This window comes from Roseburia sp. 1XD42-34, from assembly GCF_009917385.1.
Classification (GTDB): Bacteria; Bacillota; Bacilli; order Bacillales; family Amphibacillaceae; genus Virgibacillus.
The window spans coordinates 57,672-115,342 of sequence record NZ_QWLJ01000003.1 but is presented as its reverse complement, the minus strand read 5'-3'; the positions used below and the strand labels follow the sequence as shown (position 1 = coordinate 115,342).

53 protein-coding genes (2 of these 53 cut by a window edge) are annotated in these 57,671 nt (G+C 38.1%); all 53 read left to right on the top strand.

All coding sequences use genetic code 11. From position 1 onward, the window contains the following. A protein-coding gene (flhB, locus tag D1839_RS02715; RefSeq protein WP_120378352.1) for a flagellar biosynthesis protein FlhB crosses the window boundary here: on the top strand, positions 1 to 607 show its 3' portion. The gene continues 473 nt to the left of window position 1, outside the view; only the last 607 of its 1,080 coding nucleotides appear in the window; the start codon falls outside the window, past its left edge; it ends in the stop codon at positions 605 to 607. Between the two features lie 19 nt (positions 608 to 626). Next, positions 627 to 2,660 carry a flagellar biosynthesis protein FlhA gene (gene flhA / locus D1839_RS02710; protein WP_120378351.1) on the top strand — a complete coding sequence of 678 codons (2,034 nt, stop codon included), beginning with the start codon at positions 627 to 629 and terminating at the stop codon, positions 2,658 to 2,660. Further along, entirely contained in the window at positions 2,657 to 3,778 is a 1,122-nt protein-coding gene (flhF, locus tag D1839_RS02705) for a flagellar biosynthesis protein FlhF (protein WP_120378350.1), read from the top strand. Before flhA ends, flhF begins: the two co-directional genes overlap by 4 nt. Continuing rightward, positions 3,768 to 4,640, top strand: a complete 873-nt coding sequence (locus D1839_RS02700; RefSeq protein WP_120378349.1) for a MinD/ParA family protein — start codon at positions 3,768 to 3,770, stop codon at positions 4,638 to 4,640. Before flhF ends, D1839_RS02700 begins: the two co-directional genes overlap by 11 nt. A gap of 6 nt (positions 4,641 to 4,646) precedes the next feature. Further along, positions 4,647 to 5,693 (top strand): protein-glutamate methylesterase/protein-glutamine glutaminase, encoded by a 1,047-nt coding sequence (locus D1839_RS02695; RefSeq protein ID WP_120378348.1) that lies wholly within the window; start codon positions 4,647 to 4,649, stop codon positions 5,691 to 5,693. Positions 5,694 to 5,707: 14 nt separating this feature from the next. Next, positions 5,708 to 7,720 (top strand): chemotaxis protein CheA, encoded by a 2,013-nt coding sequence (locus tag D1839_RS02690; protein WP_120378347.1) that lies wholly within the window; start codon positions 5,708 to 5,710, stop codon positions 7,718 to 7,720. An 18-nt stretch (positions 7,721 to 7,738) separates the two neighbouring features. Continuing rightward, positions 7,739 to 8,209 (top strand): chemotaxis protein CheW, encoded by a 471-nt coding sequence (locus D1839_RS02685; protein ID WP_120378346.1) that lies wholly within the window; start codon positions 7,739 to 7,741, stop codon positions 8,207 to 8,209. A gap of 6 nt (positions 8,210 to 8,215) precedes the next feature. Next, positions 8,216 to 8,842 carry a chemotaxis protein CheC gene (locus D1839_RS02680; RefSeq protein ID WP_120378345.1) on the top strand — a complete coding sequence of 209 codons (627 nt, stop codon included), beginning with the start codon at positions 8,216 to 8,218 and terminating at the stop codon, positions 8,840 to 8,842. Continuing rightward, the gene (locus D1839_RS02675) at positions 8,835 to 9,341 is read left to right on the top strand and encodes a chemotaxis protein CheD (RefSeq protein ID WP_120378344.1); all 507 of its coding nucleotides are present in this window, start codon (positions 8,835 to 8,837) and stop codon (positions 9,339 to 9,341) included. Before D1839_RS02680 ends, D1839_RS02675 begins: the two co-directional genes overlap by 8 nt. 89 nt (positions 9,342 to 9,430) lie before the next feature. Next, complete coding sequence (locus tag D1839_RS02670) at positions 9,431 to 10,210, top strand: FliA/WhiG family RNA polymerase sigma factor (RefSeq protein ID WP_120378343.1); 780 nt, start codon at positions 9,431 to 9,433, stop codon at positions 10,208 to 10,210. A gap of 50 nt (positions 10,211 to 10,260) precedes the next feature. Further along, positions 10,261 to 11,637, top strand: coding sequence for a DUF342 domain-containing protein (locus D1839_RS02665; RefSeq protein ID WP_120378342.1), 1,377 nt, complete (start codon positions 10,261 to 10,263; stop codon positions 11,635 to 11,637). A gap of 149 nt (positions 11,638 to 11,786) precedes the next feature. Further along, positions 11,787 to 12,077, top strand: a complete 291-nt coding sequence (locus tag D1839_RS02660; protein ID WP_120378341.1) for a hypothetical protein — start codon at positions 11,787 to 11,789, stop codon at positions 12,075 to 12,077. A 15-nt stretch (positions 12,078 to 12,092) separates the two neighbouring features. After that, positions 12,093 to 12,530, top strand: coding sequence for a DUF6115 domain-containing protein (locus D1839_RS02655; RefSeq protein ID WP_120378340.1), 438 nt, complete (start codon positions 12,093 to 12,095; stop codon positions 12,528 to 12,530). Positions 12,531 to 12,648: 118 nt separating this feature from the next. Then, positions 12,649 to 13,506, top strand: coding sequence for a DUF6602 domain-containing protein (locus D1839_RS02650; RefSeq protein ID WP_120378339.1), 858 nt, complete (start codon positions 12,649 to 12,651; stop codon positions 13,504 to 13,506). A gap of 3 nt (positions 13,507 to 13,509) precedes the next feature. After that, complete coding sequence (cmr1, locus tag D1839_RS02645) at positions 13,510 to 14,424, top strand: type III-B CRISPR module RAMP protein Cmr1 (protein WP_120378338.1); 915 nt, start codon at positions 13,510 to 13,512, stop codon at positions 14,422 to 14,424. Continuing rightward, a complete protein-coding gene (gene cas10, locus D1839_RS02640; RefSeq protein WP_120378337.1) occupies positions 14,421 to 16,025 on the top strand; it encodes a type III-B CRISPR-associated protein Cas10/Cmr2 in 1,605 nt (534 codons plus the stop codon). The genes cmr1 and cas10 overlap by 4 nt, the downstream gene beginning before the upstream one ends. Continuing rightward, complete coding sequence (gene cmr3, locus D1839_RS02635; protein ID WP_120378336.1) at positions 16,022 to 17,116, top strand: type III-B CRISPR module-associated protein Cmr3; 1,095 nt, start codon at positions 16,022 to 16,024, stop codon at positions 17,114 to 17,116. Before cas10 ends, cmr3 begins: the two co-directional genes overlap by 4 nt. Then, the gene (gene cmr4 / locus D1839_RS02630; protein ID WP_120378335.1) at positions 17,106 to 17,906 is read left to right on the top strand and encodes a type III-B CRISPR module RAMP protein Cmr4; all 801 of its coding nucleotides are present in this window, start codon (positions 17,106 to 17,108) and stop codon (positions 17,904 to 17,906) included. Before cmr3 ends, cmr4 begins: the two co-directional genes overlap by 11 nt. Then, positions 17,903 to 18,265 carry a type III-B CRISPR module-associated protein Cmr5 gene (cmr5, locus tag D1839_RS02625; protein WP_120378334.1) on the top strand — a complete coding sequence of 121 codons (363 nt, stop codon included), beginning with the start codon at positions 17,903 to 17,905 and terminating at the stop codon, positions 18,263 to 18,265. The genes cmr4 and cmr5 overlap by 4 nt, the downstream gene beginning before the upstream one ends. After that, positions 18,252 to 19,373, top strand: coding sequence for a type III-B CRISPR module RAMP protein Cmr6 (gene cmr6 / locus D1839_RS02620; protein ID WP_147358269.1), 1,122 nt, complete (start codon positions 18,252 to 18,254; stop codon positions 19,371 to 19,373). The genes cmr5 and cmr6 overlap by 14 nt, the downstream gene beginning before the upstream one ends. 716 nt (positions 19,374 to 20,089) lie before the next feature. After that, a complete protein-coding gene (gene rpsB / locus D1839_RS02615) occupies positions 20,090 to 20,842 on the top strand; it encodes a 30S ribosomal protein S2 (protein WP_050352767.1) in 753 nt (250 codons plus the stop codon). 95 nt (positions 20,843 to 20,937) lie between these two features. Next, a complete protein-coding gene (gene tsf / locus D1839_RS02610; RefSeq protein WP_120378332.1) occupies positions 20,938 to 21,822 on the top strand; it encodes a translation elongation factor Ts in 885 nt (294 codons plus the stop codon). A gap of 95 nt (positions 21,823 to 21,917) precedes the next feature. Then, a complete protein-coding gene (gene pyrH, locus D1839_RS02605; RefSeq protein WP_050352769.1) occupies positions 21,918 to 22,640 on the top strand; it encodes a UMP kinase in 723 nt (240 codons plus the stop codon). 2 nt (positions 22,641 to 22,642) lie between these two features. Further along, a complete protein-coding gene (frr, locus tag D1839_RS02600) occupies positions 22,643 to 23,191 on the top strand; it encodes a ribosome recycling factor (RefSeq protein WP_120378331.1) in 549 nt (182 codons plus the stop codon). 199 nt (positions 23,192 to 23,390) lie between these two features. Continuing rightward, the gene (locus tag D1839_RS02595; protein ID WP_120378330.1) at positions 23,391 to 24,152 is read left to right on the top strand and encodes an isoprenyl transferase; all 762 of its coding nucleotides are present in this window, start codon (positions 23,391 to 23,393) and stop codon (positions 24,150 to 24,152) included. A gap of 13 nt (positions 24,153 to 24,165) precedes the next feature. Then, positions 24,166 to 24,960 carry a phosphatidate cytidylyltransferase gene (locus tag D1839_RS02590; RefSeq protein ID WP_120378329.1) on the top strand — a complete coding sequence of 265 codons (795 nt, stop codon included), beginning with the start codon at positions 24,166 to 24,168 and terminating at the stop codon, positions 24,958 to 24,960. A 390-nt stretch (positions 24,961 to 25,350) separates the two neighbouring features. Next, positions 25,351 to 26,616, top strand: a complete 1,266-nt coding sequence (gene rseP / locus D1839_RS02585; protein WP_120378328.1) for an RIP metalloprotease RseP — start codon at positions 25,351 to 25,353, stop codon at positions 26,614 to 26,616. A gap of 93 nt (positions 26,617 to 26,709) precedes the next feature. Continuing rightward, a complete protein-coding gene (locus D1839_RS02580; protein ID WP_120378327.1) occupies positions 26,710 to 30,996 on the top strand; it encodes a PolC-type DNA polymerase III in 4,287 nt (1,428 codons plus the stop codon). A gap of 730 nt (positions 30,997 to 31,726) precedes the next feature. Then, positions 31,727 to 32,197 carry a ribosome maturation factor RimP gene (gene rimP / locus D1839_RS02575; protein WP_120378326.1) on the top strand — a complete coding sequence of 157 codons (471 nt, stop codon included), beginning with the start codon at positions 31,727 to 31,729 and terminating at the stop codon, positions 32,195 to 32,197. 15 nt (positions 32,198 to 32,212) lie between these two features. Further along, positions 32,213 to 33,310: a transcription termination factor NusA gene (gene nusA / locus D1839_RS02570; RefSeq protein WP_120378325.1), complete on the top strand. Its 1,098-nt coding sequence runs from the start codon at positions 32,213 to 32,215 to the stop codon at positions 33,308 to 33,310. A 14-nt stretch (positions 33,311 to 33,324) separates the two neighbouring features. Then, positions 33,325 to 33,606 (top strand): RNase P modulator RnpM, encoded by a 282-nt coding sequence (gene rnpM / locus D1839_RS02565; protein WP_120378324.1) that lies wholly within the window; start codon positions 33,325 to 33,327, stop codon positions 33,604 to 33,606. Next, on the top strand, positions 33,596 to 33,898 hold the full coding sequence (locus tag D1839_RS02560) for a L7Ae/L30e/S12e/Gadd45 family ribosomal protein (RefSeq protein WP_050352778.1): 303 nt from the start codon (positions 33,596 to 33,598) through the stop codon (positions 33,896 to 33,898). The genes rnpM and D1839_RS02560 overlap by 11 nt, the downstream gene beginning before the upstream one ends. A gap of 16 nt (positions 33,899 to 33,914) precedes the next feature. Beyond that, positions 33,915 to 36,083: a translation initiation factor IF-2 gene (gene infB, locus D1839_RS02555; protein WP_120378323.1), complete on the top strand. Its 2,169-nt coding sequence runs from the start codon at positions 33,915 to 33,917 to the stop codon at positions 36,081 to 36,083. Continuing rightward, positions 36,080 to 36,358 carry a DUF503 domain-containing protein gene (locus D1839_RS02550; protein WP_120378322.1) on the top strand — a complete coding sequence of 93 codons (279 nt, stop codon included), beginning with the start codon at positions 36,080 to 36,082 and terminating at the stop codon, positions 36,356 to 36,358. The genes infB and D1839_RS02550 overlap by 4 nt, the downstream gene beginning before the upstream one ends. A 46-nt stretch (positions 36,359 to 36,404) precedes the next feature. Further along, complete coding sequence (gene rbfA, locus D1839_RS02545; protein WP_120378321.1) at positions 36,405 to 36,746, top strand: 30S ribosome-binding factor RbfA; 342 nt, start codon at positions 36,405 to 36,407, stop codon at positions 36,744 to 36,746. 207 nt (positions 36,747 to 36,953) lie between these two features. Beyond that, positions 36,954 to 37,847: a tRNA pseudouridine(55) synthase TruB gene (truB, locus tag D1839_RS02540; RefSeq protein ID WP_120378320.1), complete on the top strand. Its 894-nt coding sequence runs from the start codon at positions 36,954 to 36,956 to the stop codon at positions 37,845 to 37,847. A gap of 20 nt (positions 37,848 to 37,867) precedes the next feature. Then, on the top strand, positions 37,868 to 38,812 hold the full coding sequence (locus D1839_RS02535) for a bifunctional riboflavin kinase/FAD synthetase (RefSeq protein ID WP_120378319.1): 945 nt from the start codon (positions 37,868 to 37,870) through the stop codon (positions 38,810 to 38,812). Positions 38,813 to 39,092: 280 nt separating this feature from the next. Continuing rightward, positions 39,093 to 39,362, top strand: a complete 270-nt coding sequence (rpsO, locus tag D1839_RS02530; protein ID WP_120378318.1) for a 30S ribosomal protein S15 — start codon at positions 39,093 to 39,095, stop codon at positions 39,360 to 39,362. A 532-nt stretch (positions 39,363 to 39,894) separates the two neighbouring features. Then, positions 39,895 to 42,012, top strand: a complete 2,118-nt coding sequence (locus D1839_RS02525; protein ID WP_120378317.1) for a polyribonucleotide nucleotidyltransferase — start codon at positions 39,895 to 39,897, stop codon at positions 42,010 to 42,012. Between the two features lie 426 nt (positions 42,013 to 42,438). Continuing rightward, on the top strand, positions 42,439 to 43,386 hold the full coding sequence (locus tag D1839_RS02520; protein ID WP_120378316.1) for a polysaccharide deacetylase family protein: 948 nt from the start codon (positions 42,439 to 42,441) through the stop codon (positions 43,384 to 43,386). A 33-nt stretch (positions 43,387 to 43,419) separates the two neighbouring features. Next, positions 43,420 to 44,640 (top strand): M16 family metallopeptidase, encoded by a 1,221-nt coding sequence (locus D1839_RS02515; protein ID WP_120378315.1) that lies wholly within the window; start codon positions 43,420 to 43,422, stop codon positions 44,638 to 44,640. Between the two features lie 395 nt (positions 44,641 to 45,035). Next, the gene (locus D1839_RS02510) at positions 45,036 to 45,278 is read left to right on the top strand and encodes a YlmC/YmxH family sporulation protein (protein WP_050352787.1); all 243 of its coding nucleotides are present in this window, start codon (positions 45,036 to 45,038) and stop codon (positions 45,276 to 45,278) included. Between the two features lie 485 nt (positions 45,279 to 45,763). Beyond that, positions 45,764 to 46,648 (top strand): dipicolinic acid synthetase subunit A, encoded by an 885-nt coding sequence (gene dpaA, locus D1839_RS02505; RefSeq protein ID WP_120378313.1) that lies wholly within the window; start codon positions 45,764 to 45,766, stop codon positions 46,646 to 46,648. 212 nt (positions 46,649 to 46,860) lie between these two features. After that, complete coding sequence (gene dpaB, locus D1839_RS02500; RefSeq protein ID WP_120378312.1) at positions 46,861 to 47,451, top strand: dipicolinate synthase subunit B; 591 nt, start codon at positions 46,861 to 46,863, stop codon at positions 47,449 to 47,451. Between the two features lie 62 nt (positions 47,452 to 47,513). Then, the gene (gene asd / locus D1839_RS02495) at positions 47,514 to 48,566 is read left to right on the top strand and encodes an aspartate-semialdehyde dehydrogenase (protein WP_120378311.1); all 1,053 of its coding nucleotides are present in this window, start codon (positions 47,514 to 47,516) and stop codon (positions 48,564 to 48,566) included. A 10-nt stretch (positions 48,567 to 48,576) separates the two neighbouring features. Further along, the gene (dapG, locus tag D1839_RS02490) at positions 48,577 to 49,803 is read left to right on the top strand and encodes an aspartate kinase (protein WP_120378310.1); all 1,227 of its coding nucleotides are present in this window, start codon (positions 48,577 to 48,579) and stop codon (positions 49,801 to 49,803) included. A 19-nt stretch (positions 49,804 to 49,822) separates the two neighbouring features. Continuing rightward, complete coding sequence (gene dapA / locus D1839_RS02485; RefSeq protein WP_120378309.1) at positions 49,823 to 50,698, top strand: 4-hydroxy-tetrahydrodipicolinate synthase; 876 nt, start codon at positions 49,823 to 49,825, stop codon at positions 50,696 to 50,698. Positions 50,699 to 50,906: 208 nt separating this feature from the next. Continuing rightward, positions 50,907 to 51,635 carry a ClpP family protease gene (locus D1839_RS02480; protein ID WP_120378308.1) on the top strand — a complete coding sequence of 243 codons (729 nt, stop codon included), beginning with the start codon at positions 50,907 to 50,909 and terminating at the stop codon, positions 51,633 to 51,635. Beyond that, entirely contained in the window at positions 51,632 to 51,847 is a 216-nt protein-coding gene (locus D1839_RS02475) for a YlzJ-like family protein (protein ID WP_120378307.1), read from the top strand. Before D1839_RS02480 ends, D1839_RS02475 begins: the two co-directional genes overlap by 4 nt. Positions 51,848 to 52,663: 816 nt before the next feature. Next, complete coding sequence (locus D1839_RS02470) at positions 52,664 to 54,934, top strand: DNA translocase FtsK (protein ID WP_120378306.1); 2,271 nt, start codon at positions 52,664 to 52,666, stop codon at positions 54,932 to 54,934. A gap of 638 nt (positions 54,935 to 55,572) precedes the next feature. After that, positions 55,573 to 56,298, top strand: coding sequence for a GntR family transcriptional regulator (locus D1839_RS02465; RefSeq protein ID WP_120378305.1), 726 nt, complete (start codon positions 55,573 to 55,575; stop codon positions 56,296 to 56,298). A 118-nt stretch (positions 56,299 to 56,416) separates the two neighbouring features. After that, a complete protein-coding gene (locus tag D1839_RS02460; protein WP_120378304.1) occupies positions 56,417 to 57,529 on the top strand; it encodes a BMP family lipoprotein in 1,113 nt (370 codons plus the stop codon). A gap of 101 nt (positions 57,530 to 57,630) precedes the next feature. Next, positions 57,631 to 57,671 carry the start of an ABC transporter ATP-binding protein gene (locus tag D1839_RS02455; RefSeq protein WP_120378303.1) on the top strand. Its footprint extends 1,483 nt past the window's final position, so 41 of the gene's 1,524 nt are visible here — the first part of the coding sequence; its start codon is at positions 57,631 to 57,633; the stop codon falls past the right edge of the window.

The window sequence follows — 57,671 nt, the reverse complement described above, 5'->3', positions numbered from 1 at the left end:
CTTAAGTATCGGTACCGTGACTTTTGCGGTAATTTGGTTTTATAAGGACGAGATGATGATGACGGCGTTTAAGACTGCTGATGCAGCACTTGGGTTTTTTGGACAAGTGACCATCCATATGGGGATCACAGCTGTTATTATTTTGATTCTTTTAGCTGTATTTGATTACGCATATCAGCGATTCGACTACGAAAAAAACATGAAGATGTCCAAACAAGATATCAAAGACGAGTTTAAAAATATTGAGGGAGATCCGTTGATTAAATCAAAAATCAAAGAGCGACAGAGGCAAATGGCTACACGAAGGATGATGAGTGAAGTGCCAAATGCGGATGTTATTATTACGAACCCAACTCATGTGGCCATCGCGATTAAATATGACGAAGAAAAAGCATCTGCTCCTTATATTATAGCAAAAGGTGTCGATGAAGTTGCCCAAAGAATCAAGCAAGTAGCGAAGGAAAATGGTGTGATGACGATTGAAAATAAACCATTAGCTCGTTCTTTATATCGTGTTGTGGATATTGGTGACGTGATACCCGAAGCGTTTTTTCAGGCGGTTGCAGAAATCTTGGCATATGTATATAAGTTAGAGAAAAAAGTTTAAGCAATAAGGAGAGACCCCCATGAAAGCAAGAGATCTATCCGTTCTTTTAAGCGTTATTTTAATCATTATTATGTTAATCGTACCACTTCCAGGGTGGTTATTAAGTATTCTGATACTATGTAACATCTCGCTAGCGCTCATTGTCATTTTAGTATCGATGAATACGCAGGAGGCGTTGCAATTTTCCGTTTTTCCGACCCTCTTATTGTTGTTAACGTTATTCCGCCTTGGACTAAACGTTTCCACAACAAGATCCATCTTATCCGAAGCGGATGCTGGTGGCGTTGTAGATACATTTGGGTCGTTTGTTATTGGGGGGAATCCATTAGTTGGGTTTGTCGTGTTCATCATTTTAGTCATTATTCAGTTCCTCGTTATTACAAAAGGTTCTGAACGTGTATCTGAAGTAGCTGCGCGCTTTACACTAGACGCGATGCCAGGAAAGCAAATGAGTATTGATGCAGATTTAAATGCTGGTTTGATTTCAGAGCAGCAGGCAAAAGAAAGACGGGAAAAGATTGAGAAAGAAGCAGATTTTCATGGTTCCATGGATGGTGCGAGTAAATTTGTTAAAGGGGATGCGATTGCCGGCATTATCATCGTTCTAATCAATATTATATTTGGGCTAATTATTGGTATGGTCCAAATGGATATGCCGTTTCAAGAGGCGATTAATACATTTATGCGCTTAACGGTTGGAGATGGTTTGGTTAGTCAAATACCAGCATTACTTATTTCCACGGCCACTGGAATAGTGGTAACACGTACAGCTGGAAGTGGAAACTTGGGAACGGATGTAACGGGGCAGTTATTACAATATCCGAAGCTATTATTTATTGCCAGTGGAACTGTGTTTTTACTCGGCTTAACTCCGATCAACTTTTTCTTAACTACTATTCTTTCGGCCTTATTAGCCTTAAGTGGCTACCTTTTATTAAAACAAGCGGAGAATGTCGCGGAACCTAGTGAGGAAGAAACCGATGAAACCGAAAGTGACGTGATGAAAGCTCCAGAAAATGTCGTCCAATTAATTAATATGGATCCGATTGAGTTCGAGTTTGGTTATTCACTCATTCCTATTGCTGATGTGAATCAAGGTGGGGATTTGTTGGATCGAATTGTCATGATTCGCAGACAGCTGGCGATTGAACTAGGCATTGTTATTCCAGTTGTCCGGATTCGCGATAATATTCAATTGCAACCAAATGAATATCGCTTAAAAATAAAGGGAGAAGAAGTAGCATCTGGCGAGTTATTAATCGATCATTATTTGGCAATGGCGCCTGATATGGATGAGGATGATTTAGAAGGGATAGAAACAACAGAACCAGCCTTTGGTTTGCCGGCAAAATGGATTAGTGAGGAATGGAAAGATGAAGCGGAATTATCTGGATATACAGTAGTTGATCCACCTTCCGTCGTATCCACTCATTTGACCGAGGTAATTAAACGCCATGCGCATATGCTGTTAGGACGAGAAGAGACGAAGCAATTAATCGACCATCTCAAAGAAAGCTATCCTATCTTAGTCGAAGAGGTTACTCCAGAGCCATTATCCGTAGGAGACATTCAAAAAGTACTGGCTAAGTTGTTGAAGGAGAAAGTATCGATTCGTAATTTACCGATTATATTTGAAACCTTGGCTGACTTTGCAAAATTAACGAATGATACAGATTTGTTAGCCGAATATGTTCGACAAGCACTATCCAACCAAATTACGAAACAGTATACAGAGGATGGTCAATCGCTTAAAGTTGTTACACTTTCGGCAAAAGCAGAAAAAACAATTGCTGACAGTATTCAACAAACCGAGCATGGAAGCTTTTTATCAATGGTTCCAGAGCAGCAGCAACAGCTTTTAGAGCATATGAAGGAAGAAGTTGAAAAGTTAACACTTCAAGAGGAAACAGCCATTTTGCTATGTTCTCCTGCTGTACGGATGTATGTAAAACAATTGATAGAGCGGTTTTTCCCTCATGTTGTTGTCTTATCCTACAATGAGCTGGAACCAGACGTGCAAGTACAAAGTGTTGGGGTGGTGAATATAGCGTGAAGGTAAAGAAATATACGGCAGCATCGATGCCCGAAGCCATGAAGCAAATACGTAAAGAGTTGGGAAATGACGCTGTTATTCTTCAATCCAGACAAGTAAACAAGCGTAAATTTTTAGGTCTATTAAAAAAACGACAGATTGAAGTAGTTGCTGTGAAAGATCCACAACCAATGCTGCCTAAGAAACCATTGCATCATCGCGATAAGGAGATATCTGTAAACAAGACGAAAGAAGCCTCTAATGAAGCAAATATCTCCCCTGTATTACAGGAGTTAAAGCAGGTGAAACAGTTATTGCATCAATCAAGTATTGGCATGATGAACTATCCTTTTGACTATCAATCTGCATATCAGTATTTGCTTAAACAAGAAGTAGATCCACAACTCGCTAAAAGTTTCATAGAAGCAGTGATGGAGAAGCATGGAGCTGACCAACAACCAAGTTACCAAGTCATTATCAAGGACATTGAGCAAGAAGTAACAAAACGCCTTCAATCTGTTACTTTTCAAGGTTTAACCTATCGCCACAAACTCGTTTATTTTGTTGGACCAACAGGAGTAGGGAAAACGACTACCATAGCTAAAGTAGCAGCTCAAAGCAAATTACAAGACAGAAAAAGTGTTGCATTTATTACGGCGGATACCTATCGTATCGCTGCGGTCCAACAATTAAAAACGTATGCTGAAATATTAGATGTTCCGATTGAAGTGGTTTATACAAAAACTGATTTGGAGCAAGCCATTCAAAAATTGTCAGCCTACGACGTCATTTTAATTGATACAGCTGGACGTAATTTTCGAGAAGATGCATATATTAGACAGCTTCAAGCAGATGTAGAAGTAAATACAGAAGCGGCGATGTTTTTAGTTTTATCTTTAACAGCCAAGCCTCAGGATTTAGTTGATATTTATACTCAATTTGAGCCTTTACCTATATCACGGGTCATTTTCACAAAAATAGATGAAACAAGACAATTTGGCAGCATGTTAAATATTATTTTAGAGAAACATGTCGGTGTAGCATATTTAACAAATGGCCAAGATGTTCCAGAGGATTTAATTCACCCGTCGCCAGAACTGTTAGCTGCCAATATTATGGAGAATGCTTATGAAAATTGACCAAGCGACAGGGCTTCGAAATAAATTGCGTGCATTGCAGGGGCAAAAGCAAGCGAGAACTATTGCTGTTGTTAGTGGAAAAGGAGGAGTAGGAAAATCAAATATTACACTGAATTTTTCACTAGAGTTAGGCAGACAAGGAAAGAATATCCTCATTATTGATATGGACATTGGCATGGGAAACATTGATATATTACTTGGAAGACAAATAGAGAAAACGATTGTCGATATGTTCCAAGAAAGATGTCCGATACAGTCCATTATCGAACAAGGACCAGAAAATCTACAATATATTGCAGCAGGATCAAGCTTTACCAATATTTTTTCATTGGATTCATCGACAAAGGAGTTTTTCTTGAAGCAGTACCAATCACTGCAAGCTGCATATGATTATATATTTTTTGATATGGGCGCTGGCGTTACTGCTGACAGCCTATCATTCATTTTAGCTGCAGATGAATGTTTTCTTGTTACTACACCAGAGCCAACTGCTATTACAGATGGGTATAGCATGATAAAACATATCATTGCTCACGATAAGACATTGCCCATTAGCGTGATAATGAATCGTACCTACTCAGAATCACAAGGTCGTAACATGCTGAACCGCTTTCGAAAAGTAATCCAACAATTTTTACAAGTCGATATTCATTTATTGGGCTCCTTACCAGAAGATCAAACTGTTATGAAAGCTGTTATTCGCCAAACACCGTTTGTTTTTCTTCATGAACGGGCAGCAATAAGTAAAGCAATGAAACGACTTGTACGCACATATATGAAACAAGGAATTGGAGAAAAGATCCAAACAACAAGTACTACTACCTTCTTGAATAAATTAAAACGATTATGGACGGAGAGATAAATAAACATGAACATCATTCGTGTCCTTGTCATTGATGATTCCGCTTTTATGCGCAAAATACTTTCAGATATGCTTGCGAGTGATCCACGCATTGAAGTCATTGGAACGGCTCGAAACGGAGAAGATGGGTTACATAAAATAAAACAACTTTCTCCAGATGTCATAACGCTTGATGTACAGATGCCAGTAATGGATGGGATCACAGCTTTGAAGGAAATTATGCAGACACATCCGATTCCTGTCGTCATGCTATCAAGTGTTACAGAAGATGCAACGATTAAAACCATTCAAGCTATTTCAAGCGGCGCGGTAGACTTCATTGCAAAACCATCTGGAGCCATTTCAATTGATATAGAAACCATGAAACAAGAAATTATTCATAAAGTGATTACTGCTTCAATGGTAAAATTACCACGGCAACAAAAAGCAAGTAAAAAGCAACTTCCAATCGAAGAGCCTATAAAAGAATTAGCTAATTATCAGCAAACAATTGTTGCAATTGGTGCCTCAACAGGTGGTCCAAGAGCGCTGCAACAAATTGTCGAGCAACTACCTAAAAATTTGGCTGCAGCTGTGTTAGTTGTTCAGCATATGCCAGCTGGTTTTACAAAATCGCTTGCCGAGCGATTAAACCTTAAGTCTGAATTGCTTGTAAAAGAAGCAGAGCATGGGGAAAGGTTGCAACACGGCGTTGTATACATTGCCCCAGGAGGCTGGCATATGAAGTTATTACAAAGAGGTACTTCGATGTTTATCGATTTAACACAAGAAGACCCTTTACGTGGTCACAGACCGTCTGTCGATATGCTCTTTACATCCGTTGCACCACTGCAGGAAGTGAATAAGATTGCCGTCATTTTAACTGGTATGGGGAATGACGGTACAGACGGTATTAAAAGCCTAAAAAAAAGGGACGGACGAACGTATGTCATTGCTGAGTCCGAAGAAACGGCAATTGTCTATGGTATGCCAAAAGCCGCAATGGCAACAAATCTGGTTAATAAGCAAGTTCCTTTGGACGAAGTAAGTTGTTTAATAACTAAATTAGTATAGTTGGAGGGATAGAGTTGGATACGTCTGGATATTTAACCGTGTTTATTGATGAAAGCAACGAACATTTGGAAGTTTTATACAACCAATTACTAGCGTTAGAGAAGCAACCAGAGGAAACAGCCATTATTGAAGAGATCTTTCGAGCAGCACATACGCTTAAAGGCATGTCTGCAACAATGGGATACCAAGACTTAGCAAGTCTTACCCATAAGTTAGAAAATGTATTTGATGCGATTAAAGAAGGTAAGATTCGTGTTCAAAGCGAAATGATAGATGTCTTGTTTGCTGCCGTTGATTATTTGCATGAAATGGTAGAGGATATTTCGGCTGGAGGCAATGGAAGCAAGGATGTAACGGACGTCGTCGAGCAATTGAAATGCTTAGAGCAAGGCGAAACTTTGCCTCAGGAGAAACCTCAATTAGAAGCATCGCAAGAGTTAGCCGTAAATTCGCAGCAGATGAAAAACATTGATGAATTCGCAATGACTATTCTACAAGAGTCTAAAGAGCGTGGTTATACGAATTATGAAATATCAATTACGTTAAGAGAAGATTGTCTTTTAAAAGGCGCTCGTGTGTTTATGATTTTTGAAGTTTTAGAAAAGCTAGGTGAAATTGTCAAATCAGATCCGTCTGTAACCGAACTGGAAGAGGAGCAATTTGATCATACATTTACGGTTCTATTTATTTCTGAACATAAAAAAGAAACGATACAAATCAACATCGAAAAAGTTTCTGAAATTGAAGCAGTTGAAATTGTTCCTTTTAACATAGAGCAGCATCAAGAAAAGGAGCAAGATTCTCGAAAGCTTGAAGAAAATCAAAGCACAACGCAAGGAAAAGAAACGAAACAACGTCCTAATAAAGGAGTAGCTAATAAAACCATTCGTGTTAATATTGATCGCTTAGATATACTTATGAATTTATTTGAAGAATTAGTTGTCGATCGTGGCAGATTAGAGCAATTAGCAGCTGATTTAGATAACAAAGATTTACAAGATACGGTCGAGCATATGTCGCGTGTCTCGAGTGACCTTCAATCTATCATTTTAACGATGCGTATGGTTCCGATAGAGCAAGTGTTTAACCGATTTCCACGCATGATCCGCCAAGTTGCTCGTGAGTTAAATAAACAAGTCGAAGTGGAGATTATTGGCGCTGAGACAGAGTTGGATCGTACCGTGATTGATGAAATTGGCGATCCATTAGTACATTTAATTCGAAATGCGATAGATCACGGTATTGAAGCAAAAGAAGCGAGATTAAACAAAGGAAAACCAGAGTATGGCACATTGAAGCTTCAAGCTTATCATAGCGGAAATCATGTATTTATCGAAATTGAAGACGATGGAGCAGGAATTCATAAAGAGAAGGTATTAAACAAGGCGATTACAAAAGGAGTCATTTCAGAAGGGCAAGCAGAACTTTTATCGGATCAGCAAATATTTGAATTAATCATGTCAAGTGGTTTTTCTACTGCTGATCAGGTATCGGATATATCTGGACGAGGTGTTGGGTTAGATGTAGTCAAAAATACGATTGAGTCGTTAGGCGGAAAAATAACAATTGATTCGAAACAAGACAGAGGCTCTGTCTTTTCCATCCAATTGCCGCTCACCTTGTCGATAATTTCCGTGCTGCTAATTGAATTGCAGAAGGAAAAATATGCTATACCACTATCGTCAATCATAGAAACAGCCATTGTGCATAAAGACGATGTGATGCATGCACATCATACAAAAGTCATTGACTTTCGTGGGAAAGTTGTACCGTTGGCATTTTTAAATGACATATTTAATGTCAAACAACCAGCTGATGCTGAAAAGAATGCGTACTTATCGATTGTGATTGTAAAAAAAGGGAACAAAATGGTAGGTCTCGTAGTAGATTCGTTTATTGGTCAACAGGAAGTGGTTTTAAAATCATTAGGTAATTATTTAACGAATACATTTGCCATTTCTGGCGCGACTATTCTTGGTGATGGTGAAGTTGCTTTAATTATTGATAGTAATGCATTAGTAAAATAACCAATGGAGGGGTATATGATGGAAAACAATATGTCAGGGAATAGAAAAGTGATTGTATTTCAACTTGGCGAGGAAGAATATGCTGTTTCTGTGCAGCAAGTAGGTTCTATCGAAAGACTAATACCAATAACGAGAGTTCCACAAACAGCTGATTTCGTTAAAGGTGTAATTAATCTAAGAGGCGTTGTAACTCCGGTTATCGATTTGCGCTTACGTTTTGGTATGGAAGAGACAGATTATAACGATTCCAGTCGGATTATTATTGTATTTGTGGATAATATGGAAGTTGGTTTAGTAGTGGATGCAGCAAATGATGTGATTGATATTCCAGAATCTAAAATTGAACCAGCGCCTGAAGTTATTGGTACTGTCGATACAAAATATATCGAAGGGGTAGCGAAGCTTGAGGATCGCTTACTGATTTTATTGAATATGCAAAAAGTGTTAACTGAAGAAGAAATGGAAGAATTAAAGTCAGTGGAAGGGTAAGCAGTTATGGATCTTACAAAGTTAACACAAATGCAAAAAGATGTGCTACGAGAGATAGGTAATATCGGTGCAGGAAATGCTGCTACTTCCATGTCCAAATTAGTAAATCGAAAAATAGAGATGGATGTACCAGCAGTAAATATTGTTAGCTATGACGAAATGATGGAGCTTATTGGTGGTCCGGAGGCAGTAGTTGTTGCCTTGCTATTTCGCATTAAAGGGGACGCCCCTGGCACGGTATATTTTATATTATCTTTAGAAGAGGCAGATGCGCTGATTAAGGAGATAACGAATAATGCTGCATTAAGTGTCCATGGCGATGATGAGCTAGCAGCTTCCGTTCTGCAAGAAGCAGGAAATATTGTAACAGGAGCTTATTTATCTGCTTTAGCTGACTTTACAAATATCACGATGCAGCCTTCTGTGCCTTATTTAAGCATCGATATGGCAGGGGCAATTTTAACTGTAGGATTATTGGAAATTTCTCAAGTGGCTGACTACGCTCTTATTATCGATGCAAAGATGAATACAGCTTACCAAGCCAATCAAATTAAAGGTAATTTTTTATTTATTCCAGATCCCGACTCATTTTCAAAACTGTTTGCAGCTCTAGGAGTCACATATGATGTCTAAACTAGTATCCTCATCTACTGTCGTTAAAGTCGGAATTGCAGATTTGAATGTAACGAAAGCTCCCAATAAAATTCGCACCTCTGGCTTGGGGTCTTGCGTTGGAGCCGTCATTTATGATGAACGAAAACAAGTAGCAGGATTAGCGCATGTGTTATTGCCAGATTCAAAACTAGCAAGACAAGATAATTTTAATCGCTATAAATATGCAGATACAGCTATCCCTATTTTGGTAGATCAATTAGTCGATCTTGGGGCGAGAAGAAATCTTTTAAAAGCAAAAGTTGCTGGAGGTGCCCAAATGTTCCAATTTTCTTCTGGAACGGATTTGATGCGTATCGGTCCTCGAAATGTAGAGGCTGTTTTAAAGAAGCTGAAGCAGTTATCCATCCCTGTCCTTGCATCTGATGTTGGTGGTCATGCTGGACGAACAATAGAATTTGATATACAAACAAGTCAGTTAAAAATCCGAACTGTAAATAAAGGGGAAGCATTTATTTAACACTTTCCGCTTTAATAGTCTGGAAGTATATTTCTAAATTAGGGCTGCCGTTGATATGGATTAAGCTATGGTAAGAAGGAGTGATAAAGATGAAGGTGAATCCATCTCCACATGAACAGAAGCTTTGGGATAATTGGTTTGATACCTATGATATGGAAGCAGCAAACGAACTAATAGAGAATTATATGTATTTAGTTAGCTTTCATGTGGAGAGAATCGCAAGCCACTTGCCAAATAGTGTAATGAAAGAAGACGTAAAAAGTTTTGGATTAATGGGACTTTATGATGCATTAAAAAAATTTGACCGCAGTCGGGAATTGAAGTTTGATACGTATGCTTCCTTTCGTATTAAAGGTGCGATTATTGATGGCTTACGAAAAGAAGATTGGCTCCCTCGATCGTTACGGGAAAAAACAAAAAAGATCGAGCAAATATCAAATCAATTGGAACAGCAATATCAAAGGGTACCAAGCACTACTGAAATTTCCGAGCATGCAGGTATGACCGTCAAAGAGGTGGAAGCAGCGATGTGTGATTCTTTATTTGCTAATGTCCTTTCCATTGAAGAACAACCGAGTGATCCGAAACTAAAGCTAAAAGAAGGAATTGGTTATTCCATTCCTGATACAAAATCGATTGCACCGGAAACTCAAGTTTTAGAAAGTGAATTGAAAGAGGAATTAAAAGAGGGTATTAAACATCTAAATGAAAACGAGCAACTAGTAATTAGCTTGTTTTATCATGAGGAATTAACATTAACAGAGATAGGAGAAGTACTTGGATTAACCACATCACGGATATCACAAATTCATAAAAAATCGATTGCCAAGCTTCATAAGATATTGAAAAAAATTCAAGCTATATCCTAACTTGTTTCAGTAAGTCTTGCTTTATTTGTTTACAATAAGGAGGGCAACAAATGGAACAATTAAAAAAGTTATTTAACATTAACGTCTCCAACGATCGAATGGTGGCGCAAATAAATGTGATGAAGGTGGATGATCTTAAGGAACAAAAAATAACGGAAGCCGATATAAGGGAATTGTTAAAAGAGAATGATGTGACATATGGCATCATCGAGGAAGCAATCTCTATGTTAGTCAACCAGGCTTGGGAGGTTAGCTACCCGTTAACCATTGCCAAGGGAAAACAACCAGTTCACGGTAAAGATGGCCAAGTTCACTATCATTTCGAATTCAATCCAGTAATGGTTCGAGATGAAGTGGTTGATTTTCGTGATGTTATGCGGATCCCTTCCGTGAAAAAAGGGGAAAAAATTGCTACACTCATTCCACCTACAGAAGGAAAGGAAGGGATGAACGTCAATGGCGCCGTTGTCCCATCTATTTCTGGTAAACCAGCTGCTGTAAAAGAAGGGAAGAATGTTGTATTTCGCGAAGCAGACCAAGGATTTTATGCCACTTCGGAAGGGCAGTTAAGCAAGCAAGGAAAGTTCATTCAGGTTTTGCCTGTATTTGAAGTACGGCAAACATTATCCATGAAGACAGGGAATTTAGACTTCATAGGGACTATTATCATTCATGGCGATGTCCCTGCTGGGTACACCGTTAAAGCAAAAGGAGATGTCAAAATATTTGGTATGGTTGAAGCAGCATCGGTTACCGCCGGTGGTTCTGTCTATATCTCAGAAGGTTTGGCAGGACAAGGTACGGGGAGTATTCATGCTGCTGAATCCATTCATATCGGTTACATTAACCAGGGAAATATTGTGGCGGGTAAGGATTTATTTGTAGAAAATTCTATTTTTCACAGCCAATGCACAGTGGCTGGACACGTTTTTTGCCAAAGGGGCAGCATTGTTGGAGGTACAATATCGGTCGGTAATAAAGTAGAAGCAAAAGATGTCGGCAATCGTGTAGGGGTTAAAACAGAAATTATGTTTGGCGTAGATCATCGCACAGAGAAACAAGAGAAGATATTGCTCGATGAAAAGAAAGAATTGGAAGCTACTCTTTCCAAATTATCTATATTAGAGAAAAAACTACAGGGGCAACAGGTGGAGAATGATCCTAAGCTTAAAATTACGTTACTTCGTTATAAACATTCTTGGAATAAGACCCAAGAGCGTTTGGAAAAGGTAGAGCAAGCTATACGTCAGCTTACTTCCAAACTGGGGAGTGAAGAGAATGCTGCATTACTTGTCCGTAATTATTTATATACGAATGTGGTTGTAGCGTTTGGAAAATATTATCGTGTTAGTAAAGCAGATTATCAACGGGTAAAAGTACAGCTGGTTGATAACGAAATTGTCACACATCCATTACCTGATGATTAAGCACTTCCGTTTAAAGTATGTGGATTTTAAAAAAAGAAACCGATATCGAAATGTTAATTAATAAGCAACGAGGAAAAGGCGGGCTACAGCAGCGATCACCTCACGAATGGAGCTTCACTTTTCCGGTATTTTAAAGGGAGTGAAATAATATGGGATGGAAATCAATGGAATTGCAAGTGGCTATTCCACGCTCTCAAGATGCAGGTAAAGTACAACAACAGCTTCTCAATCAAAGTCAACAATATCAAGCCTCTCTTACACAGCATCAATTATTGGAGGAACTGAGAAAAAGAAAACAGGTAAATCATGTCCATCAGCCTCATTTGTTAAATCTTGAGCACCAAGCAAAAACAAGCCAGTCACTTGCAAAGGAAAAGAAAAGTCAATACCACACGGATAAACATCCTTATTTAGGAAAAGAAATTGATTTAAATGGATAGGAGAGCGGTGAACAGATGGTGACATCTCTATTATTAATCATTAGTTTTTTATTACATATTGTCACCCTTACAGCTATTTTTCAATTGTTTAAACGATTAAAAGATAGCGAGCGGTACGATACTTCAGAAATGAATGCTTTATTTACGGAATATATTAATGAAATTAAACAGGAAAACGTGCACTTACAGCAGCAATTAGCGCAGCAAAAAAATAATCCGCCGCAAGAGGAAAAGAGAGAGGTAGAAAAGCAAGAACATATATCCTCGCCGGAAATAGAAAGTATTCATAACGAAACGAAGCCACAGGATGAAATGAAAACTTCTCTGCAAGGGAAAATTTTGCAATTGTATAGTAAAGGGTTCACGCCTTCAGAGATCGCCCAGCAATTAAATTGCGGAAAAACAGAAGCAGAACTAACAGTAAAGCTTTATCACATGTCTTCTGATGATTAAGTGTTATTACGTTGGGATATATAACAAAACATAGCAGGCTATTAACGGAAAAATAGGTTTTACTTTAATACGATATGGTATATTAAGACTATATTTCATAATAGGGGTGGATTTATAATTGAGTAATACAAATGATGTCGTACAACATTTAATTCATAATTATCAGCATGAAGAAACATCTATTGCGAGTCAATTATATTTTAAACACAAGCATGATCTTACCATTGGAACATTTCGGGAGCAGATTTGGCAGGAGTTGTTTGAAGGAATCGTACCTAAAAAGTTTGTAGTTGAGCAGTCAATCTTCATTATCGATACAAAAGGTACAGTTTCAAAAGAAGTAGATTTAGCTATAATAGACGAAATGTATACACCGTATATTTTTAGAAAAGGGCAGTTGAAGTTTATTCCAATAGAAGCAGTAGCTGTGGCCATCCAGTGTAAAAGTGTTTCAGCTCCAACTCATTGTGATTTAAAAGACTGGGTTAATTCCATTAAAAAATTAAAAACGGCTCCAAATGGGATTGCACGCATGGCAATGAATATTGCAGATACTCCGGTTGGTACACAAAAATCAACCCGACCTATATTAATATATTGTCATTTGGGCAAATCACAACCTAAAAATCATAGTCTATTTGATTTTAGTATATGTGCAACGGAAGAGCATACATTAGAAATCAAAGTAAATCCAAAATTTAAAGAATTAAACGATATTTACTTATCTCTAAATTTTCATGAATATAAAAACCCAGACTGTGATGAAAACTTAAAATCACTAAAAGCAGATAAAGATACGATCCAGCTGAAACATAACAATTCTATAGAAGAATATCGTGTCACAAACAAACAAGAAGAGGTCTCATTGTTATCATTGAATTTTATGTTAAACCAAGCGTTGATGTTATTAAATAACCCAATGCTATTTCCCCATAAAGCGTATGTAGAAATGTTTAATAGGGAAGGTGATGAGTAATCCATGCATAAAACGTGTTTTGAAGCTGCACTATTAAGTCCTCTATTTAGTTATGGTACTATTCCAGATAAGCCTGAAATTCGTGCAACAGAAATCAAGGCATTAATGCGTCATACCTTTCGAATTGCTTCATTTATAATATGTGGGAAAGAGCTACACATAAAAGAAAGTGAACGATTTGGGGATACAAAAAAAGCTTCTCCCATTTCCTTACAAGTTAAAAATATAAAAGCTAAAAACGATAAAGAACAGAAAATGTTGCATAAAAACAAGCGAAACGATTTAGTAAAAAACCCTAAGAAACGTTGTTTTAGTACAAATACTACTTTTCAAATTATTTTACGTGGCAAAAAAACATTATCTGAGGAAGATTTTCAACATTACGTCAATCTTCTCAAATTAGCTCTAACACTAGGTGGAATAGGCCAACGTAGCCGTAGAGCGCGTGGGGCTATTAGTTTAGAAAGTGACTTATTTGCAGATAAAGAGCAGTTGCTGCAATTTATTATGCAGCAGTTAGACAGCCTAACGCCTAATGGGTTTGAACGTAAAGGAACAATTATCCAGCATACTTTTGCTAATATGGAAAAAATCAAGCGGCCCGTTATTGAAAAAATTGAAATCGGTGAAGCTCTTAAGGGAGACGCGAAAGATTTTTTAACAATGATTGATGAAGCATCACATCAAAGTAGAAAAAAGAAACAAGGGTTTTCTCATCCTTTGGCTACTGGAATGGTTGAAGGTAAGAAACGATTTGCTTCAAGTTTATTGGTAAGTCTCACTAAAACAGCAGATGGTCATATTTATCCCTTGTATGTGTTTGTGAGGCCAGTTTATAAAAAGGAATATTTGCTGAAGAAAAAAGAAGATGATAATCGAATTGATTTTATGAAATATATAAAGGGTGTGAAGGCATGAGGGAGTCGTTATTATTATTTACCATCGGACCAGTCAAGCACTTTATTGAACCTTCACGAAAATTGAAAGATTTGTATGCTGGTAGTTTTTTATTATCGCATTTAGCACGGGTTGCCGCTAAGCATTTAAAGGATTTAGGTGCGGAAATCATCATTCCTTCACCGAATCAGGCTAGCTCGCCCAATCGGATTGTAGCGAAAGTAGGATCTGATTGTGATCAATCAAAGCTTGTAAATAGCACAGAACAAACAGTACATGAATGCTTCATGAAAATTTGCAAAAAAGTAATAGAACGAGAAAATACATTTACAGAAGAGGTAGAAGACCAATTAACAGGCTTTTTAGAAATCAATTGGGTGTATGAGCCAATTGAAAGCGATTTTAAAACAAGCTATCAAGCATTAATGAAACATATGCACAGCGTGAAAAATACACGAATGTTTGTGCAAAGTTTTGAATCAGCTGGCCGTAAATGTGATTTATATGAACAATACAATGCGTTATTTACTAGTAAAAAAGCTCCTAAAGAAGAGTTACAACAAGCTAAACTAAAAAAAGGGGAAAATTTATCAGCGATTGCTTATGTCAAGCGGTTTTTGGATACATATTTTGCCGAACAAGATCATTACAACTTAGATGTATCTTCCGTTGCTTATATGCTATTACGAAGTTATTTTCCACCTGAAGTTGATTTAACAGATGTAAAGGACGAGGGTTCTGAAGCGTTATTTGATTTGAAAAATGGTGAGGATATTACAAATCATCCGGATTATAGCACGAAAACGATTAAACGAGCGACAGAGTTGTATAAATCTTACGGTGAATATATAGGTAGCCCTTATTATGCGATTGTGAAGCTTGATGGCGATGGTGTTGGACAAAAATATAAAGCAGTAGATCGCTCAGAAATAGCCCAATCATTAAGTGATGAAATAAGTCGTTTTGCCATCGATGCGAAGCAGTTAATTGAAAAAAATAAGGGGCTTTGTATTTTTGCAGGTGGAGAAGATATTTTAGCTTTTTTACCTTTACAGACGTTATTTCCTACATTAAAAGAACTTGTGAATAGATTTGCAGACATTGAAGGATTGGATTATAAAGGGACATTATCGGCAGGTATCATCATCGCACACTATACCGCACCATTGAAGCCTTTATTACAACAAGTTGAAAGGTTAGAATCACATGCAAAGCAAATTGATCGTGATAAGGCAGCATTTTCTATGGAAATAATGCGTAGAGGCGGCCTCTCTACACCACTGCGTATGAAGTTTGGTCAAAAAGCTGAGAATCTTAACATCTTTGAAAACACATTGGTTGCAATACAACAACAGGAACATTCGAATTCATTCATTCAGAATGTAGTAGCGATGATTGAGCCAATCCAATATACAGCAAGTCGTGAAATGGTGAGCGCGTTGATTCGTAAAATATTAAAGAATAGCGTTGAAAAGGAAAAAGTAGAAGAACAGCTCAACGTATTCAATGAGCTATATGAAGCATTATCTTTTCATACTGAGAAATTCATTCGTTTCCTTCAACAGCTTGCCTTCTTAGCGAAGGAAACTTTTATCGAGAAGGAGGGGAAGGGACAAATATGATCTATCAGTTAGAAGCATTAGATACACTTACATTTCGTACAGCCAATCCTTTTGATGCTGGAGTGAACTTTCATGCTTATAGCCAATTTCCACCACTACCTTCTGTATATGCGGGGGCATTGCGAAAAGGCGAGGCTATAAAAGCGAGGAAAATTAAAATTGGTTTTAGTGGCGTGTTACTGAATAATGAATTTGCCTTTCCGCAGCCATTAGATACGCTCATTACAAATGAAAAAACGGATAATCAAGAAGGTGAAAATGAACTGACTGCCATGGCGCTTTTCCAAAAACGCCATAGTAATCATGAGCTTGAGTGGATGCTTGCACCTACTGAAGAAATAGAAAAAAAAGTGAGTGTTTCGGGTGGCGCTTATATCAAAGAAGCAGCATTACAACAGTATTTAAATGGTGATCGGAAGATAACCTATGAAAAATTAGGTGATTATTTTAAGCGCGAATCACACATTGGGATTGAAATGGAACAAAAAACGCATGCAACAAAGCAGGGGATGTGGTACAGTACCGAATTAATCCGGCCTCATCAATGTTCATTAGTTGTGGAAGCAACGGGTATAAAAACAAAAGAGGGCGATGTAATTAAAATAGGTGGTAATACGAAGTTGGCCCATGTGAAACTCATCGAGTCTTTTACCATCACGCCACCAGTGGCAAATAATGGTTACTTTAAACTTTATTTTGCAACACCAGCTATGTTCAAATATGGTTGGTTGCCTCGTTGGATTGACCCTAAAACAAAAGAGGGTACATTTACGATGAAAAAGCGCAAAGTGAAAGTAAAGCTCATCGCAGCTGCGATTGATAAGCCCGTACCCGTTGGTGGATATACTGAAAACGGCGGACCACGTCCAATGCGGATGGCTATTCCTGCTGGTAGTGTATATTATTTTAAATTACTAGACGGTTCAACTTATGAAGATGCTGTGAAACTATTTCACCAAAAATGTTTAAGTGATTACCGAATACCTTTTGATTTTAATTATGGATGGTGGGATCGCTTAGTGTATTGTGATCGTGGATTTGGCTATGCTTTAGTTGGAAAAATGAAGGAGGACATGTTTCATGAAAAATAAAGAACTATTATTTCTACACCTATTATCGCCTATGCATGTTGGAGGAAACTATGAATTTAGTATAGTGGACCAACCCATCCAACGTGAAGGACATACAGGTTTTCCGAAGATTGAAGCTTCTAGCTTAAAGGGAAGTATTCGCCATGATTATGCACGGAGAAGACCAAATGATGAGAAAGAAAAAGCAATTTTCGGTCACAAAGATCAAGCAGGAGATGTCATTTTTACGGACGGACGCATTTTATTTTTCCCTGTGCGCTCGGCAAAAGGCGTCTATGCACTTATTACATGTCCCAGCATTATGAAACGTTTTGGCGATGATATTGGAAAAGATATCGCGATTCCTGATGTGAAAGAAAATCAAGCCTATACAGCTCAAAAAACAAACATTGTTTTAGATGACAAAGTCTTATTAGATGAGTACTTATATGAACAAGTAACAGAAAATGAAGATTTTACAAAATGGGTGGAATTCATGGAGAAAAAAATAAATGGGGTTACCATTCAGGAGCATGCATTACTGTTATCAGATGATGAATTTGCTTATTTTGTCCAACACTGCACCGAAATTATTACACGTACAGCGATTAATCCAGAAACAAACACTGTCGAAGACCGCTTTTTATTTGATGAAGAATATGTGCCAACCGAGTCCATTTTCTATAGTGTTGTCTTTAGTGATCAACATACAATCAATGAGTTAGGATTAGACATTTTACAAATTGGTGGCAATATGACACTAGGCAAGGGATTTGTGAAAACGTATCAAGCGGAGGTGTATGACAAGTGAAAAACATCCAAAACGAGCGCGCAGCCTTTGCTTATGATAAAGTGAATGCAATAAGTAACAAATCATTTGCGAAAGCGTTTCGGTCAATCGCTCGGTCCACACCCGCCAGAATTCAAATGACAGGGTTAGCGACAACAGCAGCCTTTTTATTTGCTAAAAATGAATTAGCACATCAAGCGTTATTTAACATGATACATGAGTGGTTAAAAAAAAGAAAAATCATTGAAAATGATCAATTGATGGAAGCCATAACAGGAGCGGATTTAACAACATATCGCGTGATGACAAATGAAATACAACAATTTTTAATATGGGTCAAACGCTTTGCGGAGGGAATGATTGATAGTGAGCAAAAATAATAATGTTCAAGTTCCTTCTTATATCGCAGGTGTGATGAATAAGAGTAAACATTTATACTCGAATTTTTATCGCTATTCATATATGAAGTATAAGACGGAAAAGACGGAAAAGACAGATAAGACGGATAAGAAAAAAGGCAAATTAAAGCCTAAACTAAATAATGAACCACTAAAAAATGATCAACCCATTTTATCTAACATGAAAGAAAAACGAAAACAATTCATTCAATCATGTCCTTGTTTTATAGCTATGGAGTATAAAGCAGATAAACTGATCATAGGTGGTGTACCTTCACCTTATACAGGTGATACTATGACGGCATTACATAGTATTTACGGTGTACCTTATATTGAAGGTTCATCAATTAAAGGACTGCTGAGACACTGCATTATGCAAGAAGAAGCCAATGCGATTGAGCAAGAATGGTTTCAAGTAGCATTTGGTGTTGGCAGTGATGATAAAGAGAATCCATTTGGGCGGGGAAATTTAGTTTTTTTTGATAGTTTCCCAGAAAGTACATTTACCTTAGAAAGAGATATCCAAGCACCCCATTATGTTGACTATTATCAATCAGAAGGTGAAACCCTGCCCACTGATGACATGTCTCCAAAGTTATTTGAATTTTATGTTGTGAAAGAAACAACTTTTACGATTATTATAGGCGTGTTGGAAAAATCTAAAGATGTCATGGAAACGATAAAAAAATATCTAAAAATAGCTTTGGAAGATTATGGTTTGGGTGGGAAAACAGCTGTAGGCTATGGATTAGCTGTTGAGGTTAACGATGTTACCCAAAGACTTCAAGAGCAATTGAGACGTATCCAACAAGAAAAACAACAAAAAGAACGAAAAGAACAACAATTAAAGGAGGAAGAAAGATTAGCTAAACTACCTCCTATCGAGCAATTGCATGCAAGGCTTGATCGACTGACAGAAAGTAATTCAGATATGGAATGCTCCAAAAAAGATATTTATGAAAAAGTTTTAGAGCATGCATCTGAAGATCCATCACTTGCACAAAAACTACTGCAGTATTGGGAGAAATACGACTCGAGTAAGTCAAAAAAACAAAAAGAAAAGCTTGAAAAGTTAGAGCAATTTTTATAAACATGTATGCGCGAACCTCCCAATCTTTAATCCTGAGGATGATAATTCCGATGATGCTCACGCAGACATGGCGTATTCAACGGATACCGTCTACTAATCGACGGTATCCGCTTTTAGCCTTTTCTTTAACTGTTCATACAGGGGTGTAAAGCAAGAGGAATAACAATCTTGCAAGGAAGTGTTGGAAAAGATCATATTTATTTACTACTATTATGTCCAACAAGTCTGGCGACAAGTAAAACCATGTAATACTTAAAAATACTCCAAGATAAATTTGCAAGAGGATATTTCTGTGCAACGGTAGGCAAAGTAGTTGAAAAAACAATAAGAAACTATATAACGAATAAGTTTAATGAAGAACGTGATAATTTGTTTGTTCCGTTCGCCATTAGCATCTCATTTTACAGTTTTCTATGAAGAAATCGCCTTCAAGGAATGGCGGGCTTGTGCCCTTGACGAGCCAAGGAAGTTTCCTGTCCTTAAATAATGAGAGAGACAGCTTCCATCATTACTTGCCAGACTAATATAAAAAATACTTGAATCTTGGTACTTGTTGTGGTATATTATCTTGTGGTGTGAAGATAATGTATGATGCTACTTAAGTGGCAGTACGTCAATTACACACGTTTAGGGATTTGTAAATAAGGTGCCAATTTATTGGTTTATTTACAAAGAGGATCTAATACGGAGGAAAAAACCAATTAGGAGGAATTTTAATGTCAGCTATTTCAATGAAACAGCTACTTGAAGCTGGTGTGCATTTTGGTCACCAGACTCGTCGCTGGAACCCAAAGATGAAAAAATACATCTTTACAGAACGTAACGGTATTTACATTATCGACTTGCAAAAAACAGTTAAAAAGGTTGATGAAGCTTACAATTATGTAAAGCAAGTTGTTGCCGACGGAGGAACTATTTTATTCGTTGGAACAAAAAAACAAGCACAGGAGTCTGTACGGGATGAAGCGATTCGTTCAGGTATGTTTTATGTAAACCAACGTTGGTTAGGTGGAACCCTTACAAACTTCCAAACAATTCGTAAACGTATCAACCGTTTAAAAGATATTGAACGTATGGAAGAAGACGGTACATTTGAAGTACTACCAAAAAAAGAAGTTGTTGATCTTCTTAAAGAAAAAGATCGCTTAGTGAAATTCCTTGGTGGTATTAAAGAAATGAACAAACTTCCAGATGCGTTGTTTGTAATTGATCCACGTAAAGAACGAATTGCCATTGCTGAAGCTCATAAATTAAATATTCCGATCATCGGAATTGTGGATACAAACTGTGATCCTGATGAAATTGATTATGTTATTCCTGCAAATGATGATGCAATTCGTGCTGTGAAACTTTTGACTTCCAAAATGGCAGATGCTATTTTAGAAGTGAAACAAGGCGAAGAAATGGACGAAGCTCCAGCATCAGAAGAAGCATCTAAAGAAGAGGCAACGGAAACAGAACAAGAGTAATCATGAGAAAGGTGAGGGTGATAAGAGGATGAGAGCCTTTTATCACCTTTTTTAAAGAAAAATGAATTAGTCGATGATCTTAAGGAGGATTTTAAATGGCAATTACTGCAAAAATGGTAAAAGAATTACGTGAAAAAACTGGTGCAGGTATGATGGACTGCAAAAAAGCGCTACAGGAAACAGATGGCAACTTAGAAGCCGCTGTAGACTACTTACGTGAAAAAGGTCTTTCTAAAGCAGCTAAAAAAGCCGATCGTATTGCTGCTGAAGGGTCTGCGTACATTCAAACGGATGGCAATACTGCAGTATTATTAGAAGTGAATTGTGAGACAGACTTTGTAACTAAAAACGATCAATTTAAGGATCTGCTGTCTGAATTAGCAACTCATTTGCTAGCTCAAAAACCAGAAACAGTTGAAGAAGCACTTCAACAAACGATGGAAGCAACAGGAGAAACGGTGGAAAACCACATTAAAGCTGCAGTTGCAAAAATTGGTGAAAAATTATCTCTTCGCCGTTTTACCATCTTTACAAAGTCAGACAATGATACATTTGGTGAGTATTTACACATGGGTGGACGTATTGGTGTTCTTACACTGTTAGAAGGAACAACAGACCAAGAAACTGCAAAAGATGTTGCAATGCATATTGCTGCAGTAAATCCTCGTTACATTTCTCGTGAAGATGTGGCAGAAGCAGAAGTAAATCATGAGCGCGAAGTGTTAAAAGCGCAAGCATTAAACGAAGGCAAGCCTGAAAAAATTGTTGAAAAAATGGTAGAAGGTCGTCTGGGTAAATTCTTTGAAGAAATTTGTTTATTAGAGCAAAGTTTTGTTAAAGATCCAGATAAAAAAGTGAAGCAATTTGTTGCGGATAAAGGAGCTTCTGTAAAAGCTTTCGTACGTTATGAAGTAGGCGAAGGTATGGAAAAACGTGAAGAAAACTTTGCAGATGAAGTGATGAACCAAATTAAAAAATAAATTGGTTGATAGGGGGCAAGCAATTGTTCCCTATTTCTCCATACAACTTAAGGATTTGTATACAATAAACTATTAAATTTTCTATGGAGGTTACTATGACAACAGCTCGTTACCGTAGAATTGTGCTCAAATTAAGTGGAGAAGCATTAAGTGGAGAACTTGGATATGGCATTGAGCCAAAGATTATCCAGTCTATTGCTGACCAAGTTAAAGAAGTTGCTGAAATGGGCGTGGAGATTGCCATCGTCGTTGGTGGTGGAAACATATGGCGCGGTAAAGTAGGCAGTGAAATGGGAATGGACCGTGCTAATGCTGACTACATGGGAATGTTGGCAACAATTATGAACGCTTTAGCGCTTCAAGATGGACTGGAAAACATTGGTATACCAACGAGAGTACAGACATCCATTGAAATGCGTCAAGTGGCTGAGCCGTACATACGAAGAAAAGCAATCCGCCATTTGGAGAAGAAGCGAGTTGTCATTTTTGCTGCTGGTACCGGAAATCCATTTTTTTCAACTGATACAACTGCAGCATTACGTGCTGCTGAAATTGAAGCAGAAGTCATTTTAATGGCGAAAAATAATGTAGATGGCGTATACACAGACGACCCTAAACTGAATGTAAATGCAAAGAAATATGAGAATCTTTCTTATATGGAAATGTTAAATGCAGGTCTTGGAGTGATGGATTCAACAGCTTCCACTTTGTGCATGGACAATGATATTCCTTTAGTTGTCTTCTCCATTATGGAAGAAGGAAATATTAAACGTGTTGTGCAAGGGGAAGTAATCGGAACTACAATAAGGGGGAAATAAAAATGTCGGATGGTATATTGAAAAAAATGAAAGAAAAAATGGAACAAGCTATACAAGCCTTTTCTAAAAATCTTGCTACTGTAAGAGCTGGAAGAGCAAACCCAGCTTTATTAGACAGTGTTTTTGTGGAGTACTACGGTATGAGTACACCATTAAACCAAATTGCATCTGTTTCTGCTCCGGAAGCAAGGCTACTCGTTGTTACTCCTTTTGATAAATCAGCTATTTCAGATATTGAAAAAGGAATTCAAAAAGCAGATTTAGGTATTTCTCCATCCAGTGATGGGAATGTTATTCGCATTACCATCCCAGCTTTAACGGAAGAACGTCGGAAAGATTTGGTGAAAGTTGTCGGTAAATACGCCGAAGAGTCCCGTGTACAAGTAAGAAATATCCGTCGTGAAGCAAATGACCAGCTGAAAAAAGAAGACGGTATTTCAGAAGACGATATACGAGCTTTACAAGATGATGTGCAAAAAGCAACTGATAAATATATAGCCAAAATTGACCAGCTTGCAAAAGATAAAGAAAAAGAAATTATGGAAGTTTAATGCAATTCCATGGTAAAATAGGAAGAAAGGGCCCTCTTTTTTTAAGGGGGCTTTTGTATTCCTGTGAAAAAATCGGTATAATAAAACTTGGTTTACATGATATAATGATGATTCAAGTATCATAGAAAATGACTGTACATCATATATATGTGCAGATAAGAAACTATTTAAACGTTGACACATATTCGGAGGACAAACTATGTCAATTAGACTTCCTTTTACAAAAAAGAAACGAAAAGAATCAGAACCATTAACAAGTACGGAGAACATTCCCAACCATGTTGCCATTATTATGGACGGAAACGGGAGATGGGCAAAAAAAAGGTCATTGCCACGTATTGCTGGTCATAAAGAGGGTGTTGATTCCGTAGTCAGAACTGTGCGCGCAGCGCATAAATGCAATGTCAACATAGTGACATTGTATGCATTTTCCACTGAAAACTGGAAACGGCCGCAAAAAGAGATTGATTTCTTAATGAAGCTTCCAAAGGAATTTTTACATATTCACTTACCTGAGCTAATGGAAAGAAACGTTCGAATTCAAACGATTGGTGAATTTGATGCTCTGCCAGCGCATACAAAAGAAGCTGTTCAATATGCCATTGATAAAACAAGGAATAATGATGGATTATTATTAAATTTTGCTTTAAACTATGGGAGTAGATACGAAATTGTACAAGCAACAAAGCAAGTAATGGCAGATATCCAAAATTCAAAGCTATCGATGGATACTTTAGATGAAGAAATCTTTGCCAAGTACTTATATACAAAAGAGTTGAGTGATCCTGATCTGTTAATACGAACAAGCGGTGAACAGCGATTAAGCAATTTTTTATTATGGCAGCTAGCATACACTGAATTTTGGTTCACCGATGTTTATTGGCCAGATTTTGATGAAGCAGTATTTAAACAAGCAATTGAAGAATATCAGCAACGCCAGCGTCGTTATGGCGGTATTTAAGGTGAGGTAGTATATGAAGCAACGGATAATTACGGCCATCATTGCACTAATTATTTTTGTTCCATTCGTTATTATTGGTGGCCTTCCATTTGAGATTTTAGTTTACGCAATGGCAACGATTGGTTTTTTAGAGTTATTAAGAATGGGGAATATTGCTAAATACTCGGTGCCATCGATCCTAGGAATTGTGCTTTTGTGGGTGTTGTTAAGACCGGAACATATGGAAGCCATCCCTTTTATGTGGCTAACGAAATCAGAAATATTAATGCTCATTGTTTTGTTGCTCCTATCCTATACTGTATTAGTAAAGAATAAATTTACTTTTGATTATGCAGGTATCGTCTTAATATCGGCGATCTATGTAGGATTCGGTTTTTATTATCTGCTGTTAGCTAGAAATAGTGAAGGAGGAGGATTGGCAACAATTCTATATATATTTCTCCTTATCTGGTCAACTGACACAGGAGCATTGTTTTTTGGCCGGGCATTTGGAAAACGAAAGCTATGGCCAAAAATCAGCCCAAATAAAACAATTGAAGGTGCATTAGGAGGCGTTCTGTTAGCCATTATAGTCAGTATAATATTTCAACTCATTCACCCGCTTGAAGACAATCTAATTGTTATGATCGGAGTAGCAGTAATTGCTTCCGTATTTGGTCAAATTGGTGATCTAGTTGAATCGGCTTTTAAACGTCATTTTGGGGTTAAGGATTCAGGTAATGTACTTCCCGGTCATGGTGGTATTTTAGACCGTTTCGACAGTTTATTATTTGTCCTGCCAATCTTACATCTCGTTGGATTTTTTTAATTGATAAGCGAATAAGCCATCTGCATCCATTTGAATGTGAAATGAGAATGATATGGCTATGTTTTTTAGTAATGGATGGGATTATATTTACCCACCCAAATATTGTTGGTATTGTAAGAGGATAAGGGCTAAAGGTCGCGTACGAAACAATGCATTGAGGCACCGTACCCATTTAGGACTTGTTGTAGTATGAGTTCGTGAGCTTTTAATGGGAGTTTTACGGCACCTTGTATGCCGGGATAAGGTAGAAAGAAAAGTAACTTTCTATACAAAGTAGAGAAAAAAGCTTACCTTTAGTAGAATGGATTTAAATAGTAGTAATGAGCTAGAATTATTACGCATTAAACAGGTGTAAGGTCATCCTATACTTCTTAAAGGAAGGTGCTTTATTTGAATACAGTAATTGCGTTTATTTTCATGTTTGGTCTCCTTGTATTCATTCATGAATGGGGACATCTAATATTTGCCAAACGAGCTGGTATGCTGGCTCGCGAATTTGCGATTGGTTTTGGTCCAAAAGTGTTTACCTTCACTCGGAACGAAACCGCTTATACCATTCGGCTCCTTCCGATCGGTGGGTATGTACGAGTTGCAGGAAATGACCCAGAAATTATTGATTTAAAACCTGGACATCATGTCGGACTCGAATTTAATGAATTAGGAAAAGTAAATAAAATTATCGTTAATCACAAATCAAAGCACCCACATGCTCGTATCATTGAAATTGAAGAAGCAGACTTGGACCATGCGTTACAAATTAAGGGATATGAAGTTGGTGACGAAGAGGAAAAACTGATTTTTGAAGTAGACCCGAAAGCTTTTTTTGTCATAGATGAACAAGAAACACAAATTGCCCCATATGATAGGCAGTTCGCTTCAAAAACTGTGGGACAGCGAGCAATGCAATTATTCGCCGGCCCGATGATGAATTTTATCTTAGCGATCGTTATTTTTATTATCATAGGACTAGTCCAAGGAACCCCAGTTGAGGAAGCGAGGATGGGTGAGATTGCAGCCGAATCTCCTGCTGCAGAAGCTGGTATGCAGAACGGCGATGAAGTGGTGCAATTAGAAGGAGAGCCAATATCGACTTGGGAAGAGTTTACTACTATCATACGAGAACATCCAAATGAAGAGCTTGATGCAAAAGTTCTTCGTGATGGAGATGAGGTTACATTAACGATCATACCAAAAGAAGTAGAAGGTGTTGAAGGACAAGAGTCTTTTGGTCAAATAGGAGTCTATCCGGCATATGAAAAATCAATTCTTGGTACTGTGACGTACGGTTTTTCAAAAACGTTCGAAACAACGAAACTTATTTTGACTAACTTAGGTATGCTAATTTCCGGACAATTATCGATCGATACATTATCTGGTCCAGTTGGTATCTATGATGCAACAGATCAAATTGTTCAAACCGGTTTTACGAACTTCTTGCTCTGGACGGCAATGTTAAGTATTAACTTAGGGATCGTCAATCTCGTTCCTTTACCAGCTTTAGATGGCGGTAGATTATTGTTTGTGGGAATAGAGGCTATACGTGGAAAGCCAATTGCACCTGAAAAAGAAGGCCTGTTTCATTTTGTCGGCTTTGCACTTTTGATGTTGCTTATGATTATTGTTACTTGGAACGATATTCAACGTCTATTCCTTTAATAAAGAACAGTAATACAAAGAATAAAACCCTTGTCAGAGTGTGCGGCAGGGGTTTTACAGCTTTTTATTTAATGACGGTACAGGAGGATACAAATGGATATTTCAAAAAAGGAAAAAATGGATGTACTGTTAAAGCAAGTGCAAATTTCAGATGACCATTTAGTCTATTTTGCGGATAGTTACTTAAATAAGTTGGAAATATTTAAGCAAACAAAGACATGGCATTTTCATATTTGTACCAGCCAAGTATTACCATGTGAAGTTTATCAGCTATTTAAACATCAGCTACAAACAAGCTTTGAACAAATTGCCAATGTGGAATTGACGATTGAAACAGCAAATAGGTCATGTGATGAGCAGACAACGCTAAATTATTGGCACCATTTTATTCAATCTTTTACCCAGTTATCACCAGCGTACAAAGATATGATCCAATCGCAAACGCCTAGAGTTAACGGTAATAATATTATGTTAACTACAAGAAATGTGGCAGAAGGGAAAGCTGTTAAAAAGCGACTGGAAGAGCCATTCAAAGCTTTTTGCTCCAAATCAGGCTTGCCTAACTTTCACTTGCATATTGAAGTCAAAACAGAATTAGAAGCTATCCAGCAATTTAAAGAACAGAAAGCTGCTGAAGATCAGCAATTGGTGCAGCGTACGGTACAAGAAATAACTAAACGAGATCAAGCAAAGCTGCAACCAGAAAATAAACCATTGATGCTTGGCTATAAAATTCAAGATGAACCTGTTCAGATGGAAGAAATATTAGAAGAAGAACGCAGAGTAACGGTTCAAGGTTATATTTTCGCTGTTGATATTCGCAAACTACGCTCGGGCCGCAGCTTGCTTATTATAAAGGCAACAGATTACACCGACTCGCTGCAAATTAAAATGTTCTCCAAAGGGGAAGAGGACGCAGAGAAATTTAACGTTGTGAAAGAGGGCATGTGGATCAAAGCTCGAGGCAGCATTCAAACAGATATGTATACAAATGAACTAGCAATGATGGCTAATGATATTCATGAGATTAAAGTAGAACCTCGAAAAGACGAAGCTCCAGATGAAGAGAAAAGGGTCGAATTGCATGCACATACCACGATGAGTCAAATGGATGCTGTCGTTTCACCAGCAAAATTAATTGCCCAAGCTGCCAAATGGGGACATAAAGCGATAGCAATTACGGATCATGCAGGGGTTCAAGGATTCCCAGAAGCTTATAATGCAGGGAAAAAGCACAATATAAAAGTGCTGTACGGTGTAGAAGCAAATTTAGTCGATGATGGAGTGCCTATCGCTTATAATGACAAAGATGTAGATTTAGCTACTGGTACATATGTTGTATTTGACGTAGAAACGACTGGGTTATCGGCCGTTTACGATACGATTATCGAATTGGCTGCGGTTAAAATCCATCAAGGTGAAATTGTTGATCGATTCGAGTCTTTTGCAAACCCGCACCATCCTTTATCACAGACAACAACAGATCTTACCGGGATCACCGATGAAATGGTACAAAACGCACCAGAAGTAGAAGAGGTCTTAACCGACTTTCGTAATTGGATGGCAGATGATATTTTAGTAGCCCATAATGCAAGTTTTGATATGGGATTTTTAAATCAAGGTTTTAAAAAACTAGGTTTTGATAAAGCAGCAAATGCGGTCATTGATACGTTGGAGTTAGCCAGATTCCTATTTCCGCATTTGAAGAATCATCGCTTGAATACGCTATGTAAGCATCTGGATATTGAATTAACACAGCATCACAGGGCAATTTATGATGCGGAGGCAACAGGCTATTTATTATGGAAGCTTGTTCAAGCGTTGCTCGAAAAAGAGATTACCAATCATAACCAACTGAACAATCACATGGGCGAAGGTAATGCGTATCAACGTTCACGACCTTTTCACTGTACATTAATCGCACAAACAGAAGAAGGGTTAAAAAATCTGTATAAGCTCGTTTCTCATGCCCATATCGATTATTTTTACCGGGTCCCTCGCTTGCCTCGATCCGTATTACAGAAATATCGTAAAGGCATTCTCGTCGGATCCGCCTGTGATCAGGGCGAAGTGTTTGAGACAATGATGCAAAAATCAGCAGAAGAAGCAGAATCTGTTGCCCGATTCTATGATTATATTGAAGTGCAGCCGCCTGCCAATTATGCTCATTTAATAGAAAAAGATTTAGTGCAGAATGAGGCGCAGCTATTAGATATTATTAAAAAGCTTGTCCAGTTAGGTGAGCGTATGGATAAAAAAGTAGTTGCTACGGGAAATGTTCATTATCTAGATGAACAGGATCAGATTTATAGACAAATTCTTATCGCTTCCCAAGCTGGAAATCCGTTAAACCGAGTGACATTGCCCCAAACACCATTTCGTACGACCAATGAAATGCTAGAGGCCTTTTACTTTTTAGGGGAAAAAAAGGCAACTGAAATTGTTATTACAAATACCCAAGCTGTTGCTGATGAAATTGAAGAAATAGCACCAGTAAAGGACGGGCTGTTTACGCCGACAATTGAAGGTGCAGATCAGGAAATACGTGATCTTTGCTATACAAGAGCAAAGAAAATTTACGGCGAGCCGATTCCCGAAATCGTTACGGAACGATTAGAAAAAGAACTGAAAAGTATTATTGGTCATGGATTTAGTGTTATTTATCTCATCTCCCAAAAACTAGTGAAAAAATCTCTCAATGATGGTTATTTGGTAGGTTCCAGGGGATCAGTCGGATCGTCTTTTGTGGCGACAATGACAGAAATAACTGAAGTAAATCCATTGCCACCACATTATGTTTGTCCGTCCTGTCATTACAATGAATTTATTACGGATGGTTCGGTAGGAAGTGGATTTGACCTGCCGGATAAGAATTGTCCAACATGCGGAACTCCATTAACGAAAGATGGACAAGATATTCCGTTCGAAACATTTTTAGGCTTTAAAGGTGACAAAGTTCCTGATATTGATTTGAACTTTTCTGGCTCTTATCAGCCCCGCGCTCACAATTATACGAAGGAACTGTTCGGGATTGACAATGTTTACCGTGCTGGAACAATTGGAACGATTGCAGAAAAAACAGCATATGGTTACGTCAAAGGGTATGCATCAGATAAACAGCTTGTCTATAAAAACGCAGAAGTGGATCGACTCGTAAAAGGATGTACAGGAGTGAAACGAACGACAGGTCAGCATCCTGGAGGAATAATTGTTGTTCCTGACGATAAAGAAATATTTGATTTTACGCCTATTCAATATCCGGCAGATGACAGAAACAGTGAATGGAGAACGACGCATTTTGATTTCCATTCTATTCATGATAATTTATTGAAATTGGATATACTTGGACACGATGATCCAACTGTTATTCGTATGTTGCAAGATTTAAGTGGAATTGATCCGAAAACAATTCCTACTGACGATCCGGATGTGATGACGATCTTTTCGGGACCTGAAGCCTTAGGGGTGAAGGCAGAACAAATCAATTGTAAAACGGGAACGCTTGGTGTACCAGAATTTGGAACGAAGTTTGTTCGGCAAATGCTTGAAGACACAAAACCGAATACATTCGCAGAGCTTGTCATCATTTCTGGTTTGTCACATGGTACCGATGTGTGGCTAGGTAATGCGCAAGAGCTAATTAATGATGGTATATGTAAGCTCCCAGACGTCATCGGCTGTCGCGACGATATTATGGTTTATCTCATGCATAAGGGTCTCGATACCTCTTTAGCCTTCCAAATTATGGAGTTTGTCCGTAAAGGGAAAGGGCTAAAGGACGAGTGGATTACAGAAATGAAAAAGCATGATGTTCCAAATTGGTATATCGAGTCTTGTAAAAAGATTAAGTATATGTTCCCAAAAGCGCATGCCGCTGCTTATGTATTGATGGCTGTTCGAATTGCTTATTTCAAAGTGCATCATCCGATTTTCTTTTATGCTGCTTATTTTACTGTTCGAGCAGATGACTTTGAGCTCGACACGATGATTAAAGGATCCAATGCTATTCGTAAACGGATTGATATGATTACCGCTAAAGGAAACGATGCCTCTCCGAAAGAAAAAAATTTACTGACCGTTTTAGAACTGTCTTTAGAAATGTGTGAACGAGGTTTTTCTTTTAAGAAGGTAGATCTCTATCGTTCTAGTGCGACAGAATTTATTGTTGAAGGCGATGCTTTAATTCCACCGTTTAATGCGGTCGATGGCTTAGGAACAAATGCCGCACTCAACATTGTGAAAGCTAGAGAAGAAGGAGAATTCCTATCTAAAGAAGACCTGCGGGAGAGAAGCAAAATTTCCAAAACTGTCTTAGAATACTTAGATAATCACGGATGTTTGGCAGGGATGGCTGAACAAAATCAGCTTTCCTTATTCTAGCTTGCAAGGTCCATTACCATATGATATACTATTTTTGGTAAGTAACGATACGAACGTTTAAAAGAGTGGGTATTTACCCACTCTTTCTTCATACTTCAACTTGTTCCCACAACTCCCTTGCCACACCTTTAGGCAGGGGTTTTGTATTGAAGTTGGCTCGTTTTGTATGCGGCAAAAGAACAAAGTCTCTTCTAAAAAGCTGGATTGCAGTTGCGGTAATATTTTATCCGTATATTCAGGAGAAAGTATCTGTGGAAGATAGCAGCGCTTAAATGCCCCCTATTTTGTAAGCGGCCTTTAGGTCATACTATTAAGGTAATAAAATCAGTGGAGGATGAATGAAAACCCCAACTGATGGAAGATTCACTTTATGAATACTATGTTTCTCAGTGGGCTAAAGATTTTCACTGCTCCTTTACGATAAGTATCGGTCGTAAAGGCCGTGGCTAACTTTTTTAACTGTGGAGTTTTCGAGTGGTTTAGCTACTGGTAAATGAAATTACAGAAATTGGTTTATACTAATAATGCGTGTTTAAAAGGAAGGCAGACAGGTTATTGCTGATCAAAGGTAGAAATGTTGTGAATGTAAAGATGAACGAATCAATTTTGAAGAGCATTATAGGTAAATTAGTCATCTTGTTTTAATTAGTGGCTATGCAGCATATGAACCGGGCGTCTTAAACAAACCTTCCATGGAGTAAAAAAAGTATAAGTAAAAGGAGGATACGTGTTGAGTTCAAAAGTAATACAAACAACGGAAGAATTAGTTCTCCCTATCCTGGAACAAAAAAACCTTGAATTAGTTGATGTGGAATATGTGAAAGAAGGGAAAAATTGGTTCCTACGTGTGTATATCGATAAAGAAGGCGGCGTTGATATTACCGAATGTGGAGAGGTATCAGAAGAATTGAGTGAACAATTGGACCGGAGAGACCCCATTTCAGATGCCTATTTTTTAGAAGTATCTTCACCAGGTGCAGAGCGTCCTTTAAAGAAGAAGCAAGATTTTGTTGAGAATATCAATAAGCAAGTATACGTTAAACTATATGAGCCAATTCATGGTGAAAAAGTATATGAAGGAAAGCTAATTGATTTTACGAATGAGGTGTTAACTATATCATATAAAGTTAAAACCCGTAATCAAACGGTAGAGATTCCATTTGACAAAGTAGCCAAAGCGAGATTGGCTGTAACGTTTTAAAGGGGGAGAAAAAAAGTGAGCACGCAATTGTTCGATGCAATTGATTATTTAGCGAGGGAAAAAGGTATTGATAAGGAAATTTTATTGGAAGCTCTGGAAGCTGCTTTAATTTCAGCATACAAAAAGAATTTCAAATCAGCCACAAATGTTCGTGTTGAACTTAATGAGGAAACGGGAAAGATGGCTGTCTTTTCTCGAAAAAATGTTGTAGAAGAAGTAGAAGATCATCAACAAGAAATTTCGATACAAGAAGCAAAAGAAATCAATCCTAATTATGAAATTGATGATGTGGTTGAAGTGGAAGTAACACCAAAAGATTTTGGCCGTATCGCTGCTCAAGCTGCAAAACAAGTGGTGACACAAAGGGTTAGAGAAGCAGAACGCGGCGTTATCTTTTCGGAATACTCCGATCGAGAGGATGACGTAATGACAGGGATTATTCAACGAAAGGATGCACGGTACGTCTATGTACATCTTGGTAAAATAGAAGCAAAACTCGCTGAAGCCGAACAAATGCCTACAGAAGAATACAATGTGCATGATCGGATTAAAGTGTATGTTACGAAAGTGGAAAATACAAGTAAGGGACCGCAAATATATATTTCTAGATCCCATCCCGGGTTACTGAAACGGTTATTTGAAATGGAAGTACCGGAGATATATGATGGGATCGTTGAGATTAAATCTGTAGCTAGAGAAGCCGGCGATCGCTCTAAAGTTTCCGTATATGCACCTGACCCTGACATTGATCCTGTAGGGTCTTGCGTCGGTCAGAAGGGCCAAAGAGTACAAGCGATTGTGAATGAGCTTAAAGGTGAAAAAATTGATGTTGTACAATGGTCTGATGATCCTACTGTTTATGTTTCGAATGCTTTAAGCCCTTCGAAGGTAATATCTGTACTTGTAAATGAAGAAGAGAAGGCAACGACCGTTATTGTACCGGATTATCAATTATCATTGGCAATTGGTAAACGAGGTCAAAATGCAAGGCTTGCAGCGAAATTAACTGGTTGGAAAATTGATATAAAAAGTGAAACAGAAGCAAGAGAAGAAGGGTTATTGGACGAAGATGATGAGGCCTATTCTGACAATGAAGAAAGTTTGTTTGAATAAGGAGGGGATCAGGCATGGTAAAAAAACGTAAAGTGCCTACTCGCAGATGCGTTGTAACAAACGAAATGATGCCAAAGCAGGAATTAATTCGTGTAGTCCGTAATAAAGAGGGAGAAGTTTTTGTAGACCCAACCGGCAAGAAGAATGGTAGGGGAGCTTATCTTTGTAAGGATATTACTGTTATTGATCAAGCGGAAAAAACTAACGCGTTAAACAAGCATTTAAATGCGACCGTTGACGCAGCAGTTTTTAATGAATTAAGAGAGTTAGTTGCAGGTACAACAAATGAAAAATAGTTATCTTAACCTTGTTGGCCTTGCTTTTCGAGCTGGAAAATGTTCGCTTGGTGAAGATGCCATACTTAAAGATATCAGAGCAAGACGTGCTGTATTAATCTTGCTGGCAAGGGATATTGGTCCACAAACGAAAAAGAAACTAACCGATAAATGTAAAACCTATAAAATCCCATATGCTATCGTAGATGACCGAGAAACGTTATCAAATGCAATTGGGAAGACCCAAAGAGTAGCAGTAGCTATTTTAGACGCAGGATTTGCTGCTAAGATTAAGACGCTACTCGGGGAATAAATTCGGGGGTGAACGTATGAGTAAAATGCGTGTATATGAATATGCAAAACAAAATAATCTATCAAGTAAAGCAGTAGTTGCATTTCTTAAGGAAAAGGATGTCGATGTGACAAATCACATGTCGACAATCTCTCCAAATACGATTGCGATGCTTGATAAAAAATATAAAGCGCAAAAGCAAGACAAGAAAGAAGCAGGAGATGCTAATCAAACAAAGACTAAAAAACCAAAGCAACATGTGAATCCATCAAATTCGAACCATAATCAGCAAAACAAAATGAAACAAAACAAATCAAATAATCAGCATAAAACAAACACTCAGCATAAACCAAACAAGCAACAGCAAAAAGCGCACGGAAAGCAAGCAAAAGGGAAAAAAGGCAAGAGCAATACGAAAGCACCTACTAATCAACAAACGGTGAAAAAAGAAACACCTAAGGAAATCAAATATCATGGTACGTTAACGGTTAGTGAACTTGCTGATAAATTAAATAAAGATGCGTCAGAAATCATTAAAAAGCTGATGTTCCTTGGTGTAATGGCAACAAAAAACCAAGATTTAGATGACGACTCTATTGAATTAATTTGTGCTGAATTTGATGTAGAAGTTGAAAAAGAAATCATCCTTGAAGATACGGACTTAGATAAATATATTTCGGAGGATAAACCGGAAGACCTGGTAGAACGACCAGCAGTTGTAACCATTATGGGGCATGTAGACCACGGGAAAACAACATTATTAGATTCTATCCGTCATACGAAGGTTACTGCAGGAGAAGCTGGTGGTATTACGCAACATATTGGTGCTTATCAAGTTGAGAATGATGGCAAGAAAATTACATTCTTGGATACTCCAGGGCACGCTGCATTTACAAGCATGCGATCTCGTGGTGCTCAAGTAACGGATGTGGCGATTCTAGTTGTTGCTGCTGATGATGGAGTTATGCCACAAACAGTAGAAGCAATCAACCATGCAAAAGCAGCTGGAGTTCCAATTATTGTCGCTGTTAATAAAATGGATAAGGAAGCTGCTAATCCAAACCGCGTCATGCAAGAATTAACGGAATATGAACTTGTTCCTGAAGATTGGGGCGGAGATACAATTTTTGTGAACCTCTCTGCAATTAAGGGAGAAGGAATTGATGAACTATTAGAAATGATTGTCCTTGTTTCTGAAGTAGAGGAACTGAAGGCTAATCCGAATAATAATGCATTTGGGACAGTAATTGATGCACAATTGGATAAAGGAAGAGGATCTGTAGCAACATTGCTCGTTCAAAATGGAACGTTACATGTTGGTGATTCTATTGTGGTTGGAAATACGCACGGTCGTGTTCGGGCAATGGTGAATGATGTCGGTCAGCGAGTCACCGAAGCAGGACCATCTACACCTGTGGAGATTACTGGACTAAATGAAGTACCAGAGGCTGGAGATCAATTTCTTGTCTTTAAAGATGAGAAAAAAGCACGTCAAATTGGTGAGGCTAGACAGCAGAAAAAAATTCTGGAAAGCCGCAGTGAACAGACGAAGGTTAGTTTGGATGACTTGTTTGAACAAATCAAACAAGGTGAAATGAAAGAAATTAATATTATCATTAAAGCAGATGTTCAAGGATCAGCAGAAGCGCTTGCTTCTTCGTTAAGGAAAATCGAGGTAGAAGGCGTGAATATTAAAATTATTCATTCTGGCGTAGGTGCGATTACGGAATCCGATGTTATCTTGGCTGCAGCATCGAATGCAATTGTCATCGGCTTTAATGTACGACCAGATGCAAATGCGAAAAAAGCGATTGACAGAGAAAAAGTAGATGTTCGCTTACATCGTGTTATTTATAAAGCAATCGAGGAAGTAGAAGCGGCTATGAAAGGGCTCCTTGACCCTGAATATGAAGAAAAAGTAATCGGGCAAGCTGAAGTACGAGAAACTTTCAAAGTATCAAAAATTGGAACCATTGCTGGTAGCTATGTAACCGACGGAAAAATTACCCGCGATGCCGGTGTCCGATTAATTCGTAATGGTGTTGTTCTATTTGAAGGCGAAATTGACGCCTTAAAACGTTTTAAAGATGATGTAAAAGAAGTAGCACAAAATTATGAATGTGGTATTACGATTAAGAACTTTAATGATATAAAAGAAGGAGATATCATTGAAGCATTTATTATGGAGGAAATCAAGCGAGCATGATTCTCTACGCTGAAGTAGAATGTATTTTATATGAAAGCCATTCGTTAAAACAGAAGCGCTCCATTATCAAACCTGTTCTAACCAAGTGCAAGAAAGACTTCAATATAGCGATGACGGAACTAGATTATCATGATCTATGGCAGCGAACAAAATTAGGAATCGTTACTATATCGACAGAGTTAGCACATGCAGAGCAAGTAATGCAAGACGTGATGCACGTGATTGATTCGTACACGGAACTGGAACGAACCATTACCCATGTAGAACGAATCTAGAAAAATGCCCAAAAGGGTTTTTTAAGATAATAATGAGGTGAATGAAATGGCTGAATTACGTGCCAATCGAGTGGGCGAACAAATGAAAAAGGAACTGGGAGAAATCTTAACTCGAAAAATCAAGGACCCACGAGTTGGGTTTGTTACAGTCACAGATGTAGAAGTCACAGGTGACTTACAGCAAGCAAAAGTATTTATTTCCGTTTTAGGTAATGAGAAGCAAAAGAAGGATACGTTACTTGGTCTGGCGAAAGCAAAAGGATTTATTCGTTCAGAAATTGGCAAACGTATTCGCTTACGAAAAACACCTGAATTGATGTTTGAATTTGATGAAGCATATGAATATGGCAATCGAATTGAATCTATTTTAAAAGATTTAAATAAATAACGCTTGGATGCACCTGTTTTTAAAACCGACAGATGTGGTTGGATCTTATTGAAAATAAGCCAATTCATATGGAGAGCACGACCTGGAATAAGAATCTGACCTGTTTTAGGTCAGATTCTTTCCTTCATCTCAATGGAATAATACTTTCTTCTTGCTTTACAAGACCTGATTGAAGTTTCACTTTAAAAGAAATGAGGGATTTCACATATGGATGGAATATTGCCATTATGGAAACCAGAAGGCCTTACTTCGCATGACTGCGTGATTAAAATCCGCAAAATGTTTCAGACAAAAAAAGTAGGACACACAGGTACATTAGATCCAGATGTGGAGGGAGTTTTACCTATCTGCATTGGAAAAGCAACAAAAATTGTTCCTTTTTTAACCAATACAAAAAAGACATATAGCGCTAAGCTAAAATTGGGAGCCGCAACAGATACCGAGGATGCGTCTGGTAACCTAATTGAGGAAAAACCGGTAGAGGTGATGCCAGGACAACAGGATGTTGAAGATGTAATACAGCAATTTTTAGGGGAAATTAACCAAGTCCCTCCCATGTACTCAGCGGTTAAAGTAAAAGGGAAAAGGCTATATGAGTATGCTAGAGAAAATCAGTACGTAGAGCGACCAGTCAGGCGAGTTAAGATTGATGAAATACAGCTACTTTCAGCTCCGAATGAACAGGAACGTTCGATCACATTTAGAGTGGTTTGCTCAAAAGGAACCTATATTCGTACCTTATGTGTAGACATCGGAAAAGCTCTAGGATATCCTGCGCATATGATGACATTAGTAAGAGAGGCTACAGGAGCATTTTCCAACAAAAATGCGGTTACATTTGCTACAATAGAAGAGGCCATTTTAAAAAAACAGGAAGCTACGTTATTATATCCAATTCAAATGGGTTTAACCCATCTGGATGTATGGCATGTCGATTCTGAAACAGCTAAAAAGGTGTTGTATGGGCAAAAACTACCTAATAGTATCCAACTAAGGACAGATCCATTTGTTATCATGCATCAGAATCGTGTTCTAGCCATTTATCAATCTCATGAAAAGCAAGCAGGCTATATAAAGCCAGTCCGTGTATTTAGTAGATAAAAAAGTGTAGGTGAAGTAAGATGCGAACAATTGAATTAACTTATCCGCACACTCTCATACTAGAAGAACTTCCAGAAACAGTTGCAGCTATTGGGTTTTTTGACGGAATACATAAAGGTCATCAGCATGTCATTAAAGCCGCAATTAAAGAAGCAAAGCAAAGAAAGATGGAAAGTGCTGTCATTACGTTTTATCCGCATCCATCTGTTGTCTTACGAAAAGACAAGCAGAAAGTGAAATATATTACTCCATTACGTGAAAAGCAAGAAGTTTTACAGCGACTCGGTGTAGAGAGATTATATATTATTACCTTTAATTCCGAGTTAGCTGCATTGGACCCACAAGGATTTATTGATCATTTTATTAAAGGGCTCCACATAAAGCACCTTGTTGCTGGCTTTGATTTTTCTTACGGCCATAAAGGCAGCGGCAATGTCGATACTATAGCAGAACATGCCGATGGGGCATTTACCTTTACAAAGGTAGATAAGGTCGAATGTGATGGGGAAAAAATCAGCTCGACAAGAATTCGCAAGTTACTAGCTTCAGGGGAAATAAAAAAGGCAAATGCGTTACTTGGAAGACCTTTACTCGTTAATGGAGTTGTTGTCAAAGGCGCCCAGCGTGGAAAACAAATGGGTTATCCTACTGCTAATATGCAGACGAACCAAGATGCTTTACTACCAAGACCAGGTATCTATGCAGTTAAAATCTTTTATAAGCAAGAAAAATACGAAGGAATGGCAAGTCTTGGATTTAACCCAACCTTTGAAGCAAACCTACCGGAGCCGATCCTTGAAGTGCATATATTTGATTATAATCATGAATTGTACGGAGAGGAATTGTTAGTCGAATTTCATTCCTTTATTCGTGAGGAAATGAAATTTCCTGGTATGCAGCAATTGAAGGAGCAAATTGCCAATGATGAGAAGCAAATTCGACGCTTCTTTTCCGAACTATCATAACTTATCTGAAGTATGGTCTCCACTTGTAAGGAGAAAATAAGTAGTATATGTAAGCCAAACGTTAGATTTAGTGCAAAATACCTTAAGGTCATACCATTATGGTACGAACAAGCAGTAGCGGATGAATGAAAACCTCTCACTGACGGAAGATCCACTTTATACTTGCATTTTTTGCTAACTAAGTGTAAGATAGAAAACGTTGAACCATTGCTTGGCAAATCGTGACTCCGACGTTTGCTAGGGAATTGGGGATTTTAAATGTAAATAGGAGGTGAGCCAAATGGCTATTTCACAAGAGCGTAAAAATGAAATCATTAATGAATACAAAATTCATGACAACGACACTGGTTCTCCAGAAGTACAGATTGCTGTACTCACTGCAGAAATCACGACGTTGAACGAACATTTGCGTGTTCACAAAAAAGATCATCATTCACGTCGCGGACTATTAAAAATGGTCGGTAAGCGCCGTAACTTGTTGAACTACTTACGTAATAAAGATGTTACACGTTACCGTCAATTAATTGAAAAGCTCGGCCTACGCCGATAGAACAAAGGCGTAGAGCGCCCGTTTAGCAACGTAGTGACTGGAACGAAGCAACTAAAGTTTTAGGAATCATGCCACTAAAAACAGGGGTATGCTGACTTCAGGGCGGCAAGCCCGTTTTTAGTCGGCCTTCCTCTTACAGGCGAACCGATGATACCTTATTCTGAGGGTGCATTTCTAAAGTCGCCTCGTTGCTGGGATTCGGTTATTTCCATCCACAAGCACATCATTTTATAGTTTCTTATACAAAAAAAGCAGGAGAAATCCTGCTTTTTTCTGTGGGCACATCGTAAATTGTAAGCATTGTAAAGTGTTTTGATTATCCTTGTATGAAAATAACTATATGAAGTTTATAAAGGCTTGTACTTTTCTTACAGGTGTTCGATGTATATAATAGAACCGAGAGATGGTTGTTTAATGGTATATGTACATAAAATTTGGTCAAACCTTTGATTTATCTACATAAAATTTACAATCATGCTTATAAACTATAAAATGTAAGGTAGAATGTTATTTGAAAGGAGCACATGAACTAATGGCAGAAGAAAAACAACAGTTCTCTACGGAAATAGCCGGAAAAAAATTTACCGTTGAAACTGGAGAATTAGCAAAACAAGCAAATGGCGCTTGTATGATTCATTATGGAGATACTGCTGTACTATCAGTAGCTACGGCTTCCAGTGAGCCAAAGGACCTTCCTTTTTTCCCTTTGACTGTGAATTATGAAGAACGCCTCTATGCAGTAGGTAAAATACCAGGAGGATTTATTAAACGAGAAGGAAGACCAAGCGAAAAAGCGATTCTGTCTTCCCGGCTTATTGACCGACCAATTCGTCCTTTATTTCCAGACGGTTATCGGAATGAAGTTCAAGTAATAAGCACTGTAATGAGTGTGGATCAAGATTGTCCATCCGAAATTGCAGCAATGATCGGCTCATCGATTGCCTTATGTATTTCTGACATTCCATTTGCAGAACCGATTGCAGGGGTAAATGTCGGTCGTGTGGATGGGGAATTTGTTATTAATCCAACGATTGAGCAAGAAGGAAAAAGTGATATTGAATTGACTGTTGCTGGAACAAAAGACGCAATTAATATGGTAGAAGCTGGAGCCAATGAAGTACCAGAGGAAGTCATGCTTGAAGCAATTATGTTTGGTCACCAGGAAATTGTTCGTTTAGTTGAGTTTCAAGAGCGGATTGTGGAAGCTGTTGGAATAAAAAAACAGGAACCGACTTTATTTGATATCGATCAAACGCTAGCTGCAAAAGTAGAAGTGGAAGCGAAAGATAAGTTGATTGAAGCTATTCAAGTTAAAGAAAAACATGCACGCGAAGAAGCTATTGCTGTAGTGAAAGAAGAAGTACTACAAGCTTACGAAGAAGACGAAGAAGCAGGCAAGCAGGTCAAGGCAATTCTTGATCAAATGGTAAAATCAGAGGTAAGGCGATTAATTACGAAAGAAAAGGTTCGTCCTGATGGGAGACAAATTGATGAAATTCGCCCACTTTCGTCTCGTATTCATGTATTGCCGCGTACACATGGTTCCGGATTATTCACAAGAGGACAAACGCAAGCATTAAGTGTGTGTACACTCGGTGCTTTAGGCGATGTACAGATCCTTGACGGTCTTGATTTAGAGGAATCAAAACGCTTTATGCACCATTATAATTTTCCTGCTTATAGTGTTGGAGAGACGGGACCAATCAGAGGACCTGGTCGTCGTGAAATTGGACACGGTGCATTAGGAGAACGAGCTTTAGAGAAAGTGATTCCATCCGAAAAAGAATTTCCATATACGATTCGTTTAGTATCAGAAGTGTTGGAGTCTAATGGATCAACCTCGCAAGCAAGTATTTGTGCAAGTACGCTTGCTATGATGGATGCCGGAGTCCCAATTAAGGCACCAGTAGCAGGTATTGCAATGGGACTGGTCAAATCCGGTGAAGATTATACGATTCTTTCAGATATTCAAGGAATGGAAGACGCACTTGGCGATATGGACTTTAAAGTAGCGGGAACAGCAAAAGGCGTAACCGCATTACAAATGGATATCAAAATCGATGGCTTGTCTAAAGAAATTTTAGAAGAAGCATTGCATCAAGCGAAAAAAGGCAGAATGCATATTCTTGAATCAATGCTTGCGACCATTGAAAAACCAAAGGATAACCTTTCTCAATATGCACCGAAAATTTTAACCATGCATATTAATCCAGATAAAATTCGCGATGTAATCGGACCAAGTGGAAAGCAAATTAATCAAATCATCGATGAAACAGGTGTGAAAATTGATATTGAACAAGATGGTAGTGTGTTTATTTCTTCCACTGAAGCAGCAATGAATCAAAAAGCGAAGAAAATAATTGAGGACTTAGTACGAGAAGTCGAGGTTGGACAATTATACCTTGGAAAAGTAAAACGAATTGAGAAATTTGGTGCTTTTGTTGAATTATTTAAAGGAAAAGACGGTCTGGTTCACATTTCTGAACTGGCAGAAGAACGTACAAATAAAGTAGAAGACGTTGTTTCCATTGGTGATGAAATTTTAGTGAAAGTAAAAGAGATTGACCATCAAGGCAGAGTAAACTTGTCTCGAAAAGCTGTGTTAAAAGAAGAACGGGAAAGAAAAGAAGCTGCAAAAAATCAAAAATAACAACGAAGTAAACAAGAAGCTGGCAACCCAGTTTCTTTTTTATTGCATAAAAAACTATAGAATGAGGAGCTTATGGATAGTGAAATAACCGACTAGGCAGGTCCGGCTCCCTCGCCCAGCAACTAGGCGACTTTAGAAATGCGCCCTCCGATAAGGTATCTTCGATTCGTCACGAAGAGGAAGGGCAATTAAAAACGGGCTTGCCACCCAGACGTAAGCATCCCCTTGTTTTTAGTGACATGATTCCTAAAACTTTAGTTGATTCGTTCCATTTTTTTCAATTGGGAAGGAATTCCCATCCTAACCGATGGATGAAAGCCGCTATAATAAAAAACGTGAGATATTTTCTAATGCGCTCAATATTTTTCACCATCAAGCATAACTTGTCCGTTCTTATCATATAGGTAAGGATAGGGGGGGATGGTTATGTGGCGATATCGGCATTTACTTCACATTGTGGTATTTATGATAATAGTAGGGCTTACGTTCGATATGGAAAAAAATCCGTTTACTCCAGTGGAATCACCTGTTATTATAGAAACGGTGAAAACTACTGATCCATTATATGCTGAAATAAAACAAAAAGCGAAAGAATATGAAGAGCCTGCACAAAATGCGTATATTGATAAAGTTTGGAAAAAAACACCTGGTAGAAATGGGTTAAAAGTAAATGTAGAAAAGTCATATGTAAAAATGAAGCAGGAAGATGGTACTTTTACAGAGTCGAAGCTCGTATTCGACCAAATCGCTCCCAAAATAGATTTAAAAGATTTACCTGCCGCTCCAATTTATCGAGGACATCCAGAAAAGAAAATGGTTGCACTATTAATTAATGTATCTTGGGGAGAAGAATACATCCCCGAAATGCTTTCCATTTTAAAGGATAATCGGGTAAAAGCCTCCTTTTTTATTGAAGGCAAATGGGCTAAAAATAATGCGGAACTGGTTAAAATGATTGCCGAACAAGGTCATTTGATTGGGAATCACGCTTATAATCATCCGGATATGGCTAGGCTATCTAATCAGAGCATGGTTGATCAAATAGTACAAACAAACGATATTTTAAAAGCAATTACTGGATCGATGCCGAAATGGTTCGCTCCTCCTAGTGGCAGCTATAATAATCATGTTGTTGAGGTTAGTCACCACTTAAATATGGAGACTGTTCTTTGGACAGTTGATACAATTGATTGGAAGAATCCATCTGTTTCTGTTATGCTTAACCGAGTAAACAATCAGCTTCATCCTGGTGCTACCATTTTAATGCATCCAACAGCTGCTACTGAAAGAGGATTAGAAGAATTGATTACCTCAATTAAAGAAAAGAAATATAAGTTAAATACGATTGAAAAATTGATGGAACCAAAGCGATAATACCGTCGCTTCATTATATTAGGAGGATACGCTTTGATAGAAAAACACACTTGTCAAAATGGTTTACGCGTCGTACTGGAGCGAATTCCTACAGTTCGTTCTGTTACGATAGGAATTTGGATACTCACTGGTTCACGCCATGAACATGGGCAAATAAATGGCATCTCGCATTTTTTAGAGCATATGTTTTTTAAAGGAACTAAAACACGCTCTGCTCAGGATATTGCCGAGGAATTTGATGCAATGGGCGGTCAGGTAAATGCATTCACATCAAAGGAGTACACATGTCTTTATGCAAAAGTAGTGGATACATATAAAGATACAGCATTGGATATTCTAGCAGATATGTTTTTTCAATCCGAGTTTCAGGAAGCAGAAATGGATAAAGAAAAAAATGTCGTTTACGAAGAAATTAAAATGTATGAAGATACACCAGATGATTTAGTACATGACTTGCTGGCGAGGGCTGCTTTTGGAGACCACCCGCTTGGATTGCCAATTTTAGGGACAGAAGAACAATTAGCTACGTTCACGCCAATGATGTTAAAAGAATATATGCAATCAAGGTATACTCCAGAAAATGTGGTTGTGTCTATCGCTGGTAATGTAGATACTTCCTTTCTCCAATCAGTAGAAGGCTATTTTGGAAGCTACCACCTTCCTAAATCTACTGCTAGTTTTACTAAACCACAATTTCTTGGCGAAAAAGTAGAACGGTATAAAGATACGGAACAAGCTCATGTCTGTTTAGGGTTTAACGGTTTGGCTGTGCATGAACCAGCCATTTACAGCTTAATCATAATGAATAATGTTTTAGGAGGCAGCATGAGCTCCAGATTATTCCAAGATATTCGGGAAAAAAAGGGGTTAGCTTATTCTGTGTTCTCCTATCACTCTTCGTTTACCGATAGCGGATTATTAACGATCTATGCTGGGACGGCAAAAGACCGATTACAGCAGTTGCTTAATGTGATAAAAGGAACCATTGACGAGTTTGTAACCAAAGGGATAACGGATAAAGAACTGCAAAATAGTAAAGAGCAATTAAAAGGAAGCTTACTTTTAAGCTTGGAAAGTACGACTAGTCGAATGAACAGAAATGGAAAAAACGAGTTAATTCTTAAAAAACATTATACATTAGATGAACTGGTGGAAATGATTGATGCAGTCAACCATACCTCTGTGCAACATGTTATGGATACTGTATTTCAACAATCCCCATCCATTGCTTTGATATCTCCCAAAAATGAATAAGTTAAGAAATTCGCTTTATTACAACTTTTTATTAAAATGGCGATAAATGAATTGTGTCATAAGATGGCTACGGTTTGCAAATTATTAAACAGGGTAGCTTTCTATCGCATCCTTTCTTTGCTCTATAGGAAACAATAAAATGAGGTGCTTGTGGATAACGAAATAACCGACTAGCCACATCCGGTGCATGAGCCAGCAACTAGGCGACTTCACGAAATCGCCTTCCGATAAGTCATCATCGGTTCGTTACCTCACCGTGTTTCCTTTATCTCAGTTGATTCGTTCCAGTCGCTACGTTGCTAAACGGACGCCTGCGCCTTTGTTCCTAAAAAACCTATGATAACATAGGTTTTTTTTGCATATATATTATAGAAATGATGCATAGGGGGGATAAATTGCGTTACAAGGAAATTAGTGGAAAAGAAATTGTTAACGTCCAAGAAGGATCTCGTTTAGGTATTTTAGGACAAACTGATTTAGAAATAAATGAAACGACTGGACAAATTGAAGCCTTCATTATTCCAAATTACAAGTGGTTTGGTCTAAAAAAAGAAGCAGAAGAAACAAAAATTCGTTGGAGTGCTATTAAAAAAGTGGGAGAAGACATGATCATTATCGATACGGAAAAGAATTTTTAAATGTAGTTAGCAATCCATTTGCTCCTCTACAACGTATATTTCATTTATCGATGCAATTGCCAGCACCTTAGCAGGATAGGGTAATGTCTCGGCTGTTATCGAAAGTGGTAGCAGCCTTTTGTATTCCATATATAAGATGCTGGAAGGCTCTTTCTTCAGGAGTTGGATAATCTGTACTGGAACAAGTCTAAGTCGGAGATAACACCCCATAAAAACCCTCGTAACAGACCTTTAAGTCATACCATTACGGTAAAGAATGGGGAATGAATGAAACCAACCCTCCCACTGATGGAAAATTCACTTTAGGTGCATAATTGTTCTTTTTAGAAAATGATTTGGTTTAGCTTAATCCTAGAATTCGCCCCATTATTTTAATCTGAGTTGAATGACTCTTTTCTTAAAAATGGAATCACTAACTCGATTTTCACACATAAGCTATAAAGAAATGCGAATGAAAATGGCACGTTTGGAGGGTGTTTACAAGGATGGACCGAACAATTGCAATTATTGGCGGAGATGCCCGTTATTTAGAGTTGATTCGCCAACTTCAAGCATTAACCGATACAACCCTTTTATTGATTGGATTTGACAAATTGGAGCAAGGCTTCACGGGCTTAAAGCAAATGGATATAGATGAGGTTACCCCAAGCAGTTTAGATGTCATTATCTTGCCTATAACCGGCACCAATTCTGATGGAAAAGTGGAACCCGTGTTTTCAGAAAAACCTATCCACCTTTCCCACGACTGGTTCAAACAATTACGTAAATCGACAATTGTGTTTTCTGGAATAGCTAATGACTATTTAATCGATGCAGTAAATAGCGCAAATGCCAAGCTGATTCCGTTATTGGAACGAGATGATGTTGCCATTTACAATTCCATTCCGACTGCAGAAGGTACGATTATGATGGCTATAGAGCATACAGATTTCACCATCCATTCCTCGCGAGTCGTCGTTGTTGGCTTCGGTAGAGTCGGAAATACCGTGGCGAACAAGTTTTCAGCATTAGGCGCAAAAGTTTCTGTTAGCGCTACACAAATGAAGGATTTAGCAAGAGTGACAGAAATGGGACTAACGGCTATTCCTTTGGATCAATTGGCGTCTTATATGGAAGATTGCGATCTATTAATTAATACTATACCTGCTTCAGTGATTGGGAAAGAAGAAATGAAGCACCTTCCTTCACATGCAGTCATTATTGATTTAGCCTCAAAACCAGGTGGTACGGATTTTGCCTATGCGAAACAACGGGGGATTAAAGCCATTTTATCTCGTAGTTTACCGAGCATTGTGGCACCTAAAACAGCCGGGAAAATATTGGCTGATGTCATTAAACAAGAATTATTGAAACAGGGTGAAACGAAGTAACCTTTATCCACAAGTAACTGGCAGGTAATACCTGCCTTTCCATTCTACGAAGTAAAAAATCCAAGTAGGATAGTGGAAGATTTTAACTGCAAGTTAAATGGTGGATGCTATGCAAAGATCTTATGTCATACTCTTGCAGTATGAACAAGGAGTAGAGAAAAAGAAATTCTCACTGATTGAAGATTCACTTTATATATAGGAGGGTGTTACGGATGAATTTAGCAGGTAAAAGAATCGGCTTTGGTTTAACTGGATCACATTGCACGTATGATCAAGTATTCCCGCAACTAGAGAAATTAATGGAGCTTGGTGCTGAAGTCGTCCCAATTGTAACGTATACAGTTCGAACAACGGATACGAAATTTGGCGACGCAGAGGACCATATGGAGAAAATCGCATCCATTACTGGAAAAGATATTATTACAACGATGCCAGAGGCGGAGCCTTTAGGACCGAAAATGCCATTGGATTGCATGGTAATTGCCCCGTTAACAGGAAATTCCTTAAGCAAACTTGCCAACGCGTTAACAGACAGCCCCGTTTTAATGGCTGCTAAAGCAACGATGCGTAATCAAAAACCTGTTGTAGTAGGTGTGTCGACGAACGATGCACTTGGATTAAATGGGGTTAATTTAATGCGGTTAATGGCTAGTAAATTTATTTACTTTATTCCTTACGGACAGGATGACCCGTATTTAAAACCGAATTCACTCGTTGCTAAAATGGAATTATTACCCGAAACGGTAGAAGCTGCACTTGAATTCAAACAACTTCAACCAGTTATTGTTCCTCATCAAAGCTGATCTATGGTAAAATGATAAGCTAGAAGTCTAATAATCTAGTTTTGGAAGGGAGCAATAAATCCATGTCGCAAAAATCAGCATATAATGTAGCTGTTGTTGGGGCAACAGGTGCAGTTGGCCAAAAGATACTTGAATTATTACAAGAGAAAGATTTTCCAATAAATAATTTAAAGCTTTTGTCATCCAAACGTTCAGCAGGATCTAAGCAGCTATTTAAACAAGAAGAAATCATTGTCGAGGAAGCAGTACCAGAAAGCTTTGAAGGGGTTGATATCGCTCTGTTTTCAGCAGGTGGTTCGGTTTCCAAGAAATTAGCTCAAGAAGCTGTAAAACGTGGTGCAGTTGTGATTGACAATACAAGTGCGTTTCGGATGGATGAATCGGTACCGCTCGTTGTTCCAGAAGTAAATAAAACGGACTTGCAACACCATCAAGGAATTATCGCCAATCCGAATTGCTCCACCATTCAAATGGTAGCCGCATTACAGCCATTAAAAACTGCGTTTGGATTAAAGCGAATTATTGTATCTACTTATCAGGCAGTGTCAGGTGCAGGTAATGAAGCATGTGATGAATTGGCAAATCAATCGAAAGCTTATTTGTCTGGAGAAGAGATGGAGGCAGAGCTTCTTCCTGTTAAAGGCGACGAAAAGCATTATCCGATTGCATTTAATGCGTTGCCACAAATTGATGTCTTTCAGGAAAATGGTTATACATTTGAAGAAATGAAAATGATTCAAGAAACCAAAAAAATCATGCATGCACCTGATCTTTCAGTGGCTGCTACGTGTGTCCGTCTGCCATTCTTTACTTCCCATGCAGAGAGTGTATATATTGAGGTGGACAATGAAGATGTGACCGTGGAAGATATATGGAGGGAATTACAGCAAGCAGAAGGGATCGTATTACAGGATGATCCGAAAGAGCAGCTCTATCCAACACCATTAACTGCAGAAGGGAAGCAAGATGTGTTTGTCGGTAGAGTTCGTAAAGATTTAGATAATAAACAAGGGTTCCATCTATGGATTGTCTCCGATAATTTATTAAAAGGAGCAGCGTGGAATACCGTACAAATCGCTCAAGAATTAATTCAAAATAATTGGTTGCAACGATAGAGGTGTACGAATGGAAATACTCGTTCAAAAATTTGGCGGTACTTCAGTACAGTCAAAAGAAAATCGAGATCATGTGATTAAACATATAAAAGATGCGTTAGTGAAAGAATACAAATTGGTAGTTGTCGTTTCAGCTTTAGGCAGAAAACCAGACCCGTATGCAACTGATACGTTGCTGAGTCTTGTAGATTTTCCTGCCAATAAAAATGCTTCACGTGAATTGGATATGCTTATGTCTTGTGGTGAGATTATCTCATCCGTTGTATTATCGAATGAGTTACAAAAGCATCATATTACAGCGACTGCTTTAACTGGAGCACACGCTGGGTTTATTACAACAGATGATTTTACGCAAGCAAAAATTAAAGAAGTAAAGCCTGAGCGAGTTTTACAAGAGTTAGAAACACATGATGTTGTCGTCGTAGCAGGCTTTCAAGGGATGACCGAATCTGGAGATATAACGACGATTGGTCGTGGAGGGAGTGACACGACGGCTGCAGCATTAGGTGTTGCTTTAGCTGCAGAAAGAATTGAAATTTTTACCGATGTGAACGGAATTATGACTGCTGATCCGCGGGTTGTTGAAACGGCTAGACCGCTTGATGTTGTCACATATTCCGAGATCTGTAATTTGGCATATCAAGGAGCAAAAGTGATTCATCCCCGGGCGGTGGAGATTGCGATGCAAGGAAAAATTCCAATACGTGTAAGGTCTACCTACTCGAAAGATAAAGGTACACTTGTAACGTCTTCACGGGTAGAGGGGATGGATATTATCGATCGTTTAATTACTGGAATTGCCCATATGGATGCTATTACCCAAATTCGAGTACAAACAAAAGAGGCGGCATTTGGAATGCAATCCGACGTATTTAAAGCAATGGCTGAAGCAGGAATTTCCGTCGATTTTATTACCATTTCACCTACTGGCGTGATTTATACGGTACCAACTGCATATACGGAAAAAGCGGTACGGATATTAAATACACTTGGATTTGATCCGGAAATTACCGAAAACTGTGCAAAGGTTTCAGCAGTAGGCGCTGGGATGACCGGTGTCCCTGGAGTTGCTGCAAAGATTGTGCAAGCGTTGACCGATGCAAATGTTCAAATCCTTCAATCAGCAGACAGTCATACGACAATTTGGGTGCTCGTACATGAAAAAGATTTAAAAGCTGCCGTAAATGCGTTGCATGAAGCTTTTGAATTGAGTCATATAACCAACTCTGCACAATGATTAGAAAAAGGTGATAAGAATGAACTTTGGTAATGTATTAACTGCAATGGTCACACCATTTGATGTAAATGGGAAGATTGATTATGTGCAAACAGATATACTCATTGATTACTTATTGGAAAATGGGACGGAAGGATTGGTCATTGCAGGAACAACAGGTGAATCTCCTACATTAACAGCTGAAGAAAAAATAAGTTTGTTTCAACACGTAGTGAAGAAGGTAAATAAACGTGTGCCTGTTATTGCAGGTACTGGTGGAAATAATACGAAAGCCTCTATTTCATTAACCAAAGAAGCGGAATGTTGTGGTGTAGATGCGGTTATGCTTGTGACACCATATTATAATAAACCAGACCAACGGAGCTTATATGAGCATTTTAAAACCATAGCAGCAAACACATCACTTCCTGTCATGCTTTATAATATACCAGGAAGGTCGATTGTTAATATTACGACAGAAACAACCGTAGCATTAAGTAAAATCGATAACATTGTATCGATAAAAGAAGCGAGCGGAAATCTTGATCAAGTATCACAAATTATTGAACAAACAGAGGATGACTTTACAGTATATAGTGGGGACGATAGCTTAACGTTACCGATCTTATCGGTTGGAGGGTCTGGTGTAATTTCGGTAGCATCGCATGTGATTGGAAAGGAAATGCAGCAAATGGTTCAGTTGTTCCATGAAGGAAAAACGCAAAAGGCAGCAGAGGTGCATCGTCGTTTACTTCCTGTAATGAAAGGACTATTTATGGCACCTTCACCATCTCCAGTAAAAGCTGCATTACGTATGAAAGGTATAGAAGTTGGCGGTCTGCGCTTGCCACTTGTGGAATTATCGCAGCAGGAAAAAAAAGAATTAGCGACCATTTTAGAAAATATCGGCAAATAAAGCCGATATTTTCTTTTCGTGTAATTGCACTATATTAAGTATTTCGGCTGCCTACATATGGTGTATTAAATTTTCATTTAATAAATGAACTAATCAGTTTTTAACAAGATAGCAAATCCTTAAAAGAAATTCCTCTTTCTGCATGATCCATAGATGTTATGTTCATACTAATAAAGGAATAACTCGTTAATGAGGAGAGTGTACGTAAATGAATAATGAGCCAGAAAAAAAAGAGGACCAAACACAAGATAACAATTCCTCCTCTTTAGTACAAAAGATACAACAATTAGGGCAATCTAATGTACCACAAGCTCCAGATTCAAATATTCATGTTCTATCGATTATCGGACAAGTAGAGGGACATGTACAGCTTCCGCCACAAAATAAAACAACGAAGTATGAGCATTTATTACCTCAATTAGTTGCGATTGAGCAGAATCCTAAAATAGAAGGGTTAGTTGTTTTGTTAAATACAGTTGGAGGCGATGTTGAAGCAGGATTGGCTCTGTCAGAAATGATTACTTCTATATCTAAGCCAACCGTCTCCATTGTGCTTGGAGGCGGACACTCAATCGGTGTACCCATTGCCGTTGCTACGGATTATTCGTTCATTGCTCCAACAGCAACGATGACCATTCATCCTATTCGCTTAACCGGTTTAGTCATTGGCGTACCACAAACGTTTGAATACCTTGACGAAATGCAAAATCGTGTCGTCGATTTTGTAGTGAACCATTCCAATATAACCGAGGAAAAATTTAAAGATTTAATGTTTGCTAAAGGTAACTTAACACGGGATATTGGTACGAATGTTGTTGGAAAAGCAGCGGTAGAATATGGATTAATTGATGGTGTTGGCGGCGTTAAGGAAGCTATGCAAAAAGTGAACGAATTGATCAAGACGAATGGAACTCAAGATCAGCAGGTGATGCAATGATTATTTATACGCCGCTATCCATGGAAGATGTTTTTTACAACGCCAATAACAATGCGGAAAGACAAATGATTTCATACAATGGTAAATCATTGTATTGTGAAAAGAAAGCGGACGGATCATTTGAAATTGTTCAACTGCTGTCTACAGATCCACAGGACTTTTTAAATCATCAATTGTCCCCAGGGACGATTATTTCCCAAACAAACGTTTAACAAATCAAATCGATACAAATCTTAACAAAAGCTGCTTTTGAACCTCTAATGAAAGCGGTTTTTGTTTTAGGAGATGAGCTGTATTTCAAACGTCTTCTATTTGACAGTATGATATACTAGATAGAAGAGGTTATACTTTGAAAATCGCTCTAGATAAGGTAGAATATGAAAGCTGATTATATCTGTAATACATATAGATTACAATAGTTTTTCCATAGTCAGAACATATTTTCTACAGCGTTTTTGCTTACAAAAGTTCGATGAGGAAAAAGCATTTTCTGATTAATGATTATTCCAATATTAGGTGACGAGTTGTAGCGCACGAACACAAAGCAGGGTTTCTAAGCGCAAGATGACGATATCTAATTCGAATTGTTAAACCTGTATGTTAGCGATCGTAGAAGACGAGATACGTAGACAAAGTGTGCTTCTTTTTCGAGCATCCAGAAAGTTACCTCAACAACGTATTGGGCAGAAAAGGTGTTTTCCCTTTTTAAGGAGCTAAGAAAGTATAAAATTTGATGCTTTGGGATAACGGAATAACAGAGTAGCCACGTCCGGCTTAAGCACCCAGCAACTAGGCGACTTCACGAATCGCCCTACGATAAGTCATCATTGGTTCGTGCCTCACCATGATTCCTAAAACTTTAGTTGCTTCGTTCCATTCGCTACGTTGCTAACCGGGCGCTCTGAGCCTTTGTTCGGAAACTTGACTTTGATTTTATCTCGACTTCTGCCAATAGGATTGAGGGAAAACGGACTACTAAATGTATTTCATTTCTAAATAAATTGCGCCAAAATGATTGAGGTGAAAATATGGCAAGAAAGAAAAAGAGACGCAGCAGCAAGTTAAAGAAACAATTGAAGCTAGAATTGCTTGGACTTTTATTTATTTTTTTAGGGATATTTGGAAGTGGCGCCAGTGCCATTAGCGACGGTGCTATACCAGGAGGGCTGGAACATTTTTTTCGCTTCTTTCTAGGAATTTGGTATTTTGGTGCGTCGGTTTTTTTATTAATAACAGGTATTAAGTTGGTAGTAAAGCGAAAACTACCAAACTTTGTGACGAAAAGGATGGTTGGTTTTTATATTGTATTTGGTGGGGTACTGCTGATGACCCATACACAAATGTTTGATGAAGTTATCGCTAACAACCAGCAAATATCAATTATTGGTTCAACATGGAAAAACTATTCCAGCTACATTGATAATCAACTATCAGCAGAGTATTTAGGTGGAGGGATGGCTGGAGCATTGTTGCTTACGTTCTCCTACTATTTATTTTCTCTTACTGGGGCTAAAATTGTCGCTGTTTTTTCGATCCTCATTGGTATTATTTTTATGACGGAGCTATCGATTGGCGATGTTTTCGCCAAATTTTGGAAATGGGTGGTAAGTAATATAAAAGGAACGCAAGCTGCATGGAAACAAAAAAGAACCACAAAACGTTCCAAGCAAGCGAATGAACCTAAAATCGAGCAAAATGGGGAAGAGCTTACAGAACAAGTTATCTCAGAACCGGTTATTCAAGATTTTACTGACCATACGATGACGAATCAGCAAGATGACACAGAAACTGACATGACAAAGATAGAGCAAACCCAGGAAAAAATGGACGACAGCATAGAAAACATGCCGATGACAGAAGTGGAAAACTATGAATATATTCTCCCTTCCATGCAATTGTTGGCAGAACCAGCAAATAATTCACAACAACAAGAAAAGTCGCAGATCCAGGCGACGGTACGAAAGCTGGAAAATACGTTCACCAGTTTTGGAGTGAAGGCACGTGTTACGAAAGTACATGTAGGTCCAGCTGTAACAAAGTATGAAATATATCCAGATGCTGGTGTGAAGGTAAGTAAAATTGTGAGCTTGCATGATGATCTGGCATTAGCTCTTGCTGCAAAAGACTTGCGAATTGAAGCACCTATTCCAGGAAAGTCAGCAGTCGGAATCGAAGTACCCAACCAGGAAGTAGCCATGGTATCATTACGCGAGGTTTTAGAGAGCATTGCTCCGAAACAATCTTCCAAGCTACTATTTGCCCTTGGTAGAGATATTTCAGGCGAGGCGATAGTTGCCGAATTAAATAAAATGCCGCATTTACTTATAGCCGGTGCAACGGGAAGTGGAAAGAGTGTCTGTGTCAATGGAATTATTACAACCATTTTAATGCGTGCAAAGCCACATGAAGTGAAAATGATGATGATTGATCCGAAAAAAGTGGAATTAAACGTCTATAATGGTATCCCTCATTTACTTGCTCCCGTTGTAACCGACCCGAAAAAATCTTCCAGAGCTCTACAAAAGGTAGTTGCAGAAATGGAAAGGCGCTATGAGCTTTTTTCCGATACAGGTACACGTAATATAGAGGGTTACAACGAATATATACGCAAACATAATCAGTATGCTGAAGATCCAGAGCCGAACCTTCCGTATATTGTTGTTCTTGTTGATGAGCTAGCGGATTTAATGATGGTCGCTTCTAACGATGTGGAGGATGCGATCACTCGCTTGGCACAAATGGCGCGAGCTGCTGGAATTCATTTAATAATTGCGACTCAACGACCTTCTGTAGATGTTATTACAGGAGTGATTAAAGCAAATATCCCATCCAGAATCGCTTTTAGTGTATCCTCAGCAACAGATTCAAGAACGATTCTGGATAGTGGAGGTGCAGAAAAATTATTAGGTAGAGGGGATATGCTATTTATTCCTGTCGGCACTTCTAAACCTACTCGTGTGCAAGGTGCTTTTCTTTCTGATGAAGAGGTTGAACGTGTTGTAGATCATTGTATTGAACAACAAAAAGCGTCATACCAAGAGGAAATGATTCCAGAAGAAGTCAATGAAATTTTAGAAGAAGTTGATGATGAGTTATACGATGACGCAGTGCAGTTAATAACGGAAATGCAAAGTGCCAGTGTATCCATGTTACAACGACGTTTTCGAATCGGTTATACTCGTGCAGCAAGACTTATCGATGCCATGGAACAGCGCGGGATTGTTGGTCCATATGAGGGAAGTAAGCCACGTACCGTACTTATTAGTCAAACACCAGAAGAACAGTCTTCTACACATTAAACAAAGTTAATAAAGCAGGACAGCTCACAGGAAGCTTCCTACGGTTAGTATTGCACTCCAAATGTTAGAGAGAAAATCTAATGTTTGGGGTGCTTTATATGGCTAGATGTAGCTATGAATTTAAATTAAAAGTTGTTAAAGAATATTTGGAATGAAGGTTGGATATCGAATTTCAGCAAAAAAATATACAGCTTCCTTTCTTAAGAGTATGTGGGTTTATATTTATTACTATTAAGTTTTTAAGTATGTATACCAGAAATTAGGCTCCTACATATGAGAATTTTTAATTAAAGTATGAATAAAAGTAAATTTTCTACCACGGAGATTTTTTCATCCTCAACGGATTGGTAGATGAACAAATAGAACACTTAGTCTATTATTTCTTACGACTTGTTATAGTATAGATTATTCAACTTTTAAAGGGTGAGTTTTACAACACCCCATATACGAAAAAAACTTTGGGGAATTATGTAAGTTACTAATTTTAAAGTAATTGTGAACTAGATTAATCCTTTTGTTGAATTTTGTAGATAAAGTATTTGTTTCCTATTACATTCATGCTATGATAAAAATACATACTAGTTATACGTCAGAGGTCAGATATCAAGAGAATGGAAATAGGGTTTGAGGTGAAGAAATTGTCTATTAAGAGTGATTCAAGGCATTTATATTTACAAGTCATAGATCAAATTAAAAAAGATATTGAGAGTGGTCAGTATAAGGAAAATGAGAAACTTCCATCTGAATTCCAATTATCCAAACTGTTAGGAGTATCTCGTGCGACATTACGAGAAGCATTACGCATATTAGAAGAAGATAATATTGTTACTAGAAGACACGGTGTTGGCACATTTGTGAATCCAAAGCCTGTATTTTCATCTGGAATTGAACAGCTTACAAGTGTAACATACATGATCGAGCAGTCGGGAAAAAAAGCAGGAACGGAATATTTATTTACGGATATACGAGAGGCATCAGATAAAGAAAAAAGTCGATTTGCTCCTAACCAAGTGGACCAATTAGTTGAAATTGAACGTGTTCGTACTGCTAATGGTGAACCAGTCGTTTTTTGTGTAGATAAGATTCCAGAAGATGTAATTCCAGTAGAGCGTGTTCATCAAGCGGATTCCTTTTTTAAGTTAATGGAAGACCACGCAAATAAACGAGTTGCCTATGCGGTTACCTATATTGAACCAATTGGATATCATGAACGTATCTATGAGATTTTAAACTGCCATCCAGACCAAACACTGCTGTTGCTTAAGCAAATGCACTATACCGCTGAAGATGAAGCGGTTCTATATTCAGCAAACTATTTTCGCTCAGATATGTTTAGTTTCCATGTTTTACGTAAGCGTACGTAAAACAAAAAATCCAAATTTGGAAAACGCTTGCATTTAGGGGGTGAGGCGGCTCGAAAAATGTATAATAAGATGACCGGTAGAAAGTAAATCGTAAAAATTATTAAAGGGGGCAATTCTGTTGAAAAATAAAAAGTTAATCTTATTATTAACCATTTTTATTAGCTTTGGGTTAGTTTTAGCCGCATGTGGGGGTTCCGGTGATAAAAAGGAATCTAATAATGGCGATAACGATGGAAAGTCAGCTGAGAGTGATACATCTGCCGATTATTCCGCAGCGATGGTAACAGATGAAGGTGGAGTAGATGATAAGTCATTTAACCAGTCTTCGTGGGAAGGATTACAAGCTTGGGGCAAAGAACATGGATTATCGAAAGGAAAAGGCTTTGATTACGCACAGTCTAATGATGAATCTGATTATTTGTCAAATTTAACACGATTAGCTAGAGATGATTATGACTTAATTTTTGCCGTTGGTTATTTACTTCAAGATGCAGTGATGAAAGTAGCTGAACAAAATCCAGATACGAATTTTGCAATAGTTGATACTGTTGTTGAAGCGCCGAATGTTGCGAGTATTACGTTTGCAGAGCATGAAGGATCATTTTTAGCAGGGGTGGCTGCTGCTGAACAGACAAAAACAGATAAGCTAGGCTTTGTCGGAGGAATGGATTCAGATTTAATAAACAAATTCGAAGTTGGGTTTGTTGCAGGAGCAAAATCTGTCAATCCTGATATTAAGGTGGACATTCAATATGTCGGTGACTTTAGTTCCGCTGACGATGCAAAGCTAATTGCTACCCGTATGTATAATGATGGTGCAGATATTATTTACCATGCTGCTGGAGCAGCTGGCAATGGTGTGTTTAACCAGGCGAAAGATATGAAGAAGAAAAATCCAGAAAATGAAATTTGGGTCATTGGGGTTGACCGTGATCAGCATGAAGAGGGTAAAATTGGCGATCATAATGTAACCTTTACATCCATGGTAAAACGTGTGGACTTATCTGTGCATGAAGTGAGCAATCTTGGAATGAGTGGGGAATTCCCAGGCGGAGAAATTTTAGAATTCTCATTAAAAGATGATGGAGTATACCTAGCAGATACGAACGAAGAAGCTTTCACGGAAGAGATCAAATCAGCAGTAGATGAGTGGAAAGAAAAGATCACTAATAATGAGCTAGATGTACCACAAACAAGAAAAGAATTGAAGAAATTTGAAGAGTCATTGTAAAAAAAAGGGGCTGGAGTAGCCAGCCCCTTTTTATTCTAAAACCAAAACTGTATACTTCCCACTAAAAAAGCTGCTTCCATAGGTAAGGAGTGATGGCATTCATGGATTATATAATTGAAATGTTGCATATACGAAAAGAATT

What these genes read in the sequence shown, in the direction of transcription:
- rpsO (WP_120378318.1), top strand. Translation starts at nt 39,093, where the DNA reads ATGGCTATTTCACAAGAGCGTAAAAATGAAATCATTAATGAATACAAA.
- asd (WP_120378311.1), top strand. Translation starts at nt 47,514, where the DNA reads ATGTCGCAAAAATCAGCATATAATGTAGCTGTTGTTGGGGCAACAGGT.
- D1839_RS02580 (WP_120378327.1), top strand. Translation starts at nt 26,710, where the DNA reads ATGGATATTTCAAAAAAGGAAAAAATGGATGTACTGTTAAAGCAAGTG.
- tsf (WP_120378332.1), top strand. Translation starts at nt 20,938, where the DNA reads ATGGCAATTACTGCAAAAATGGTAAAAGAATTACGTGAAAAAACTGGT.
- D1839_RS02655 (WP_120378340.1), top strand. Translation starts at nt 12,093, where the DNA reads ATGGTGACATCTCTATTATTAATCATTAGTTTTTTATTACATATTGTC.
- D1839_RS02525 (WP_120378317.1), top strand. Translation starts at nt 39,895, where the DNA reads ATGGCAGAAGAAAAACAACAGTTCTCTACGGAAATAGCCGGAAAAAAA.
- D1839_RS02550 (WP_120378322.1), top strand. Translation starts at nt 36,080, where the DNA reads ATGATTCTCTACGCTGAAGTAGAATGTATTTTATATGAAAGCCATTCG.
- D1839_RS02535 (WP_120378319.1), top strand. Translation starts at nt 37,868, where the DNA reads ATGCGAACAATTGAATTAACTTATCCGCACACTCTCATACTAGAAGAA.
- rpsB (WP_050352767.1), top strand. Translation starts at nt 20,090, where the DNA reads ATGTCAGCTATTTCAATGAAACAGCTACTTGAAGCTGGTGTGCATTTT.
- cas10 (WP_120378337.1), top strand. Translation starts at nt 14,421, where the DNA reads ATGAGGGAGTCGTTATTATTATTTACCATCGGACCAGTCAAGCACTTT.
- truB (WP_120378320.1), top strand. Translation starts at nt 36,954, where the DNA reads ATGGATGGAATATTGCCATTATGGAAACCAGAAGGCCTTACTTCGCAT.
- cmr3 (WP_120378336.1), top strand. Translation starts at nt 16,022, where the DNA reads ATGATCTATCAGTTAGAAGCATTAGATACACTTACATTTCGTACAGCC.
- rnpM (WP_120378324.1), top strand. Translation starts at nt 33,325, where the DNA reads ATGGTAAAAAAACGTAAAGTGCCTACTCGCAGATGCGTTGTAACAAAC.
- D1839_RS02670 (WP_120378343.1), top strand. Translation starts at nt 9,431, where the DNA reads ATGAAGGTGAATCCATCTCCACATGAACAGAAGCTTTGGGATAATTGG.
- D1839_RS02475 (WP_120378307.1), top strand. Translation starts at nt 51,632, where the DNA reads ATGATTATTTATACGCCGCTATCCATGGAAGATGTTTTTTACAACGCC.
- rbfA (WP_120378321.1), top strand. Translation starts at nt 36,405, where the DNA reads ATGGCTGAATTACGTGCCAATCGAGTGGGCGAACAAATGAAAAAGGAA.
- infB (WP_120378323.1), top strand. Translation starts at nt 33,915, where the DNA reads ATGAGTAAAATGCGTGTATATGAATATGCAAAACAAAATAATCTATCA.
- flhA (WP_120378351.1), top strand. Translation starts at nt 627, where the DNA reads ATGAAAGCAAGAGATCTATCCGTTCTTTTAAGCGTTATTTTAATCATT.
- D1839_RS02520 (WP_120378316.1), top strand. Translation starts at nt 42,439, where the DNA reads ATGTGGCGATATCGGCATTTACTTCACATTGTGGTATTTATGATAATA.
- D1839_RS02675 (WP_120378344.1), top strand. Translation starts at nt 8,835, where the DNA reads ATGTCTAAACTAGTATCCTCATCTACTGTCGTTAAAGTCGGAATTGCA.
- dpaA (WP_120378313.1), top strand. Translation starts at nt 45,764, where the DNA reads ATGGACCGAACAATTGCAATTATTGGCGGAGATGCCCGTTATTTAGAG.
- D1839_RS02480 (WP_120378308.1), top strand. Translation starts at nt 50,907, where the DNA reads ATGAATAATGAGCCAGAAAAAAAAGAGGACCAAACACAAGATAACAAT.
- D1839_RS02680 (WP_120378345.1), top strand. Translation starts at nt 8,216, where the DNA reads ATGGATCTTACAAAGTTAACACAAATGCAAAAAGATGTGCTACGAGAG.
- D1839_RS02560 (WP_050352778.1), top strand. Translation starts at nt 33,596, where the DNA reads ATGAAAAATAGTTATCTTAACCTTGTTGGCCTTGCTTTTCGAGCTGGA.
- D1839_RS02685 (WP_120378346.1), top strand. Translation starts at nt 7,739, where the DNA reads ATGGAAAACAATATGTCAGGGAATAGAAAAGTGATTGTATTTCAACTT.
- frr (WP_120378331.1), top strand. Translation starts at nt 22,643, where the DNA reads ATGTCGGATGGTATATTGAAAAAAATGAAAGAAAAAATGGAACAAGCT.
- D1839_RS02595 (WP_120378330.1), top strand. Translation starts at nt 23,391, where the DNA reads ATGTCAATTAGACTTCCTTTTACAAAAAAGAAACGAAAAGAATCAGAA.
- D1839_RS02695 (WP_120378348.1), top strand. Translation starts at nt 4,647, where the DNA reads ATGAACATCATTCGTGTCCTTGTCATTGATGATTCCGCTTTTATGCGC.
- pyrH (WP_050352769.1), top strand. Translation starts at nt 21,918, where the DNA reads ATGACAACAGCTCGTTACCGTAGAATTGTGCTCAAATTAAGTGGAGAA.
- dapA (WP_120378309.1), top strand. Translation starts at nt 49,823, where the DNA reads ATGAACTTTGGTAATGTATTAACTGCAATGGTCACACCATTTGATGTA.
- cmr1 (WP_120378338.1), top strand. Translation starts at nt 13,510, where the DNA reads ATGCATAAAACGTGTTTTGAAGCTGCACTATTAAGTCCTCTATTTAGT.
- D1839_RS02700 (WP_120378349.1), top strand. Translation starts at nt 3,768, where the DNA reads ATGAAAATTGACCAAGCGACAGGGCTTCGAAATAAATTGCGTGCATTG.
- cmr4 (WP_120378335.1), top strand. Translation starts at nt 17,106, where the DNA reads ATGAAAAATAAAGAACTATTATTTCTACACCTATTATCGCCTATGCAT.
- D1839_RS02470 (WP_120378306.1), top strand. Translation starts at nt 52,664, where the DNA reads ATGGCAAGAAAGAAAAAGAGACGCAGCAGCAAGTTAAAGAAACAATTG.
- D1839_RS02665 (WP_120378342.1), top strand. Translation starts at nt 10,261, where the DNA reads ATGGAACAATTAAAAAAGTTATTTAACATTAACGTCTCCAACGATCGA.
- dpaB (WP_120378312.1), top strand. Translation starts at nt 46,861, where the DNA reads ATGAATTTAGCAGGTAAAAGAATCGGCTTTGGTTTAACTGGATCACAT.
- D1839_RS02590 (WP_120378329.1), top strand. Translation starts at nt 24,166, where the DNA reads ATGAAGCAACGGATAATTACGGCCATCATTGCACTAATTATTTTTGTT.
- D1839_RS02660 (WP_120378341.1), top strand. Translation starts at nt 11,787, where the DNA reads ATGGGATGGAAATCAATGGAATTGCAAGTGGCTATTCCACGCTCTCAA.
- dapG (WP_120378310.1), top strand. Translation starts at nt 48,577, where the DNA reads ATGGAAATACTCGTTCAAAAATTTGGCGGTACTTCAGTACAGTCAAAA.